Origin of the sequence: Marinitoga sp. 1135 (assembly GCF_013363245.1) — a bacterium.
GTDB lineage: Bacteria > Thermotogota > Thermotogae > Petrotogales > Petrotogaceae > Marinitoga > Marinitoga piezophila.
The window spans coordinates 1-57,671 of the sequence record NZ_LBEZ01000020.1 but is presented as its reverse complement, the minus strand read 5'-3'; the positions used below and the strand labels follow the sequence as shown (position 1 = coordinate 57,671).

The following is a 57,671-nucleotide window of genomic DNA, read 5'->3' as shown; positions in this document are numbered from 1 at the left end:
TTATTTTCAACAAGTGAAATTATCTTTGCAAGCGCATATTTCTCACCATTTTTAAAGTTTTCAATCAGGTTTTCAAGCTTTTTTTGAATTTGCAATTTCCCTCACCTTGCTAATAATTACTTCTAATGATGTACCTGGACCAAACACTTCTTTTATTCCCATTTCTTTTAATGCCGGTATATCGTCTTCAGGAATAATTCCTCCAAGAAATACCGGTATATCTGCATTTTTTTCTTTTAATAAGTTTAAGACCTTTTCACATAATTTCATGTGCGCTCCAGATAAAATAGAAAGACCTATAATATCAACATCTTCTTCCATTGCTGTATTTACTATATCTTCAGGTGTTTGTCTTATACCTGTATATATTACTTCCATACCTGCATCTCTTAAAGCTCTTGCAACTACTTTTGCACCTCTATCATGACCATCTAATCCTGGTTTTCCTACCAAAACCCTGATTTTTTCCATTTTTATGTCCTCCTCTTATTATTTATATAAATTATAATATTACAGCTTCATGATATTCGCCATATACTTCTCTTAAAACATCTGTAATTTCCCCAAGTGTAGCATATGATTTTACTGCTTCTAAAATATATGGCATAACATTTTCTTTGCTTTCTGCTGCATTTCTGAGCTTTTCAAGATTCTTTTTAACTGCTTCATTATCTCTTTCTTTTCTTAATTTCTTTAATTTTTCTTTTTGTCTTTCTTCAACTTCTGGATCAACTTTTAATATTGCTTCGTTTTTACCTGTTTCTTCAACAGTAAATTTATTTACACCAACTATTACCTGATCACCATTTTCTACAGCTAATTGTGATTCATATGCTGAATTTAATATTTCTTTCTGTATATATCCTTCTTCTACTGCTCTTACCATACCGCCCATTTTTTCAATTCTATCTATATATTCCATTGCTCTCTTTTCTATATCGCTTGTAAGAGCTTCTATCACATAAGAACCTGCAAACGGATCTATTGTTTCTGTAACTCCAGATTCATACGCAATAATCTGTTGAGTTCTTAATGCAATTGTTGCTGATAATTCTGTAGGTAATCCCAACGCTTCATCATATGAATTTGTATGTAATGACTGAGTACCGCCAAGCACAGCTGATAGCGCCTGTAATGTAACCCTAATTATGTTGTTTAATGGTTGCTGTGCTGTTAATGTTGAACCAGCAGTTTGAGTGTGGAATTTAAGCCTTAATGCTGCAGGGTTGGTTACTCCAAATTTATTTTTCATCAATTTTGCCCATAATCTTCTTGCTGCTCTAAACTTAGCAATTTCTTCTATGAAATTATTGTGAGCATTGAAGAAGAATGAGAGGTTTTTACCAAATACATTTGGATCAAGCCCTGCTTTTATAGCCGCTTCAACATATGCAAGACCATCTGCAAGTGTAAATGCAACTTCCTGCACAGCATTTGCGCCTGCTTCTCTTATATGATAACCACTTATACTGATTAAATTAAACTTTGGAAGATTTTTTGAACCGTATTCAAATATATCTACAATAATCTTCATTGAAGGTTCTGGTGGAAATACATATGTTCCCCTTGCAATATATTCTTTTAAAATATCGTTTTGAATTGTACCTCTGAGTTTTTCTTGAGGAACACCCTGTTTTTCTGCAACAGCTATTAACATTGATAATAATATTGAAGCTGTTGAATTAATTGTCATTGAAACACTAACTTTATCAAGCGGAATTCCATCAAAGAGAATTTCCATATCTTTTAATGAATCTATTGCAACACCAACTTTACCAACTTCTCCTTCTGACATAGAATGATCAGAATCATATCCTATTTGTGTTGGCAAATCAAAAGCTACTGATAATCCTGTCTGTCCCTGTTCCAATAAATATTTATATCTCTTATTTGATTCTTCAGCAGTAGCAAATCCTGCATACTGTCTCATTGTCCAGAATCTTCCTCTGTACATTGTTGGTTGAACACCACGTGTAAAAGGATATTCTCCTGGAAATCCTATATCTTCAAGGTAATCTATATCCTTAATGTCTTCAGGAGTATAAAGGCGTTTTAATTCTTCACCATAAGTTGTTTTAAATTGTTCCTTCCTTTCTGGAAATTTTTCAAGCGTCTTTTTTAACGTTGTTTCTTCCCAGTCTGTTTTTTTCTCGTTAATTTTCTTCAAATATTCCTCTGAGTACATAATGCACCTCCAATGGATTAATGAATTTATTTTTCAGAAACCATAATATATTTTACAATATTTTTCACTATTTTTCTAATAAAAAAATCAGCAATAAAAGCTAAATTCAGGCAATAATTAAGGATTATCAATCTTATATTAAGAATAATAAATTGGAATTAGCTTCATTTATATGTTATTATAGTATATAGAGATTAATTATTTTTTACGGGAGGTTTTTATATGACGTCAAATAAAGAGTTTGTCTATCCTAAGTTTATCGATGGAGACATCATTTTTTTCATGGAATCAAACGTTACTCAAAAGCAACTTCTAGAAGAACTTTCTGTTAACTTGGATAAATTAAGCAATTTTTTCTCAGAAGGTGACGGTTTTTATGTATTAATTAAAAATCCAGAAATGTATTCTATTGTTCCTAAAATAGGTAAAATCGCAAAAGAAAAAAAGCTACAATTATTAGGTGCATATTTTGAAGACCTTCCCGAGGTAAAAAAGAAGAAGAAAGAATTTAGATTAAGTGCTACAAATATTTATAAAAAACATGTACGTTCAGGACAGATTTTAGATAATCCCGGTGATATAATAATATTTGGCAATGTAAATCAGGGGGCAGAAATTAGAGCCGGGGGAAGCGTTATTGTATTCGGAAAGGTAAAAGGCACTGTTAGAGTGGGTATGACTCAAAAAAAGAATACCTTTATTGTAGCAGCAGAAATGGATTCTCCACTTGTTGAAATATCAGGAATAGTTTTAAATAATTATGCCTGGCCTCAGGGTCCGGTTTCTATACATTACGATGATGATCAAATTAGTGTGGAACCTATTGAATTATAATGGAGGGATAAAATGAAAACAGGAGAGATTTTAAAGGATTTGAGCAACGCTTTCGGGGTATCCATGTATGAGAATCCTGTTAAGGAAAAAATTATAGAATATGCAAAAAAAATCTCTACAGATGTAGAGATTTTTGATGCAGGAAAGGGTTCTCTTGGTTTAAAGCTTGGTAATGGAGAAAAAAGATTTGCATTATTTGCACACATGGACGAAATTGGTATCGTTATTACCAAAATTGTCGATGAGCAATTTGCAATGGTTCACACTATTGGAGGTGTGGATCCAAGAACATTAATTTCAAAACGCGTAAAATTCAAAACAGAAAATGGAGAAAAAATTGGTGTCGTTGGAATGTTAGCTCCGCATCTTCAAAAACCTCAACATCGTTCTTCTTCGCCAGATTTTGATAATATCTATATAGATTTTTCGATTTCTGGTGGAACCAAAGACATTGAGGTTGGAGATATTGGAACTGTAGATATTGAAGCTATAGAATTAAACGGAAAAATTTCCGGTAAAGCTTTAGATAACAGGGTTGGATGTGTTGTATTATTAAAAACACTTGAAGAATTAAAGAAATTTAATCTTGAAGGAAAAAGCATATATTTCCTCTTTAATCAGGGTGAAGAAATTGGTTTGAAAGGAGCAAAAAGAACTGCTGAGGATATTGCTCCTGAAATTGGAATAGTTATAGACGTTACATTTGGTAGCGATATACCTCCGTATTATGAAAAGGTTGAAATGGGTAAAGGTCCAGCTATCGAGCTTGGCCCAAGTATGCATAATGAAGAGACTCAAAAAATGATTGATACAGCAAAGAAATATGGAATTAATCATCAACTTGAACCTGCTCCAATGAGAAGTGGAACAGAATCTGATATTGTACAGATAGTAAAAGAAGGAGTTAAAACTATTCTTATTTCAATACCAATATTAAATATGCATTCTTCCGCAGAGGTTGTAGATCCTTCTGATATAGATACGTCAGCTATATTAATAGCAAATTATATTGCTAATTATTTAGAAGAAGGTGAAAATAATGAATGAACTTCTAAAATATCTTCCAGAAATAACTGAATTACCAGGAATTTCCGGAAAAGAAGATAAAGTAAGAGAATATATAATCGAAAAAATTAAAGATAAAGTTGATGAATATCATATAGATGTTATGGGAAATCTTATAGCTAAGGTTTCCGGCAAGGATTCTTCAAAAAAGATTATGGTTCTTGCTCATATGGATGAAGTTGGTTTTATGGTTACAAAGGTTAATGATGATGGAACTTTTCATATTTCTCCGGTAGGTGGAGTTGACCCAAGAGTTGTATTTTCACAAAGATTGTTGGTTAATGGCGAAATACCTGGAGTAATACAGGTAAAACCCATACATCTTCAGAAGCCTGAAGAAAGAAAAGCAAAACCTGACTATTCACAATTTAAGGTTTATACTGGTTTAAGCAAAGAAGAAGCAAAGAAAAAAATAAAGGTTGGAGATATGGTAACTTTTGATACAAAATTTTATATAGAAGGAGACAGAGCTGTTTCAAAGGCTTTTGATGACAGAGCAGGTTGTGCGTTAATGTTAAACCTTATTGATAAGATTGAAAAAGAAGGAAAACCTCAATATGATACATATTTCGCTTTTGTTGTTCAGGAAGAGGTTGGACTCAGGGGAAGCGGTGTTGCAGCTTATCAGATAAAACCTGATGTTGCTCTTGTTCTTGAAGGTACAACAGCAGGAGATTTCCCATTGCTCGATGAAGATAAGTGGGCTACTCATCTCGGGAATGGACCTGCTACATTCTTTATGCATTCTGGTGTTGTTTTATCAAAAGAAATTTTTGAAAAGATTGTTTCTCTGGCAAAAGAAAATAATATAAAGTTACAATTTAAAATGAGAACTGCGGGAGGAACAGACGCAAGAAGACTTGCCACTACACTGGACGGCATTCCTTCAGGAATACTGGCTGTTCCTTCAAGATATATTCACTCGCCAAATACAATCATAGATGTAAATGATTATATAAATGCTTATAAACTTGTTGAACTTTTAATCTTTGAAGGGAGGATTATTTAATGAAAGAATTAATAAAAAAATTAACTGAAATAACTTCACCAAGTGGAAGAGAAGATAAAATAAGAGAAGCTATTATTGAAGAAATAAAGGATTATGTAGATGAAATAAATATTGACAAACTTGGAAATTTAATTGCTATAAAAAAGGGAACAGGAGATAAAACAATTTTATTTGATGCACATATGGATGAAATAGGACTTGTTGTTACTCATATTACAGATGATGGTTTCTTAAGGATAGAACCTGTTGGCGGGGTAAATCCAAGGGTATTAATTGGAGCAATGGTTCAGTTTAACGGTTATGTGGGTGTTGTTGGATTTGAAGGAGAAACTGTTGAAGAATATTCAAAAAATCAAACAAATCTCACTTTTGATGTATTATATGTTGATCTTGGCTTTAAATCAAGAGAAGAGGCTGAAGAAAAAACACCAATTGGAACATTTGGAACATATTATGCACATTTTAATGATCTTGGAGGTAAGGTAGTTTCAAAATCTCTTGATGATAGAATTGGTTGTGTAGCATTAATTGAAACTATTAAAAAGCTTGATAAACCAGAAAATAATGTAATATTTGTATTTTCAGTTCAGGAAGAAGTGGGATTAATTGGAGCTTCTGTTGCTGGATTTAATTATGATGTGGATATGGCAATTGCTGTTGATGTTACAGCATCTTCTGATACACCAAAGTACTTTAAAAGAATTTCTATGAAGCTGGACGAAGGTCCAACAATAAAGGTTAAAGATTCTGCTACAGTAAGTGACAGAGTGGTAGTTGAACACCTTAAGAAAATAGCTAAAAAGGAAAATATTAAACATCAGATGGAAGTTTTAATTTTTGGGGGAACAAATGCTGCCGGTTATCAATTAACAAAATCAGGAATTCCATCAGGTACAATTTCAATTCCTACAAGATATATACATACACCTCATGAAATGGTTTCAATGTTTGATGTTGAAGAAACAGTAAAATTCCTTGTTGCATTGGCTAATAATAGTTTGTAAAAATACTCTTAAATCTGGTGATTAAATGGAAGATTCAAAACTTTTTAAAAACTTTTTTATAGTAAGTTTAATATTTTTTGCAGCAACATATTTAATAATATTATATTCAAATATTCAGTTTATAAATAGAACGGTTGAAAACATCGTCAACCGTTCTTCTGTTATTGGTATAAATTTTATAAAAGAATATAAAAACAGATATATAAATTTCATAAATACATTTAAAAATGATATAAAAATAAGTAGTTACGCAAAAATACTCTCAAATATGAAATCAAATGAAATTATTATCGATTATGAAAACTACTCAAGATTATACAAAAATCTTGATCTATATATTAAAGAGAAAAAAAGTATAATAAATTTTACAGGTAATATCTATATTACAGATTTTAATAAAAACTTTATTTTCCAGGAAACAAAAAGTATTTCAAACTATACCGCTTTTAATAATTCGCTTGAAAAACTTGAAAAAACCTCTTCTGATTTTGTTTTTTCAAATCTATTTGAGAAAAACGGAAAATTAAAATTTTATATCTCCTCTATATTATATGATACATCTCAAACACCCATTGGATATATTATTTTTGAATTTAATTTTGATTTTTCTTTGTTAAATACATTAATCGAAAATACAGAAGAAATGGATATGATAATTGTTGATTCAGAAACAAATCTTATGTATCCTTCAAAAAAACTTCCATATTTTATATACTCTAAGATTTTTCTGGGAAAAAATTTAGAAAATATAGTCTTAAATTACAATGGTATTGCCTATTTTATTAAAAATGTAGATTTTTCAAATTCAACATATTTAATCACTGTATATAACAAATCCAGATTTTTTACATTCTCAATTATATATGTTATGGCTATTACTATATTTTTTGTTGCTATTTTAAATGTATGGCTTAAATCATATTTTAGATATAGTCAATATATTTCAAAAGAATTATTAAATCTTACAGAGATTTTAGAGTTAAATTCTTATAATGAATTAATGCCGACTCTTAATAATATTAAAAAATTAGAAGGTTTATTATTTAAAGAAATATATTATCCAAAGGATATATCAGATATAATTTATAAAATTTCTGACATATATGGCGATATTATCTTTATTTCATTATTTAAAAAATCTGCATTTAATATAAATTATCTTTCATGGATTTTATTTAATTCGCCAAATTATACTATAAGCAATGAATCAATCTCTCTAATCATGGAATCAAAAAATACTTATATATATGAATTTAATCGAAAATTCGTTGATACCGATGGATTTATAATCATAAAAGAAAATCCCATGAGTCAATTGGAATATAATCTCTTTAAAGACGGTATCATTTTTATGTTAAATTCACTTGAGAAAAAAATAGGAAAGATTTATGATTTTGAAAGTTTCTATGATTATTATCTTTCATATGAATTTTCTTCTATTTTAATTGCAAAATTCCAGAATGAATATATTTACCTAAAAGATCCTCTATTTTTCAGGAGTTATATATTTAAATACAAAAATAATCTAATTTTCTTAAATACTTTTGATTTTAATTATAACAAAGAATTAATAGATTATCTAACAATAATCGGAGAATTCAATGAAAACTTTCCAAAATTCATGTATTCAAAACTTTCAAAATATCCAAGCAGAAAAAAGAAACTTTTTTCTGAGATTGAACTTATTTTAAATACTGAATGGGAAGATTTTAAAGATATGTACTAAATAAAAAAGGCAGCCTTAACAGGCTGCCTTGATTTTTAATAAATTACTTTTTTATTGAATAAAATGATTTTAATCCTCTGTATTCTGCAACTTCTCCTAATTCTTCTTCAATTCTTAATAATTGATTGTATTTTGCAATTCTTTCACTTCTTGATAATGAACCTGTTTTTATAAATCCAGCATTCATTGCAACTGCTAAATCAGCAATAAATGTATCTTCACTTTCACCTGATCTGTGTGATACAACATTTGTCATATTGTTTTTCATTGCTAATTCCATAGCATCTAATGTTTCTGTTACTGATCCAATTTGATTTAATTTGATCAAAATTGAATTTGATGCTTTCATATCAATACCTTTTTGTAATCTCTTTACGTTTGTAACATAAAGGTCGTCTCCAACAATCTGTACTTTCTTTCCAACCTTTTCTGTAAACTTCTGATAAGCTTCCCAATCTTCCTGATCAAATGGATCTTCTATTGAAACAATTGGATATTTATCAACTAACATTTCATAGTATTCCATAGCTTCATCAGCAGTTAATTCTTTTCCATCAATATTATATACTTTCTTTTCTTCATCGTAGTATTCAGAAGCTGCACAATCTAATGCAATAAATACATGTTCTCCTGCTTTGTATCCAGCATCTTCAATAGCTTTAATAATAAACTGAATTGCTTCTTCGTTTGAATTGAGATTTGGTGCAAATCCACCTTCATCACCAACTGCTGTTACATGTCCTTCTTTCTTTAACAATGATTTTAATGAATGAAACACTTCTGCACCAGCTCTTAATGCATCAGAGAATTTTTCAAAACCTGCTGGAACAATCATGAATTCCTGAATATCAAGATTGTTATCAGCGTGTTCTCCTCCATTGATTATATTCATTAAAGGTACAGGTAATACCTTTGCATTTGGTCCTCCAAGATATTTATAAAGTGGAAGTCCCAATGAATCTGCTGCTGCTCTTGCTACAGCCATTGAAACAGCAAGAATAGCATTTGCACCAAGACCAGATTTATTTTCTGTTCCATCTAATTCAAGCATTACTTTGTCAATTAATGGCTGGTCAAATGCATTTAAACCCACTAATTCTTTTGAGATTTTTTCATTTATATTTTTAACAGCAGTTAAAACACCTTTTCCTTTAAATCTTGATTTGTCTCCATCTCTTAATTCTAATGCTTCAAATTTTCCTGTTGAAGCACCTGATGGAACAATAGCTTTTCCTTCTGCACCACTTGCTAATTCTACTACTGCTTCTACTGTTGGGTTACCCCTTGAATCCAATACTTCTCTTGCGTAAACGGAAACGATTTCATCATACCACATGTTTCTCTCCCTCCTTCAATTATAAAAAATGCATTTATTTATCAGGGTTTGACAAATGTGCCAACTCTATTGTTTGATAATGCTTCAAGTAAATTACCTTCTTTAAAGAAATTTAATACTATTATAGGCATATGATATCTTTTACATATGGAAAACGCCTCTGTATCCATTATTTTAAGCCCAAGATTTATTGCATCATCATAAGTAATTCTACTATATTTTTTCGCATCTTTAAACTTTTTAGGATCTCTATCATAAATACCATCAACCTTTGTAGCCTTTATCAAAACATCTGCTTTCATTTCAACTGCTCTTAATGCAGCTGCGGTATCTGTTGTAAAGAATGGATTTGATGTTCCACCTGCAAAAATTACCACATATCCAGCATTAAAGTATAATTCTATATCGTCATAATGTATAATTCTTACAGATGGAAGATTAACAATTTGAGATACAACTACAGTTTTAATTCCTTTTTTCTCAAAGTAATCTTTTAAATAAAGGGCATTTATTACTGTCCCTAACATTCCAATATGGTCACCTATACTATTAGTTACATCCTGCAACTCTCTTCCTCTAAATAAATTTCCTGCTCCAATTACCATTCCAAGCTTAATTCCATGTTGAACAACCTTTTTTATTTCATTAGAAAGATACTCAAGCGCCTTTTCATCAAAACCTTTTTTATCCTCACCGGATAACACTTCACCACTGAGCTTTAATAATATTCGCTTATACATACTCCTTCCCCCTTTTTCTCAAAAAAAAGGGTGGACAAAGACCACCCTATATATTATTCACCTATTTCGTATCTTACAAATCTTGATACTTTTATGTTTTCTCCTATTTTTGCAATTGCATTTGTAATGAGGTCTTTAATCTTTGTACCTTTTTCATCTGCAAATACAAATTCTTGTTCCAATAAACAATTTGTTTCGAAGAATTTATTTAATTTGTTTTCAACGATTTTTTCAATTACATGTTCTGGTTTTCCTGAATTTTTCATTTCTTCTGCATAAATTTCCTTTTCTTTTGCAATTATTTCTTCAGGAACATCTTCTTTCTTTAACCATTTTGGATTCATTGAAGCAATCTGTAATGAAATCTGTTTTGCTAATTCATGGAATTCATCAGTTCTTGCAACAAAATCTGTTTCACAGTTCAATTCTAATAATACACCAATTCTTTCATTGTGGTGAATGTATGAATAAATAATTCCTTCACCTGTTGATCTTCCTGCTTTTTTAGCAGCTTTTGCAGCACCCTTTTTTCTTAAGATTTCAACTGCTTTGTCAAAATCTCCATTAGCTTCTTCTAAAGCTTTTTTACAATCCATCATACCTGCGCCTGTAGCATCTCTTAATTTTTTTACTTCTGCAGCACTTATAGCCATTTATATTCCCTCCCAGTATTATCTTATTTTCCTGAACTATTTTAACACAATTATTTTTCTTTTTTTAAACATTGTTATTACTAATTTTTTTAAATATTGCTTCTTCAACATTTTTAGGTACCCACTGAGAGATATTTCCATTAAATCTCGCAACCTCTTTTACAATTGTTGAAGATACAAATGAGTATTCTGTATCTGTCATTAAAAAAAGGATTTCTATATCTTTATTCAAAGAACGGTTTGAATTTGCCAATTGCAATTCAAATTCAAAATCCGAAACTGCTCTTAATCCTCTTATAATAACATTTATATTTTTCTGTTTTGCATAATCTACTAATAGTCCTTCATAACATTCAACCTTTATATTTTTATAATCTTTTAATGATTCTCGTGTTAATTGCATTCTCTCTTCACAATCAAAAAAATATTTTTTATTTATATTATGCATAACCACAACATATAATTCATCAAATATTTTCGCTGCTCTTTGTATTATATTTATATGACCATATGTAATGGGATCAAAACTTCCAGGATATATAGCTTTCAACATTTCATACCTCCAGATATTGTTCTATTTTACCTGCTCCTAAAATCACTCCTTCATTATCATAAACAACGGCAAATTGGCCAGGAGTTACAGCAAAAATAGGTTCTTTAAATATAACTTCCACTTTATTTTCGCCTATTTTTCTTATATATGCATCTTTTTCCTCATTTCTTTTTCTTATTCTACATCTTGCTTCAATTTCGTTAAAATCAACCAAAAATTCAAAATCCGTACTAATAAGCCCTTTAAAGTAAACCTTTTCTGTTGGAGCTACTATTATTTGATTTTTTTCTGGATTTATTTTATACACATGCATTTTTATATTTGGATTTTTGAAATATTTTATTCCTGTTCTTTGACCTATAGTATAATTGGTATAACCAGTATGTTCTCCTATTATATTCCCTTCCAAATCAAGCACTTCACCTGTTGATACATTTATTCCATTTTCTCTTAAAAATCTTCTATAATCGTTATCTGGAATAAAGCACAATTCCTGACTATCAACTTTTTTAGCTATATTTATATCTAATTTTTCTGCTATCTTTCTTATCTCATCTTTTGTATAAGTTCCATTCGGAAAAATAATATGTGGTATTGCTTCTTTTTTCATATATGCAAGAAAATAAGATTGATCCTTGGACACATCGATCCCTTTTTTTATTACCTCTGTATTGTATTTTTCAGAAAATTCTCTAATTGCATAATGCCCTGAAGCAATATAATCTGCATCATATTCTTTTAATATATCAATTGCCAATCCAAACTTAAAATATTTATTACATAGCATACATGGATTAGGAGTTCTTCCTGCTTTATATTCTTTTATAAAATAATCTATTATTTTTTCCTTAAATTCCTCATATATTTTTATTACCTTTAATTCAAACCCCAATTTATCAGCAATTCTCATTGCATCATAGGTATCAGATGGACTACAACATATTTTCTTTTTTTCAGGAATCTTTATAAATACTTCATCTGGTATTGTTTTAAAATGAATTCCTATTACTTCATAACCCATCTCTTTCGCAAGATATGCAGCAACAGAACTATCAACCCCGCCGCTCATCAGCATTATTAATTTTTTCTTCAACTGTATTTCCTCCCATTAATTCCAGTTTTTCTCCTATTTTTAATAAATCTGCAAGTGTAATCTTTGAAAGTTCGCTCATAAGAATTGTATTTATTTTTTTCCAGACATATCCCACTGCGCATTCAGAACCAAGTGTTTCACATTTTCCGGTAACAACGCACTCATATGATTGAAATGGTCTATCTAAAATATAAATTACTTCACTTAATTTTAAATCTTCTGGTTTTCTACTTAAAGCATATCCTCCGTATCTTCCGCGCACCGAATCAACAATTTTATATTCCCTTAATTCACTGAATATTTTTTCCAGAAAATCCTTCGGTATTTTTTGCTTTGCCGATAATTCATTTATAGAAACTCTTTTCACTCCATTTTTATGAAATAAAGCAAGTTCATACAACGCTCTTAATGCATAACTGCTTTTTACTGTTAGTCCCATTTTATTACCTCCTGGCCTTTTTCCCTACTACATAAACACTAACTTCCTGTGTATTTTGCGCAAGTCTTACATCATTAATATATATATCCAATCTATTTCCAACAATTTTCGAACCAATATCTTCCACTTCAAAAAATCCCATATTAGGGGTATTTCTAAATTCTGGAATATATACCACAGTTCCAAGAGGTAAATACTTCGGATCAGCAGCTACTGTTACCCATGGTCTTGGAACATTTCCAGACTTTGTTAATCTAAATGCTGGATAATATATAATTTTATCATCCCATTCTGTATAAAAAGTTGCTCTGAAATTCCCTGCAAATTTAAAGAATAATTTCATAGGATCTCGCGGCTCACCATTTTTCCAGATTTCAAAATTAAACAACTTATCCTTTTTCACCTTTCCCATTAACGTTTCTGTATCCACCCATTTTCCTTCTTTAATAGAAGGATCAATATTATAAATATTGGAATAAACTGTCATTACACCATTCCCATGATCTATCTTTACATATTTACTCTCATTAACAGCCTTTCCTATTTCAACAACTCTTCCAGGCAATGTAGGCCTTACATATTCATCTTTTAATGGTAATATTCCCAATCCAACTGATACACCCGTTGAAATTCTATCTCCAAACCTTACAACTATTCTATCGTAATCAGAAGGTTTTGTATATGTAAGAGGCCATGTTAAAAACTCTTCTATATTGTTAACAGGAATTATTATTTTTTGTCCTACTCTTATACTCCTTGGATCATCAATGTTATTCGCAACTTTTATTAAATCTACTCCATTATACCCCAATCCAAAAGCCAATGCTATTTGGCTTAAAGTATCACCTGGTTTTACCTGATAAATTATTTGGTCTGTTGAACCAAAAAGATCTTTTATTTCAGCTTTTGAAAAACTTATTAATGCATTTGTTAATTTTCTTTCCAGTTCATCCAGCTGTGTTTTGTATTTTTCATCAAATGTACTAATAGGTCGTGATGTTATCATTTCAAATGAATTTTCAAGATTTTTTATATTCTTCTCAAGCTGCGCCATCTGATTTTCAAGACCTTTTATTTTTAATAGTTCATCACTTTTGGTTTTATAAAACAACTTTGCAACTTCTCTCTGTGTTTCTGCAGAAACGGATTCATATACGTATTTTTTCAAATTTTCCTCATCTATAATTGCTCCAACTTTTCCTTTAAATGAGTTATAATCATTTTTTAAATTATCAAAATCCTTTTCTAATGTTTCAAAATTAATCTGCCACACCTTATCTAAAGAATTAACAGTTTTCAACAATTCGTCTATATTATTTTTAACAGCAACATCTATGTTGTTTTTTATTTCAGTTGAAGATAATGTTATACCCGCAAGGGTTTTTTCTATGTTATTTATTTTTCCTTCCAATATTAATCCTTTATTTTGCATATTTTTTAGAGATACTTCTATATTTGTAATAGAAGAAGAAGTTGTATGTATCTCTCTTTTTAAATCATCTATTCTTTTTTCTTCATTTGTTATTTTGATATTTAATGCTTCAAACTTTTGCTGTAATTCTGTTGAGTCTCTGGTTATAAATTCATTCTTTAGTGTATTTAAATCGGAAATCCTTACAGCTTCATTATTTAATATTTTTATGTTATTTTCAATATTTGTGATCCTTTGATTAATATCAGACAATAAACTTGAATATACACCTTCATTATCAATATTCTGAATATCTCCAATCTTTTTTTGAAGATTATTTAATGTATTTTGATATAAAATAAGCTCACTTTTATATTTATTTAACTCATTTGCAATTTCTGCATTAGAAGCAGATAATGTATCTTCTATTTTTTTTATTTTCGCTCCTAAATTTGTTATATTTCTATTCAAATCTTCTATTCTACTATTGTATGTTTCTACAGTTTCCTTATAATAATTTAATTCAGATTCATAATTTGTCAATTTTAATTTCAATGTTGAAACTTCTGTTTCTAAATCATTCAATCTTTCGTTGTCTGATGCAACTCCCTGTAATAACGAACAGGATGAAAAAAACTGTACTAAAATTATTAATAGAACTATGTAACTCAATCTTTTCATCACAGATCCCCTTTCAACTTTTCTGCCTGTTTTACATATGGATTCTTTGAATTTTTATATCTTCCAACCAATTTATTAAAAAATTCTTTGGCTTCTTTTTTCTTTCCTATCCTATAATTTGTATATCCTTTAAAGAAGTAATACATTATTAAATCCTCATCAGAATTTAAATCCTTAAAATTCTTTTCAAGGATTTCAACTGCAGAAACCAGCATCTTTAATTCTGCCATTTCTTTTCCTTCTTCTCTGAATATCCATGCTAAACGTATAAACGTTCTCGCTATTCTTCCAGGATTATTTACTATTTTATACACAATTCCAGCAAGTGCATACTGTTTTTTCAAAAAATCTATACTTTTATTCTTACTATTATCTATTTTCCCCATTTTATCTCTAACTCTTTTTAAATATTCTTTTAAATCTTTTTTTGTATCCTTACCTATTCTCTTAAACAGGTCATCATCACCATTAAAGTAAGTAAATCCACATTTAGGACATGTTAAAATTGAAAAATGAAGAGGATTAGGACCTCTATACGTCGGCTTTAAATCATCATCATACTTTTCAATTCTAATACTATCAATTTTTATTTTTGTATATGGAAACGCTTTGCCGCACAACGGACAGGATGTGGTATCTTCCCAGAAGTCACCCATAGTATTATCTCCTTCTTATTTTTTTTAATACTCTCATAATCATATTTTACCATAATAGTCATAAAATTCAAACTATAATGTTTGCAAAATTATTATCTTAATGGTAAAATATATCCGAAGTTAACAAATTAGATGTAGGAGGATAAAGCATGGGATTCTTTAATAAAATTGCAGAAGGACTTAAAAAAACAAGAGATAAATTTTTTGGAAATATTAAAACACTCTTTGCTGGAAGAAAACTTGACGATGAAGTCTTAGAAGAATTGGAAGAAATTATGATTCTTTCAGACATGGGAGTCGAAGCAACAGAAGATATTCTTAAAGAATTAAAAGAACGATATAAAAAAGAAAACTCAGACGATCCTTTATTACTATTAAGAGATATTATGGTTGAACATTTAAAAGATGAACCTTTGTCATTTAATCCAGATAAAAAACCGTTTGTAATACTTGTTGTCGGTGTAAACGGAACAGGAAAAACCACTACCATTGCAAAACTTGGAAAATTATACAAAGACAAAGGACATGATGTGGTATTTGCTGCAGGTGATACATTTAGGGCAGCTGCTATTGAACAATTAAAGGAATGGGGTAATAGATTAGGTATTGATGTAATAGCCCATACACATGGTGCTGACGCTGCTGCTGTAGCTTTCGATGCATTAAATCATGCTGTCGCTAAAGGAAGAGATATAGTAATAATAGATACTGCCGGAAGATTGCATACAAAACAGAATCTTATGGAAGAGTTAAAGAAAATAAAAAGGGTTATTCAAAAGGTTATTCCAGATGCTCCACATGAAACCTTACTTGTACTCGATGGAACTACCGGCCAAAACGGTATTATTCAGGCAAAAGTGTTTAAAGAAACAACTGATTTAACTGGAATTGTAGTTACAAAATTAGACGGAACAGCAAAAGGTGGTATCGCTTTTGCTATTAATCAGGAATTGGATATTCCTATTAAATTAATAGGCGTCGGAGAAAAAGCCGATGACCTTCAAATTTTTGATCCAAAAACATATTGTAATGCTCTCTTAGGAATTGAAGAAAAATAATAATAGAAAAAAATAAAAGCTCCAGAATTTATTTCTGGAGCTTTTTTCTTAATATATCCATTTCTTCTAGATCAAGATCGACTTTTACTATTACATTTGGATTAGCCATCTCTATTTTTCCTTCTTCCTGGCCCTTTCTCATTTTAATCATTTCCGGCATTTTTATTTTTATTGGATCACCAACTGGTTTTATAATTTCAACTTCTTCGCCTACTGCAATCTTACTTCTAATTTCAAGTATTGATTTACCATCTCGGCTTTTACCAAGGACCTTTGCAACAATTTCATGTGTTTTATTATATGATGAAGAATCATAATTTTGACCTTCTGCTCCAGGATTGCCAAAGAAGAATCCTTTTGTATATTTTCTGTTACTTACAGAATTTAAATACTCCATCCATTTAGGATCATATTTAAAATTACCTTCATAATATTTATCTATTGCTTCTCTATATACTTTTGTTACTATTGCACCGTAGTATATTCCCTTCATTCTTCCTTCTATCTTTAAACTATCAATACCAGTATCCAAAATCTGATCAATAAACTCTATTGTACAAAGATCCCTGGAATTCATTATAAATGTTCCTCTTTCATCTTCATAAATAGGATAGTATTCACCTGGTCTGTTCTCTTCAACAAGATGATACTTCCATCTGCAAGGTTGAGCACATGCTCCTCTATTGGCATCTCTTCCTGTTAAATAATTACTCAACAAACATCTTCCTGAAATAGACATACACATTGCACCATGTATAAAAACTTCCAGCTCAACATCAGGTACTTTTTCCCTTATTTCGCGAATTTCTTTTAATGATAATTCACGAGCTAAAATAATTCTTTTTGCTCCCATTTCATGCCACACTTTTACGCTCATCCAGTTGGTATTACTTGCCTGAGTACTTACATTTATTTCAAGATCTGTATTGTCCCTAACTATTTTAAAAACACCTAAATCTGCAACTATAACAGCATCTACACCAGCAGATTCGAGAAATTTAGCATAATCTGCAACCTTTTCAATTTCATTATTATGAGCTATTATATTTAAAGTAACATATATCTTTTTCCCAAGAGAATGAGCATATTTTACAGCTTCTACTATCTCTTCATTTGAGAAGTTTCCAGCCAGAGCTCTTAAATTGAAAAATTTTCCGCCAAGGTAAGCTGCATCAGCACCATAGCGGAAAACCATTTTTAATTTTTCCATATTTCCGGCTGGAGAAAGAAGTTCAACCTTTTTCATACTTTCTCCTCCAGTGATTTTAATTATTTTTAGTTAATTTCTACAATTTCAATTTCAAAGGTTAAATCCTTACCTGCAAGAGGATGATTTGTATCCATTTTTACCATTTCATCTGTAACTTCAAGGATTTTAGCAAGGAATACATTTCCTGATTGATCTGCAAGTTGTACTGTTTGGCCAACTGCTTCATCTATATTAGGTGGAAAACTCTGTCTTGGTAATTCAAATACTTTTTCTTCAGAATATTCTCCATATGCCTCTTCAGCAGGAATAGTGAATGTCTTTTTTTCTCCAACTTCCATATCCATAACAGCTTTATCAAATCCTGGAATTACCTGTCCTGCACCTGCTGTAAATTCTAATGGTTCTCTTCCTTCTGATGAATCAAAAACAGTTCCGTCATTTAATGTCCCTTTGTAGTGTAACTTTACAGTATTTCCTTTCTGTACTTTCATAATTATTCCGCCTTTCTGCTTTTTTCTTTTGCTTTCGCAATTATTGGTTTTCTTCCTCTTCTTTTCTTTTTAAAAGATTCAAGTATAATCTCTGCATCTTCAAAAGACACAGTAATAAAAGAAAATTTATCGAGTATCCTTACATCTCTTAATCTAACATTATCAAGTTTTGTATAATCTTTTATTAATTTTAATATCTTTTCCTTTGTAATTCCGTCATCTTTACCAAGGGCCACAAATAATCTTGTTTTACCTTTCTTATCAACAAATGATTTTCCTTTAACTTCTCTAATTTCATTATAATTTCTTTCATCAAGTTCATCCTGAAAAGCATATTTTAATACTGCTGCAAGTACTTCATTTGCATTTCTATTTTCGAGCATTTCATTTGCTAATTCAAGATAGTTTTCATATGTTTCGCTTTCAAGGATATTATTTATTTCTGTTTTTATTCTATTTTTCTTTGATTCTATAACATCCTTTATTTTAGGAATTCTCTTTTTCTTTATATCGCTTTTTGAAATTCTTTTTATAAACAATAACTTTCTATATTCTTCTGGTGTAACAAAAGTAATAGCTGTTCCTTCTTTTCCTGCCCTTCCTGTTCTTCCAATTCTATGAACATACGATTCAGGATTTTGAGGCAATGAATAATTTATTACATGTGTCAAATCTGAAATATCAATACCTCTTGCTGCAACATCTGTTGCTACGAGAATATTTGCTCTCTTTGTTTTGAATTTTCTTAAAATTCTTTCTCTTTGATATTGGGATAAATCTCCATGTAATGCCTCCGCACTATATCCCCTATCAATAAGTCTGTTTGAAACAGTATCAACATCTACCTTTGTTCTACAGAATACAAGACCGTAAAACTCTGGTTCTATATCTATAATTCTACATAACGCCTCAAATTTATCTGATTCATTAACCTCAAAATATATCTGCTCTGTTAATTCCGTTGTTAATTGTTCTGGTTTTACAGAAATTATCTTGTAATTGCTCATATATTTTTTTGCAAGCTTTAAAATTCTTGATGGCATTGTAGCCGAGAATAAAAGTATTTGCTTTTTTTCTGGTGTATTTGAAAGTATTTCCTCTACATCATCTATAAATCCCATATCAAGCATCTCATCTGCTTCATCAAGAATTACATAAGAAACATGTTTTAAATCCAATGTTTTTCTTCTAATATGATCCAATATTCTTCCCGGTGTTCCAACTACGATATCAACACCTTTTTTAAGTCTTGAAATTTGGTTTTCTATTGATTGTCCACCATAAATAGGAAGAATATTTAACTTTTTTCTTCCTTTTAAAGAATTAATCTCCTCTGCAACCTGAATAGCCAATTCCCTTGTAGGAGTTAAAATTAAAGCCTTTACCTTTTTTGAAGGTTCTAATTTTTCAATTAACGGTAATCCAAATGCTGCTGTTTTACCTGTTCCAGTCTGCGCCTGACCAATTACATCAATACCTTCCTGTAAAAGAATTGGTATAACCTTTTCCTGAATTGGTGTTGGTTCCTCAAACCCCTTTTTCTTTAACGCCTTTAATGTACTTTCTGATAATCCTAAATCCTCAAACTTTACTAGCTTTTCCATTTTCTACCTCTTTCCTATGATTTTTTTCAGGTATTCCAATGCCAGGATATACCCATCGAGTCCTAACCCTGTAATCTGTCCATCGCATACAGGGGCTATTACACTTTTCTTTCTAAATTCTTCTCTTTTATATATATTAGAAATATGCAATTCGATTTTAGGAACATCAATTATTTCCAGAGCATCCTTAATTGCATAACTATAGTGTGTATAAGCACCTGCATTAATTATAAGCCCATCAAAATCCATTTTCTGAAGTCTGTTAATAATTTCTCCTTCAAAATTTGACTGAAAAACTTCTGTTTTTATTTTGTTCTTTTCAGACCAATCTTCGATCAATTTCAAAAGATCCTGATATGAAAAATTACCATATATTTCTTTTGGGCGTTTGCCTAACATATTAAGGTTAGGACCATTAACTATTAATATCATACCATAATTCCTCCATAAAAAAATTTTATATTTCCATTCTTAACTCAACCTTTCCAATATTGTTACTGCAACTCTTTAAAAACTCATAACATAGTATTATATCATAATAATCTTTCAATTAAAGACAAATCCTTCCAAATCCAGAACACCCGTTAAACTTATTAATATAACATTAATAATAAATAATGGATATTTAATATTAATATATTTTTTTTGAAATTTTTTATCATATATTTTATGATATAATTTCCTTGCAAAAATTCGAATTTTTAACAATCGGAGGTGTAATTGTGAATTCTATTAGAAGAAAAATACTTATAGTATTCTCAACAATTATAATTTCTGCTGGAGCTTTTGTTGGATTTTTTCTGTATTTTTATTTATCAGCATCACTTGAAAGTCTAATTGAAGAAAATTCATTTTCCATTTTAGAACAACAGACATCACAGGTAGAAATGTTCTTTAATTCGTTAATTCATGAAATGACACTTATCTCAAACAAAAAAATCTTTAAAAATATGAACATGACTGATTCAATTGCAATCTTAAAAAAAGATAATGAAATTTTAGATGATTACAGCATGTTATTTATAGCAGATAAAGATGGAAATGCCTACACAACAACAAATGTAAAAACCAATATTGCTGATAGAGATTACTTTAAAAAAATAATGAACGGAAACGATATTGCTATAAGCGACGTTTTAATATCGAAAGCCGACGGAACATCTATATAGTTATTGCACATTCGATTAGAGATGAAAATAATAAAACCATAGGTTTAGTTGGTGGTACAATTTCTCTTGAAAAATTTCTGAATTTTGTTAGCACTTCAGCAGAAGGTAATTATAGTTTTATCTTAGATTCACACGGAACAATGATTGCACATACAATAAAGAAATTTATAGGAAGCAGTGTTTTTAATTTAAATTATAAAGGTTTAAGTGAAATTGCGCAAAAGATGATCAATGGTGAAAAAGGTTATGGTGAAATTACTGTTGAAAACAATCAAAAAAGAATATTAATCTATGCACCTATAAAATCAATGAATTGGTCTGTTGCAGTTTCAATTCCAAAAAGCGCTTTACTTGCAAAACTAAGAGGTATTGTTAATTTCTTTGTATTAATTGTAATTTTAGCTGCTTCAGTTGCAGTTATTGTTTCAATACTACTTGGAAATTCTATTGCTAAACCTCTTGAAAAACTCTCAAATGATGTTAAAAAATTTGGCGAAGGTGATTTAACCATTAAATTTAGCGCAAGAGGTAAAGATGAAATTGCAAGAATTGCAGAATCATTAAATTACATGGCAAATAATCTCAGAAATTATTTAATTAGTGTAAGAAAATCTGCTTCTGATCTGGAAGAATCAGCCGTAGAACTTGAAGAAAATGCAAGAATTCAGTCAACACAAATGGCAAAAATTACAGAAAAGACTGAAGATATGGATAAAAGCTCAAATTTAGTTTCTTCTTCCATTGAAGAAATGAATTCCGGAGTAGAAGAAATTTCCGCTTCAGCACAAAATATATCAGAAAATTCACAGAACTTATATGAAGAAGCAAAAGATGTTTCTCAAACTGCTACTGAAGGTAGCGAATCAATTTCAAAAATAATTACAACAATAACAAATGCTGTTAAACAGTCTGATATTACAATAAATACCGTTCAAAATCTCGCAAACAAAGCACAAAATATTGAACAGATAGTAGAAACAATAGAAAATATCACAGAACAAACTAATCTCCTTGCTTTAAACGCTGCAATAGAAGCAGCAAGGGCTGGAGAAGCCGGGAAAGGATTTGCTGTTGTTGCTGATGAAATAAGAAAATTAGCAGAAGAAAGTAAGAGGGCTACAGAACAAATTGCTGAAATATTAGGAGAAATAAAAGACGGTGCAGACGATGCAAGCGATGCTACATCAAAAACAGGTGAAATCATAAAAGATGTAGAAGCTGAGGCTAATATTGTTGCAGAGAAATTCTCAAATATTACTCAAAAAATCCAGAATATCACCGTAAATATAGAAAATCTCAGTGCAAGTGCTGAACAACAGGGTTCATCTACAGAAGAAATTGCAATGGGAATGGATAGGATTACACGGGAAATTATAAATATCTCAGATGAAATCACAGAAATTGCCGATTCAATTGAAAATCAAAATATAAGCTTGCAAAAATTAGAAGATATTACTGAAAGACTTTCTGAAAAAGCTCAAATCCTTGTAGATGGTTTAAAGAAATTTAAGATTTAACCCTTTTAATCAAGTCTCAAAAATGAATCTCCCTGATTTTCAGGGAGATTTTTTATTTATTATGATATAATATTAATATAACAGTAAAAATAGACGAATTATATAAAGGAGGTGATTCTGATGAGAATAAACGGAGAAAATTTTAATTATTTTAAGTACACTGAAATAACAAAATTAGAAAACACAAAGGAATTTGAAGAAAAAAATAAATCAAAAAACAATGAAAACAATAAATCTGCAAATAAATCCCCTAAAGGCGATGTTTATGTAAAAACAGAAATAGAGTATATGAAAGCCACTTATTCCAGCGTAGTTGGAAAAAAGATTGAAATTGATCCTTCAAAATGGAAGGATATGAATGAAGAATCTCAACAGATGTATGATAAGTTTAAAGCATGGGTTGAAGATAAAATAAAAAAGCAATTAGGTATTACAGAAGATGAAAGAGCAGAGATGAAAAAAGAACTTGAAGGTGATGGGTATTGGAGTCCTGAGTCTGTTTCAGATAGGCTTATTGAATTTGCAAAATCCATATCTGGTGGTGATAAATCAAAAATCGATTTATTGAGAAATGCCGTAAAAGAGGGATTTCAGAGCGTTAGAGATATGTTAGGAGGAAAACTTCCAGAAGTTAGCGAAAAGACTTATGATCTGGTTATGAAAAAATTTGAATTGTGGGAAAAAGGTGAAGACGAGAATATGGAAATAACAACAGAAAGCGGAGGAGTCGAATACATAAAGGTTAATCAGGAAGTTATAATTGAAAATAACAATGAAAATAAGGATAATAATTTACCAGAAAATAAATAAAGAAAAGCTGCCTACGCAGCTTTTCTTTTATAGTTAATGAATTTTTTTGAAATATAAAACACCAAAATAATTGATAAAATACCAAGATAACTTGCAAGAGAATCATATAATGAAAATTGCCTGTATGGAGAAAGCGCTTGAATATACTCACTTGCAACTGGAAGCGTTAATATTAATCCTATTGAAGGTATAATATACCATTTTTTGTTAATCAATCCTTTTAAAAATAAAAACATCCCTCCAGCATATGCAAGAAAATGCCATATTTTATCTTCTCCATAAAATCTCGAATAATTAAACGGTGGTTTTGGAGTTACTGAAAAATATATTAATACTAACAGATATAATACAAATAATATATTCCATATAATCTTTTTCATAACCAAAACCTCCAGAATATTTTTTATATATTATAACATGTTAATATTTCAAATAATTAAAAAATATAATAAATAAAAAAAGCTCCCGAAGGAGCTTTTAGTTTTTTATCAATAATAAACATCCAAATCAATTGAAGTATCATCAGGATTTACCCATTCAGAATCAAATGCTTGATCGTCATCAGAATATTTTTTGTCTCCATCTTTATCCTGATATACAAAAACTGTTGCATTTCCTCCAGCTGGTACCGATACTTCTATGCTATATTCAGATTCATCTGGAGTTATTTCTTTTAAATTAGTAACACCTTCTTTTGGAATATTATCTAATGTTGTACTGAATGTTCCTACTACATACGCGAGATAATAAGTGCTATCATCTGTATAATAACTTCTATCATCCCAATTAATTTTTACAGTTGCATTTACCTTTGCTGGCCCCAAACAACTTGTTAAACTCAAAGCAAGAATTAAAATACCTAAAAATACCAATGTTTTTTTCATAAAAACCACTCCTTATAAATTTAAAGTAGATATGTATTAATATTACTCTAAAATTATTAAGGAGTGATGTCTTTTTGGTTAATTTTAAAGATAGTTAATCTTTTTTTAAAAAATTAATAAATAAAATATTTGATTACATTTATTGCTAACTTAGCATCATCGCCCCATTGCCAGCCATTATGCAATAAATCACCAGAAGCTCCTGTTCCATCGTCAAAAGGTGAGCTATCTCCTATTGCAACAACCTTACCTTTGCCATAATTAGTTACTATCATATATGGTTTATTTTCAGAATTAGCAATTAATACTTTAATATTATCATTTAATAGTTTAATTGATGAACCATTCCATACTCCTATTTTTCTAATTCCTTCTGTAATTGGATGATTGTAAATATGTGCAAGTGGTGCTTCTTCAAGGTCATCGCCTGTAAATTTAAATCCAAAATCTTCTACAAATGTATTAAATATCTTAGGTGAATCCCAACCATTGCCATTTCTATCAGAACCACCATGATCAGATATAATAAATAATGATCCGCCATTTTTTACAAAATTCAAAATTGCTTTAATTTCTGTTTCCTTAAATGGTTTATTTGGTTCTGGAATTACAAGCACATTATACATATTTAATATTTCTTCTGTTATATCCTCTTTTATTTCATTAACCTTTAATCCCATATTTCTTATTGCATCTGCAAAATCCGAATATCCCCCATCAATAACCCAGTCGGCATTTCCAGCAGTTTGGCCATGATTATTATCAAATAACACTCTATTTTTATATGAATCCTTTTTAAGATCTAATTTTATAATTTTCATACTCATTTTATTATTGTTTTTATCAGCTATTGATCTCAATACAAGTTTTGTAGCTTTATTTATGTCTTCCACTTCTAATTTCAATATTTTTTGTGTTTTGTCCAATTTATAATCTTTTATATTGGTTTTTAATATTCTAATGGTTTTATTCAATACAACTGATTTTTCACTTATTGGTTCATTGAATTCAACATAGATATAATTTCCTTTTATTGCATAATCCTTTACTTCAGGCGGGAAAACATCATCAACAACTATATCGTTTATATCCCTTGGCCACAATTCATATGCTGACATATATTGTCCAAGCACCCCTACAACTTCCATTGTAATTCCAACTTTATAGTAAGCAGGATTAATCCCTGTATTTTCTCTTATAAACACCATTCCTTTACCGCTTCCATCGTCAATGTATATCTTCCTCATATCAAATTTGTCAATTTCTACAATTTTTCCTTTTGTTTTAAGATATAATCCTTCATACTTTTCATTATTGATATCTGCAGTTTTTATAATCAATGGTTCTGGCAATGGATTATTATGAGATATTATTTTATAATAATGTGAAGGATTATCGCTCTCAAGAATTAATTCTTTATTATTTTTATGAGTCCAGAGATATCCTTTTGCTTCAACTAAATCCCCTCTTTTTACATCTTTAAATTGGCCGCCTCTATAATATAGATTAATTCCTCCTGTTTTATCCTGCAAGAAAATTATATTAACATCAAAAGGTCCTGGTTCAACTGTTACAACACCTCTAACAACAACTGTTTTTAAATCCTTTAAATTTCGAGCATCAGAAATACTGCTAATAGCAGAAAATGCGAAAATACCTATAAATAAAAACACAACTAACATTACTATACTTCTTTTCATTCTTAATCCTCCCTTTTTAAATTTTTAAATTTAACATAACATTATATCATAAAAATAGCTGAATAATAATGTATAATAAATAAGAAATATTTTGATTGGAGGGATATTATTGAAGGATTTTATTTTAGGGATTTTAATGGGAATTGCAAATTTATTACCTGGTATAAGTGGTGGAACTATTGCTGCTATTTCTGGAAGATATGAAATAATTTTAAAAGCTGCTTCTGATATAATTTCTTTTAAATGGAATAAAGAAGCATTTAAGATTTTGACCTCATTAATTGTAGGTATGGGCGTTTCAATAATATTCCTTTCAAAAATTTTATCTTTTTTGTTTGAAAAATATCCTGAATATTCATATGGAATATTTATAGGACTAATTATTGGAGGCCTTTTTTACCTTATTTCACAGATAGAAATTAAACAAAAATCTAATATATCAATAATAACTATATCTTTTGTTTTAACATACTTTTTATTAAGATTTGCCGAGAGTTTGGAGACATCAAACGGAAATGTTAGTATGTGGTATTTATTTATAGGAGGCATAATAGGCGCTGCAACAATGGTACTTCCTGGAATAAGTGGCTCTTCAATGTTGTTGATTATGGGAATATACAAACCTATTATTGATGCTATATCTAATATGGACTTTTCTATTTTAATTCCTTTTGCATTTGGTGTTGGCGGAGGTTTGATTTTTGTTATACTTGTTCTTGAAAAATTGCTTGAGCGGTTTAGGGATCATGTTTTGTCTTTTTTAATTGGTCTAACAATAGCGGGAATGGTGATTATCTTCCCAATAACCTCAAAATTATTGACTTATGTATTTTTAATTGTGGGTATTTTTCTTTCAAAATATCTTGAGAGGATTCTTAATGAGTAGAAAAGTTGCAATTGAAAAAATAAAAGTTCTTTAAAAATATCGTTATAGAAAACTTCATAAAAAGATTCATTCAAGCAGGTGAAATTTCTTATAATTGTGAAAAATAAAAACTAAGAATTTCCCGCAGCGGGGATTAAAGATAGTTGGAAAAAATAAAAGCGAGTGAAGGCTCGCAGAGTGCCTGAAAAAATTGCGAGTGGAAGGGGTCAAAATCACACGGATGTGATTTTGAGTGAAGACGAACATGGATGTGAGTCTGCAACGACCCCTGAGAACGAGCAATTTTCGAAGATTAGCACTCAAGTCGCCTGAAAGAGCTTTTATTTTTTCCAACACAAAAATTTTTCAAGGATTAGAAATTCTTGCCGTCTGAGCGAATATTATTTTTCTACTTTCAAAAAAAATTTTCGAGGATTAGCAACCAGCTTGTTTGAGGGAGTTTTTATTTTTCTCAATTATCAACAAAAATAACAATTATATAAAAAGAGAGGTGGAGGATGTGCAGGAAATTATTTTGGGTATAATTCAGGGATTAACGGAGTTTTTGCCAGTTTCAAGTTCAGGACATCTTGCTTTATTTTCAAAACTCATTAACTTTAATCCCGACGTTTCTTTTTTCGCTTTTTTACATTTAATGACATTTTTCGCAGTTTTATTGTTTGTTTATAAAGAAGTGTGGTTTATTTTAAAAGGTATGTTTACAATGGATAAAAGTGCCTGGAATCTTGCTTTGAAAATTATTGTTTCTTCAGTGCCAGCTGCAATAATTGGTATTTTATTTGAAGATCAGATTTCTGAGGCATTTTCTTCGCTTAGACTGGTTGGATTATTCTTTTTATTTACATCTGTTGCAATGATTCTATCCGATAGATTTGATGGGAAAAAGGAATTAATGGATATTTCATATATAGATGCTATTATAATTGGTTTATTTCAAGCAGCTGCTATTTTTCCTGGTATTTCAAGAAGTGGATTTACCTTATTCGGTGCTTTGCTTTTAAATACAAAAAAAGAAGCAGCTTTAAAATATTCCTTTTTAATGAGCCTTCCTGTAACCTTTGGTGCTGGATTACTTGAAATAAATGACGTTACATTTACAGCACCTGTAATATATTCAGGAATATTTACCTTTATTTTTGGCGTTATAGGATTGTTTATTTTAAAGAAAACCGTTATAAATGGAAAGCTTAAATATTTTGGTTACTATACTGCTCTCGCAGCAATAGTAAGTTTTATTGTTGGATAATTTTTAATTATTAATAAAAAAAGGGGGGCTGGTTTTGAAGGTATTACTAACTGGAAAAATGGGGGTTGGAAAAAGTACTATATTAAATAATGCAATAAAAAAATATAATATAGAACATGGGATTTTCACCAGAAAAATAGACGATTATGTTTATGCCTGGTTTTTGAATAATGAAAATCAAAGATTTATTATAGGCGAAAAAAGTATATATGGAATGAAATCCGTTGATAAAGGTTTTGAATCTTTAATAAAGCAAATGAAGAATATCAATAAACCAGATTTTTTTGTAATTGATGAAATTGGTTATATTGAATTATCTCAACAAAAATATCTTGAAGAGCTAAAAAGAATTATCGATGAAAGCCAGAATTTTATAGGCGTTATAAGATTATTCTTTATTGAACGATATGAGTTTTTAAAAGATTTAGAGATTATTGAAATTACAGAAGAAAATCGAAATAATATTATTATATAAAAATAGAGAAGGAATTTTCCTTCTCTATTTATTTTGATTAAAATATTTTATTCCTGGCGATATAGTATATAATTTTTGGTCTTTTGTTGCAGGATAGGCTAAAAATCCATATTCTTCACATAAGGAAATAAAGTCTTTTACTTTCTCTATATCTGATTCTTTTTCATTATAAATATAATCTATCACTATAATTGTTTTATTATGCTCTTTAAACTTCGTTATATAATTTAATCTATAATCTATTTGTTTTTCTTTCCGTTTTTTCCCTTTTATATAAAACAAACTCTCAATTCCCAATCCATCTATAGATTCCATATATTTTCCGTTATAATCATAATCAATTATGGATTCCGCATTTTGAACAAATATTTTAAAATTTTTCCTTTTACTCTTTGCATATTCTGATAAATCTGCTATAAGGTTTATCATCTCTTCTGCTGTTGCATATATATCATAACCATGGTCAGCCCAATATAAATATGAATCAACAAGATCTATATAAACTCCATCAAATCCCTGATCTATTATTTTATCTATATATTGGTGCATAATTTCCTTCCATTCCCAATGCCAGTATTTTACCTTATAATTACCAGGCCACTTTGAATTCTCTTCACCTATAAAATCTGGAGGACTATTATTCCACCATTTTTCCCAATAAAACCTGTAGTCTTCTGCTTCTCCTACGCTGAGATAAGACAAAACTGTACTTCCATTTGTTTGTAACTTTCGTATTTCATATCTGGAAAATTTGTTTTTTTCACTACCATCATGTGAATAATCAATTATTATATATTCTGGTTTGTAATATAATGTAATTTCATTTATATCAACATTACCAAGCTGATAGATAACAGGAACTTCCTGTTTTTCAATAAATAGCGGCATTAAAAAAGGAATCGTGAGTACCGAAATTAAAAGTACTATAAATATTCTATCCATTGAAATAAAATTCCGGCCTCCTGTCTTCGAAGATATTATTCAATTTATTTAATTGCTTGTTATTAGCTTCTTCAGGATTAATTTCAATAGTTTTCACCATATCTCCTTTTTCCGGAAATCTAATTATTACTTCTCCTTTTGGATTGGTTATCTGACTCATACCAGTAAAATTATTTGTATTTAATGCATTTATCTCTTCGCCCCATCTGTTTGAGGTTACTATAAACACATGATTTTCAAGAGAGCGGAATTTATTTGCTTCCTGACAATATGGCATAACAAGATTGGCACTATGCGCTATAACCTGTGCACCTTTTAATGCAAGCGTTCTAAATGATTCTGGATAAAACCAATCAAAACATATTGCAAGTCCTACTTTTACTCCATTAACTTCCTCTACCCAAAACCCTGTATCCCCTTTTTCAAAAAACACCTTCTCTTCATAGAATAAATGTGTTTTTCTATAAATTCTTGTTTCTCCTGTACTTTTTATTAAAACAGAAGAATTATACAATTTACCCTCGTCTTTTTCAACAAATCCAAAAACTATATTGGTATTTTTTTCCTTAGCTATTTTCTTAAATGTTGTGATAGAATAACCATTTTTATCTTCAGCAACCCATTCAACTTCTGTATGTGTATTAAATGTATAACCTGTAAATGTCAGTTCCGGAAATACAAACAAGTCTGCTTCTTTATTTTCTATTAACTTTATCGCTCTTTCTATATTATCTTTTACCTGAAATAATTCCGGTTTAAATTGCACAAGCCCTATTTTCATATCTTTATCCTCCTAAAATTCGTTTTTCAGTTATCACAAGATTCATCTGTATATCATGGTCATCAACAGGCAATTTTTCTAATATCTGGAAGTCAAATCCAACTCCTATTAACTGAGTTTTTTTGTGTACTGAAAAATATCTGTCAAAAAATCCTCCACCATATCCTAATCTATATAAATCAAGGTCAAATGCCACTCCTGGAACAATATAAATATCTATATCTTCAGTATATTCCGTCCCTTCTGGTTCCATTATTCCAAACTTTCCTTTTTTCAGTTCATTAATATCATTAACAGGAATAAAAATCATTTTTTCATCGCTTATTACTTTGGGAAAAAGGAATATCTTATCTTTGAATAATTCCATTAAATTTAATACGTTTACCTCTTTCCTGTATGGATAATAAATCGCTATTGTTTTGAAATTTTTGGATTTTAAATAATTATATATTTTTTCAACGATTATTTTATTATTTGATTCATATTCTAATTTAGAAAGATTTTTCCTTTTAGCGATTATTTCCTTTCTTATTCTGCCCTTCATAATAACTATCATCTCCACTGAATTTTATATTCATAATGTTATCATCCATTTCAATAACATATAATTTTGATTCTGGATAATAGTCAATTATTTTTCCGTTTATAATATCATCAATACCACTCTGGGATTTTACATAAAAATACTTTGGAAATATGGAAGAATCAGGAATTACAACTGTTAAATTATTTCCATTCCATTTATATTTTACATTTTGTGTTAAATAATCAAAATATATTTGATATGCTTCTGAAGCTGTATGATTTCTTAACCATGGGAATTTTTTCTTAATAGTTAAATAGAATGTCCTTAAACTGCTGTACATCTCCATCCATGTTTTATTTTCCGGATTTCGACCTTTATCAAATAAATCATCAGGATGAATAAAATGCTGAAATGCACCAAAATTTGCAAGTGTATTTATTGTAGCTATATATATTCTTTTTAAAGGATAATATCCATATGTAGACCTCGGAATTACAAGTGTAAAATTATTTATAATCTTATACTCAGAAAATTCATCTTTTGCTTCATATGATGTACCTATTGTTTTTATTTCCGGAATTGCTTTTAAAAGCTGATTTGCCCCAAACTCATCTATTATGTTATTAGGAGCAACATAACTTGATAATTCTATTGGATGTCCCAATATTTTTTCTATAAATGTTTTTGCTGCTCTTAAACTGAGTAATATATTGTTTGGATTTGGCCATCTGTCTTTTGTTAATGAATTATGATTATAACCATGTAATCCTAATTCAAACTCTGATTTATCTATTTCTCTAAGTGCTTTTAACGGAGAATTGGTATTACTCATTAAAAATTCCGAAAATTCAAATGGTGGATTGCTTGAACCATTATAACTTAGAGGTGTAACAAAGGTATATTTAATATTGAATTCTTTGGAAAATTTCTTTATAGACGGCCACCAGATTGTATAGTAATATTCATCATCTGTGATGTCTTTCCCATTAATCTTTGCACGAACAACATTGTATGATGGCAATGGAAAATCATCTATATAGAACATAAATGAATTCAAAAATCCACTTATGCTATTTTTTTGCATTGACATTATTGACTGAAAAATCAATCCTCTTATATTCTTTAAATATACATCTGGATTTATATAACTTCTATATCCCTTTCCTTCTTTTTGATACCATATCACCGGAACACTTTTTCCATCTCCACAGAAAAATGCCAGAGGTTTTATATTTCCCGGTAAGTCTATATGATAATTTAATTCAAAATACATATTTATATATGATTCTGTTGCTGTATTAGTTAAAGGGAATAAGTCTTTTGTAAATGAAATTTTGTTTATATTGATATTATCTTCTTTTACATAGCTGCTCCATGGCGTATTAAATAATTGTGTGGAATATATAAATGTTCCCCCACTATTTATAAATTTCTTTATTGTTCTTGTTTCAACATATTTTGCATCTGTATTCCATATTATATATTTATATGGAATAAGGTCAAAGAAAGAGAGTTTATAAAATTGTTCTACGCTTATCACATCAAAATTTTGTTTTGCATATAATAATATCTTTTTTATTTCATATTGAGAATCCAGGTATTTTTGATTGTCGTATTTTGTATTGACTATCAAAAATTTATTCAATGTTCCAACTTCATGATTTATAAATCTATGTATAAGTTTATTAATATTGATTATGAGATTTCCATTTTTATCAACAAAACTATTGAATATTGCGGCACCACCATTATCTGTCAGAAATATCATTGGATACTCTTCATTGTCAATTTTATAGGTTAATATATTTTCCATATGATTGTCAAAGGTAATATACTTTTCAACAGGAACTTTATATTCACTATCCGGTTTTTTTAAAAAATAGTCTGAAATACATTCAATTGTATAATCTTCTAATTCTCTATATCCATATTTATACTGAACACCAATTTTATTTAATAAATTATTCATTTCCGAAATATCTGCACTTGCACCTATATTGTTAAAAAAGAAGTATATTCCTCCATTTTCAACAAATGTTGCCAGTTGCCTTAAATATAATTCGGGCTTAGCCATCTCAGAAGAATAATACCATGTAATTACTCCAAAATACTTTTCATTTGTTATCTTATAATAATTCATCTCTTCAACATTCTTTAATTCGTATCTAATATTATTTTTTTCCAGAATAGGAATAATATGATATTTAAACATCATTTCACCATAGTTTTCTGATTGTTTATATAGCAATAAAAGTTCCTTTTGAGAAAAGGATAAAACCGCAATAATAATTAATATTAATAATAAAATTTTCTTTTTCATATTATTCCTCCATTAAATGTTTTATATCTTTAAAATGCATATAAAAACCATCTTCAACTCCTATTTCCTGTCTAAAATATTCTATTCTTATTATATCATCAACTTTTTTTATTAATATTTTATATCCTATAAAAGTTCCAAGAGTAAAAGCTATAGAATATCCTGCTCCAAGAGAATAATATCCAATTTTATCAACAAATATAAAACTTAATATTATATTTGAAAATAGAGTAAATAGATTTAATTTCAGGGCATCATCTCTAAAATCAAAATATAATAATAATAGCATTATCATTAAATAAAAAGAATTCATCATTGCACCTATGAATCCAAGCCTTAAAATAGGTTTGGATATTTCACTTACAAATGGTAATAAGTTTAATTCATTAAACATTAATAGAATGGATGTAATTACAACCTGAACTTTTATTGTAAGGGATATGTTCAATTTTAATTCCTTAAACATTTCTTTTTTTCTTAATTCTATTTCTGAATAATTATAACCATTTATCAACGAATCATAGAATAATTTGTATTTTTTATAAAATCTTGTCTCTAAAATTAAAATAAACATAGTAGCAGTTGGAATTATCGTTAAATATGCAAGAAACATAGGATAATCATATATATATGAAAAATGAAATCCTTTTAATGGTTCTTCACCATAAATAGGAGATGTCCATGTAATAAAATCATCTGCCCATAATGCCAGATAATATGTAACTCCAATAAATATATTCTGCCAGTATTTTCTTAAATCATGTATCCATTCAACAGAAATTTCTATATTTGTTCCAAAATGAAATATAATAATTAAATAATGAATAAAACTACCTATATTAACACCAAACGCAAATCCCATTAAATACCCTATTTGATTATTTTCATCTCCAAGAATTTTAGATAATATAATAGATGAAAATCCCATAACTATATATGCAAGAATATACCAGTTTACAGCATCTGTTGAAATAGAAGCTATGGAAATTATCCATAATATTAATAAAGAAATAGTTAAATAAGAGAAAGAAAAAATAAACCACCATTCATGAGGATTAATAAGAAAAAATATAGCCAATAATATTATCGTAAAAAGAGATGCATAAAGGATAATTCCAAATACTTCAGGCAATATTTTTTTATATTCTTTTAAATATATTAAATCCGATAATCTTCGTGATTCAAACATAACAACAAGACCGGATATTATTATGGAAAACACAAAAGAATATACTATTCCTATATTAAAGTACATGCTGTTAATATTCATTATATTGAGTATTATCCATAAAGATGTTGTTGTGATTATCCATGGTCCGGAAGATACCACAACGGAATAGGCTATTGCAAGTAAATCTGTTGATACTCCTCCTTTATGAAACATCTTTGTAAGTCTAAAACCTACACCAGCCATTATTTCACCGCCGATATGTATAATTTTTTATAGTTCTTTATCATTTGATCAAGTCTATATCGTCTTTTAACCCGTTCTCTTGCAATTTTTGAAGCATTTAATCTAAACTCATCATCTTCATATAGTTTCATAATTCCTTCAGCTAATCCTACAAAATCCTTAGGTTTTACAACAACTCCTGCATCACCTATTATATCTTCTTTAGATCCATATATCATTTCTGAACATGCACCAACATCTGTTGTAACAACTGGAATTCCAGCTGCAAATGCCTCTAAAATTACAAGCGGCTGTCCTTCACTAACGCTTGATAATAATAATACATTTAATTTAGGATAATAATCAAGAACATTTACTTTACCTGTAAACTCTATAGTATCTTCCAATTTAAACAATCTAATCATCTGTTTACATTCTTCATAGTATTCTTTCTCTTCATCTGTTGGACCTATTATATACAATTTAAAATTTTTTATTTTTTCCTTGACCATTTTGGCTGCTTTTATCGCCGTTTTTATATCTTTTATTTCAACTACTCTCCCAACAAGTCCTACAATAAACGGATCTTTTTCTTCTCTATATTTTAATTTTGAAAATCTATCGTAATCTATGCCATTTGGGATTACCTGCATTTTGGATTCATCTTCACATAATTCCTTTTCAAACATTTGATTTTTGCTAAATAATGTTGTTATCTGTTTTGATCCTTTATATACCAGAGAACTAATAGTATTAAATAATTTTATCCATGCTGTTCTATATTCATCCTTTATCCAATTTGCCTTTAATACTTCTAATTGCCTTTCCCTGTGATATATACCATGTTCTGTCAAAATCACAGGAATATTGTATTTCAAACCATTCATAATTGCACTAATTCCAGCATAACCAGTAGTAATTGTATGATAAACATCGCATTTTGGAAGATCTACTGTCATGGAGTTTAAAAAAGGAAGCAACATTGATTGCAATGTCCAGTAATAATTTGTAAAGTTTTCATATGGAATATATGATTTATAGAAGTTTAGCATTGTTTCCCAATAATATTTTGTCTTTAAGATAGAAGTAAAATCATAATCGGAATAATCCTTAAACAAATTATACAATTTCTGAGCCATAACCCTTTCGTCAAAGGGATAAATAATAATCTTTCCCAATTTATTTAAAAAATCATCAGGAATTTTTTTCTTTTTGGAAAAATCATATTTGGCAAATAAAAAGTATTCAAAATAGTCTACAACATTTTCTGGAAATTTATATTTTGGATATCGTAATTTAGGAACATCCCCAATTTGTATTACACAAAAATCAACGTCTTTCATTGATTTCATTAAAGTATTTCCCCAGCTGGATACCCCACCTGTAACATATGGATATGTTCCTTCAAATATTATTCCTACTTTCATATTTTCCCCTCAATTCAATGTTCTGTTAATACTTCGAGAATTTTAGAAAATTTTATTTTTTCAAATTCATTTGATTTTTCTATTATGTAATTCATTAACCTTTCATCCTTTGTTAAAAGATACAGAGAAACCTTTTCATTAAAGGATAAATCATCTATATACTCATAATTTTTTGAATCTTCCAATAATTGTTTTATATGGCTCAAAAGATATTTTATTTTTAGATCATGTGCATATTCAAGAGTTTTATTATCCTCAAGGTTTTTTGATATCAATATAAGCTGATTAATATAAGTTAATACATTTTCATCATTTAAAGATATATGTTTTAATTTTGATAATAATTCAAGTTGTTTTATATACACACTTCTTTTATTCCACGGAAAATCATTTATTTGCCTGGAACTTAAAGATGTATTGGCATTTTTATTTATTATTATTACAAGAAATATCAATCCCAGAACTACTGCAAATAAAAGATTATATGCGCTAAATATCTTTTTAAGATTTTCTTTCATTTTAATTTATCCTCCCAATAAGAATTTTAATGCTTCACTTTCAGGTTTAAAACCCAATAATATATAATCAGACACCAATCTTTGAACATTCTTTGGCTTTTTTCGTTTTATATAATAAAATATAGCATATTCCATTATTTTTTGTGCTTTGAAGTTTTTTATTTTATCTTCAAGTACCTCTTCCAGTTCATTATATTCCTCTAATAATTCCAGCGTTTTTAAAAGATATAATATTAGTTCCGGACTTTCTGGAAACACATGAACTGCTGTTCTGAGTATTAAAGCACTTTGCCATAAGATTTCCTGTTTATGTTCTCCTGCTAAAAATCCAGATTTTGCATAGTAATATGAAAATTTACCAAAATTTATATAATCCTCCAGCGTATTTAAATTTTCATAATAATATGATATCTTCTCAATAAGAAAATTCTCAAGATTTGTAATTGCATCAGATGCATATAACACTACATCAGGATGTTCATCTATTTTTATTGCTTCATTTAATAAATGAATCCCTGTAGAAAAATCTATAGCTTCATTTTTTATTGCATCATACACCAATCTTACAACAAATTTTCTTTGTTCAGGATCACCGTATTTTAAAACTATCATAAACGGTGCAAGATCCACCGAAGAAAAATTTACCCTTTCGTTTTCCTCTTCTTTTTTTTCTGATATTTCAACTGGTTTATATCTGGATTCTATTTTAATATTCTGCAAATATTGAATAAAAGGAAAAAACGGAAAGAAAAGAACAAAAAAAGGAAGTTTTTTAAAAATATCAGAATATCTTTTTTTATATGAATACGAAATAATTATTGCTAAAAGAAAATATATGGCTATAAATAAATAGCCATATTTGTTATTTTTTATTATAAAAATTAACCCTAAAGTTCCAGATAATATAGAAAGGATAAGTATTATAATTTCTTTTCGCATTTTCATTCTTTTGAATAAGCCTCCAAAACCTTTATGCTTTTTATTTTTTCAATATTTTCGAGAACTCTTTTTAATCCTGTTTTACCACATGATGTTAAAATAATAGCGCCTTTTTTATCTTCTGGATCATAAAAAACAAAGTCTGTATCTCTAATTATCTTTCTATATTTTTCTATTTCAACATTTTGAGTAACTGTAAAATAAATTATAGAATAAGGAATTTCAAAACGTTTTCTCCTCTCTTCTATGTATTTAAGGGTAATTTCAAACTCCTCATATGGTTTTATAAACATTTCCTCATCTGATTCTGCCAATTCTTTAGATGCCATTAACAACGTGCTAAGCCAGTCTGATAATATCTTTAAATATGTTTCTGTATTTTTATTAACCTTTTCTGGATCAATAAGTTCAATAATAACAAAACCGAGAATATTCTTTCCAGCTGAAATAGATACAGCCATTGCCGGTTCAAACTCAAAGTTATACTCCATTTCTGTAAGATAAAGAACATTTACATTTGCAGCACCAAATTCTTTTGCCATTGAGATAACGACAGATTTTTCAATATCAAATGAATTTGGAAGATACTGTGGCCCTTTTCTAACTCTCATTCTTAAAAAATTATTTTTACTTAACGTGTAAATTGAAACTGTCGTAGCTTCAATAAAATCAAAGATAAGGTCTATGGATTCGTTAAATATATCTTCTGCACTTTCATAATCTATTTCCTTTAATCTTTCAACTAATAGTGAAACTCCCTTTCTTTCAAGAACAAGCTTTTTCTCAAGATCTACAGTAACGTTTTTATATTTTCTAATTTCATTTTCAAGATCTTTTACCTTTTCATTTAAAACCTTTATTCTTTCATCTCTATTTTCAATTTCCTGTATATACATATCTCTAAAAAAACCTATTATAAAACTCAATGAAAATGTAAAAAGCGGTATTTTTAAAATTTGCCAGCTAACTATAAGCCCCGTAAAATTTTCCTTTGCCTGAATATATAATGAAAAAAAGAGATATGCTGTACTTAAAAAACCTGAAACCAGCGCAAGGTTAATACCATATCTTATAGCTATAAACAAAGAAAAAATAAAATACGGATTTGGATCAATAAACGCATATCCAAAATATTTTCCATATATGTCAACGATTAATATTAATGTATATATAATAAATAATTCTATATAACCATAATAACCTTTCTTCTTCGCCATTATTATTCCCCCACAGCACCATGTCTTGCTTTTATCGAATATAAATTAGCAAATCTTACTATTTTCTTCTCCAGTTTATAATTAACATTTAAAAATTTCATTCCATATATATTTTCTTTATATAAATTCTGCCCTAAACTTCTAACAACCATCGTTTCAATATCCTCTAGTATTAAATCATCTGTTATTGTCAGGTTTTTTAATATATATCTTTTATCTTTTTCCAGCGTACTTTTTGTTATAATTTGCATTCCACCAGCACTAAAATCCCTTGTCTCAAATCTAATTTTTTTATTATTTTCTTCATCAAGTAATATCCCCTCTCTTATTATGGAAACTCTAAAAAACATTCTTTTTTGAATTCTATACGCAATACGTGGAAGATAGATAATAATACCTTCCATACTATTTTTTAAAATATGAGATTTAAATACAACACTCGCTGAAAAATCATAAAATCTAATTATTATTTTTTCCCTGCTATATGTTTCTATCTTTCGATTTTTATGATAAGGTGGAAGTATTACTGCGATCCTTTTCTGAAAACTCATATCAAGTATTCTGCTATTTGCTACAATATGTTGTTCGGGAAATTCAACATCTATTAAATCCCCAGGATACAGTAATTTTCTTAGATTAACTTTTTCGATAAATACATTTTCGTTGTAAGTCATTCTATCCCGCCTTTTTGTAATTATATCATTTTAATGTTAATCATAGTTCTCCAATTATACATACTAATATATTTTTCTATTTAAATCATACTCTATCCTTTTATTAATCGTAGATTTTAATCTATATATTTAATAAAAAAATGCCCCAAAAGGGGCATTATTATTTTTGTTATATTGCTCTTTTTACTTTACCAGCCTTTAAACAGCTTGTACATACATTCATTCTCTTAATTGTTCCATCTTCTAAAACAACTTTAACCTTTTGAATATTTGGTTTCCACCATCTTCTTGTGGTTACCTTTGAATGAGCAACATAGTTTCCAGCTGTTGGTCTTTTTCCACACACTTCACATACTCTTGCCATTTTCATCAGCCTCCTGTTTATGTTATTTTATTTTATTATTTTTTGAAAATTATACCGTATATATTATATACAAAAAGATGAAATTAATATTTAAATAAAGTTAATTTTATTCGTCGGATTCCATTAATTTTTCTTCATCTTCAAATTTCATTGGTCTAACAATTGGATACGGGATAACATCCCTGATTGTTTCAGCACCTGTTAAGAACATAATAAATCTGTCTATACCTATTCCCAATCCACCTGTTGGAGGTAATCCATATTCAAGCGCTCTAATGAAATCAAGATCCATCATTTGTGCTTCTTCATCACCTTTTTCCTTCATTTCAACCTGTTTTTTAAATCTCTGAAGCTGATCAACCGGATCATTTAATTCACTAAATGCATTTGCAAGTTCTCTTCCATATATTATTAATTCAAATCTTTCTGTAACCCTTGGATCTTCCCTATGTCTTTTTGCAAGAGGTGAAATTTCAACAGGATGTTCTAAAACAAATGTTGGTTGTACAATTTTATCCTCTACCAATGACCATAATTCATCTATATAATGTGCTTTATCTTCAAATTCCACTTCCACACCATGATCCTTTAATACCTGAGACAACTTTTCATCTGGATCTTCTAAGATATCAACACCAAGATGTTCTTTTATAAAATCTCTCATTTTTACTCTTTTAAACGGAGGTTTAAAATCAATCTCTACACCATCATATACAATCTTTGTTGTTCCGTGGATTTTTTCAACAACATATGATAATACTTCTTCTGTTATTCTCATCATATCTGTATAATCAGCATAAGCCTGATACAATTCCATCATTGTAAACTCAGGATTATGCTTATATGAAACACCTTCATTTCTAAAATTCTTACCAATTTCAAAAATCTTTTCCATTCCACCAACTACTAATCTCTTTAAATATAATTCTGGTGCAATTCTTAAATACATATCAACATCATAAACATTTAAATGTGTTACAAATGGTCTTGCATTTGCACCACCAAGTATTGGATGTAATGTAGGTGTTTCAACTTCTGTAAACCCTTTCGAATATAAGAATTCCCTGATATACCTAATTGCTTTAAATCTTGTAACAAAAGTTTTTAAACTTTCATCATTTGCTATCATATCTACATATCTCTGTCTATATCTAACTTCTCTATCCTTTAAACCATGCCATTTTTCCGGTAATGGTCTTAATGCTTTTGATAAAATTTCAAAATCAAGAACAAGTATTGTTAACTCACCTGTATGAGTTTTAAATGGGAATCCTTCTACTCCAACCCAATCTCCAATATCCATATATTTCTTAAATTCATTGAATTTTTCTTCTCCAACTTTATCTTTTCTAATATACGCCTGAATTCTTCCTGTATCGTCTTTTAAAACCAAAAATGCTGATTTACCGTGTTTTCTAATTGACATTACTCTTCCGGCAAATTTAAAAACTTCCTCTTCTTTTAATTCACCAGATTCAATATTTCCATACTTTTCTTTAATTTCTTCAACTTTCATTTCTTTATCGAATCTGTAAGGGTAAGGATTCTTCCCTTCTTTTCTAATTTCTTCAATTAATTCTAATCTCTGTTTTCTTACGTCGCTCAAATCAAGCACCTCCATATTTCAATATAGCAATAATTTCAAGTTCCTTTATCTTATTAGATGGAGTTTTGAACTTTACCTTATCTCCTATCCTCTTTTTCAACAATGCCTTACCTAATGGTGAATCTGAACTGATCTTTTTTGGTTCTGAAAAAATGTCTGCTTCCTGAGAATTAACTATTTTATATGTTTCTTCTATATTCTTTGATAAATCTCTAACTATAACAGTATTCCCAAGATTTATCTCTTCAGTGTTACTTTCTGACTCATCAATTATTTCAGCATTTTCAAGTATATAATCAATTTCTTTAATTCTTGAATCTATTTTACCCTGTTCATTCTTTGCTTCTTCATATTCACTATTTTCTGAAAGGTCTCCCAATTCCCTTGCTTCTTTAATTCTTTCTGCAATTTCTGTCATCAATTTATTTTTCAACTCTTCTTTTTCTTTAACAAGACTTTCATAACCTTCTCTGGTTAATTGTATTTTTTCTCCTGGAACCATATTTGAACCTCCTTAATTAATTATTTTCTTCTTTTTTTCTTAAATCATTGATTATTTTAACGAAATGATCTAAATCTCCAAATTCCTTATATACCGATGCAAATCTTACATATGCAACATGATCCAATTCTTTTAACCTTTTCATCACAAGATCTCCTATTTTAGCGCTTTCTATCTCAGAAGTTCCCATCTTTCTAATTTCTTCTTCTATCTGACCTGCAACATTTTCCAATTGTTCATAACTTATTGAACGTTTATGACATGCTTTGATTAATCCATCTAAAATTTTCTGTCTATCAAACAATTCTCTTTCTCCATTTTTCTTTATAACAAAAACCTTATGCATTTCATATCGTTCATATGTGGTAAATCTACTATTACATTTTAAACATTCTCTACGCCTTCTTGTAACAGTTCCATCTGCAATTGTTCTGGAATCAAGCACTCTTGTTTCATCATGTCCACAGTAAGGGCATTTCATTCTATTTCACCCCTTTTTATTTTCGAAGCAATTTTTGATATTTTCTTCATTTTATAATAAAGCGTAGATTTTGAAATGTTCAAACTTTCTGCCATTTCACTTAAACTTTCGCTTTCATTATCCAATCTATAAAGAGCTATTTCTCTTAAATCATCAGGAAGATTTTCCAGCCCCATCTTTTCAGCTATTATTTCTATATCTTCAATCTGTTTAGAAGCGCTTTCTGCTGTTTTTGTCGCATTTGCTGAAATAAAGTTAAAGGTTCGCGAGACATTGCTTTTTAATTCGCGAACTTTTATTGTATTTGATATCTTTTCCACTGATTTGTGGGCTCCAAGTAATTCAAGTGTATTCAATATATCCTTAGACGATTTCACGTATATCTTTATTTTATTATTTTTTGTTATATAATTGGCTTTGATTCCAATAAGATTTTGTAAATTTTCTATTATAATTTGCGCAAACTCCTCAGAAAAATCTGAATAAAACTCAAGATGATAATTTTTTGTAATGGAAACCGAACCACAACTTAAAAATAATCCCTTTAAAAATATACCAAAAATATATGGATCATCTGATATATATTCAGGCACTTTATCCGAAAATAAATCTATCCCCTTTTCTTCAAAAATCATTTTAGCATGCATCAAATTAAAAATCAATTCCCCCATTCGTCCAATATGTAAGCGTTTTTCATTCTTTATATAAGTTGTTATCCATTCACCAAATATTTCTTTGGAAATTTTATATAATCTTTTTAAAGTATTCATTGAAGAAATTGATATTTTTAAATATCTGTTATTTTCCTCAATAACAAAACTTCCTTTTCCTTTTATAAATCCATATAATTCAACTTCAGGATATTCTATTTTCGACATTATCAATTCCATTTTTACCTCTTCAGAAAAAACAGACATTTTTATCACCTATTAATATCTCTATGTTCAATAGAAGCTTTTACACCTTTTTTAATTAATGCTGAGTATAATCTTTCTGCAATATATACAGAACGATGTTTTCCACCTGTACATGCTATTCCAACATTAATTGAAACACGTCCAGTTGAAGAATACCATTCCTGAACCTTTGAAATAAAATCAAATATTTTTTCAAAAGTTTCATTGGTTTCTGGGAAATGTTCCAGAAACTCCTGTATTTCCTTATCCTTCCCGGTTAAAACATACAATTCTTTTATATAATACGGATTCGATAAAAATCTAACATCAAATAAATAATCCAGATCATTTGGAACTCCATATTTAAAACCAAAACTTATTATCTTTACAGCTGTGGAATATTTCTGTTTCTTTTGCTCTATTAATTCAAGAACCTTTTCTCTAAAATCTTTGGGTTCAAGATTGGTAGTATCTATAATAATATCAGAAATTTCCTTTATTGGTGTCATTAATTCAATTTCTTTTTCTATTGCTTTTTCAAGTGATGGTTGTAAATCCTGCAAAGGATGCTTCCTTCTTGATTTTTTAAATCTTATTTTTATTGTTTCAGGTGATGAATCAAGAAAAATTACCCTGAAATCTATATTTTTATTTTTTTTCTTTTGAAGCTTTAATACTGCTTTTTTCAATTCATCAGGTGCATTCCAGCGAATATCACTAACAAAAGCTATATTTTCTATATCGGTACTTCCCAAAATCATGTTCATAAATTCTTCAATTAGATGTGGTGGAACATTATCAACTGTATAGAATTTTATATCTTCAAGTATCTTTAAAATAGTTGTTTTGCCTGCCCCGGACAAACCGGTAATCAACAATACATTTCTCTGTTTCATATTTTCACCCCCATCTCCCCAAAGACTTTATGAATATATGAAATTTTATAATTGTTTTTTCCCAATATCCTTTCAACGTTATATTTAAATTTATTAATGTATCCTGAAACATAAAAAGTAATTTGCGGTATATCATTAAAATACGGAATATCATTTCTTACATAATCAACTATATAATCAGCTGGGTCAATTATTTCTCCTATTACTGCTTTTTTTATGTGTTTTTCCAATATTGGATAATGGGTACATCCTAACAAAATTTTACTAAATTTTTTTTGATTTTTCAAATAAAAATTTACTATAGACTCTGCTATGGGTCCATGCCAGATCCCTTCTTCTATTAATGGTACAAATAAAGGACATGGAATCTCTTTAAGCTTTTTTACATCTTTTGACAATATTAATTCTCTATATGTTCCCGTATTAATAGTATTTTCAGTTGCCAGCAATAAAACTTCATCATTTTTTTTAATTGACCTTACTGCATTTTTTAATATGCTAATATACTTAAAATTATATTTATTCATATTCATATATCCACGAGTGATTAAAGAATCCGATGTATTACATGCAGCAATAACAATATCCAGGTTGTTTGAATCGTAGAATTCAAACAACTCCTCTAATACAGATATTATTTTATTTACAGGTTTTGAACCATAAGGAACATTTAATGTATCTCCAAAATAAAAATACTGGTGGCCTCCAAAATTCCCGACCACCTTTTTTAATACGGTTAATCCGCCTATTCCAGAATCAAAAAAACCTATTTTCATTGTTTACACCCCATTATTCCTTTTTGCGGGAGACATCAGAGGCTTTGGAAATTAATTTTTTTAATCCTTTCTTTAATTCTATCTTTTCAAGATGCTCATTTAATAGCAGGTAAAGCAATATGTGCACAGGCTCCATATTGCTTGCTTGACTGTATATATTTTCAACATCTTTTTTTATATTATCAAGAATTTCATTTACAATTTCTTCCGGTTCATCAGTAAGAAATTCATATGTTTGTCCAAGGAAATCAAAATGTATTTTTTTCAGCCTCTTATCTCCCACAAATGTCACCGCCTAAAATTTTACCATTTCTGTTCTTCATATCCCTGATTTTCGTGAGATTCTGCAGAAGGATTTTCAACAGTTTCTTCAACAACCTCATTTACAACCTCTTCCACTTCATCACCAATAATTTCCTTTAACTTATAATTAATTTCCTGAATATACTTTTCTGTTTCTTCTTCTTTTCTTTTTAATTCTTCAAGTTGTGATTTCAATTCATCTCTTTCTCTTGATAATTTTTCATATTCAGCATATAATTCATCATTTTCCTTTTTTAAGGCTTCTTTTTCTTCTTTTACCTTTTTATATTTTTCTGCGAGATTTTCAATAACCTTTTCTAATTCTTTTAAAAGTTCCATAATAATCAACCCCCTTAATTTTTTCGTCATTAAATTTTTCTATATTTTTTTAAGAAATCCTGGTAGAATTATACCACAAAAATTTTCAGAAATCATAATTCTGTGTTATAATATTGTAGAAAAAATATATCGGAGGTGAAGTTTTCATGAATTTTAATAGCATAAAAGAAATTTTATTATTTGGTCCACCAGAAGCAGCTGCGGCTCCACAAACCGCAACAACAGCGCAAACAGGAAGTATTTGGGGGTTACTATTCCCATTATTACTTATGTTTGGTTTAATGTATTTCTTAATTATAATGCCACAGAAAAAACAGGAAAAGAAACACAAAGAAATGATCTCAAAGTTAAAAAAGGATGATAAAATCCTTACACAATCAGGTATCATTGGTAAAATTGTAAACATAAACAACGATTTCATAAGAATTAGAACTGCAGATAGAACAGAACTTGATATTACAAAAAATTCTGTAGTAGCAGTTTTATCAAAATCCAACAAAGAAGATAATAAAGAAAACAGCAAAAAATAGTCAAGGGGGTAGATTTTCTTGAAAGCACACAAAGTTAGAGTAACCGTTTCAGTACTTGTTTTTGTAGCAGCTTTATTGATGTTTTTCTGGCCAACAGGCACTAACAACAACGAAGAAGGTATTTTAAAGTATTTTTCAAATATCAAGCTCGGGCTTGATATTAAAGGCGGAAGTATGCTTGAATATGATATGAAGCTGGATGAAGGAACAGATCCTAACGAAATTATTGACAACGTTATCCTCGTATTAAGAAAAAGATTGGATGCAGCTGGATATACAGAAGCAGTTGTTTCAAAAGTTGTTAGTGGAAACAAAATAAGGGTTAGGGTGGAAATCCCCGGTATTACAGACATAGAAACAGCAGAAAAATTAATTGGTAGTAGAGGTAAATTATATTTTGCCGAAGTTATTGATGTTCAAACCTCAGATGCAAAACCTGAAATTAGAAGAAATAGATATGTAACCATAAATGGAAAAGATGAACCTTTATATGATTATGTAAGAGATATGTATGATGAAACAACATGGTATAAAGTACAGAAGATATTTACATTTGGTAAAGAACCATTTGAATTTACAGGAACAGATGTTGTTGATGCAAATGCAGATATCAACACAAGAGAAAAAGGTTTTCTTGTTAACTTAAAATTCAGTTCACAGGGAAGCAAAAAATTCGAATTAATTACAGGTAATCTCGTAGGAAAAAGATTGGCTATTATTCTTGATAACAGAGTTATAATTGCTCCAGTTGTTAACCAGAAAATAACAAGCAGTTCTGCTGTTATTGAAGGAATTCAGACTATTGACGAAGCAAGAAATGTTGCTGCTTTAATTAAAGCTGGAAATCTTCCTGTAGATCTTGTTAAATTCCAGGAAAGAACAACTGGACCAACATTGGGTAAAGATGTTGTTGAAACAATAGTAAAAGCAGGTTTATTAGGACTTGCAGTTGTTATGGTTTATATGATTGTATTCTATGGTTGGATGGGTGTAGTTGCAGATATTGCTTTAATATTCAACTCTGTATTATTACTCGGTGTTTTAGCCGGAACACACGCAATTCTTACATTACCTGGTCTTGCTGGTATTATCTTAACTTTTGGTACAACAGTTGATGGTAATGTTATTATTTATGAAAGAATTAAAGAAGAATTAAGACACGGAAGACCTCCTCTAACAGCCGTTAGATTTGGTTTTGATAAGGCTTTCTGGACATTATTTGATGCTAACTTAACCACAGTATTAGCCGGCGTTGTATTATACTACTTTGCAACTGGTACAGTAAGAGGATTTGCTATTACTTTAATTATTGGTGTTCTTGGTAGTATGTTTACAAACCTCGTTGTATCAAGGTCTATTCTTGAAACAACAAGTCATCTAATCAACGTGAAGAAGTACCAGAAAACGGCTGTAAAGGAGGGAAACTAATGATTGATTTCGTTGGAAAAAGAAAACTATTTATAACACTCTCTCTATTATTAATATTGGCAAGTTTAATTTTTGTATTTACAAAAGGTTTTAATCTCGGTGTTGATTTTGCCGGTGGAACAGAATTTGTTATTTCAGCTGACAAAGAATTAAAAATAGATGAAATAAGAAATGTATTAACAGATATAAATTCTAACTATGCAACAGCAAAGATAGTAAAACTCAAAAACCTAAATGTTGAAAATGCAAGTTTATTTCAATATTCAATTGTTTTAAAAGAATCATTATCAGGTTCCACAGCATTAAAGGAAAACTTAATAAAAACAATGAAAAATTCATTTAAAGAAAAAGGCATAACAATAGATTTTCTTGAATTCAACGATGTTTCAGGTTATGCTGCAGAAGAAATTAAGTCATATGCATGGTATGCTGTTATTATTTCTTTAGTATTGTTATTGGCTTACATCACATTAAGATTTAAATTCTCATTTGGTGTAGGTGCTATTATTGCTCTTGCACATGATATAATAATTACTCTTGGTTTTTATTCATTATTCGGCATTGAAATTAATGTAGCAGCCATTGCAGCATTCTTAACACTTGCAGGTTATTCATTAAACGATACTATTGTTGTATATGATAAAATCAGAGAAAATATGAAGAAATTAAGAGGTAAAAAAGATATAGAAGAAATAGTTAATATTAGTATAAACGAAGTTATTGTTAGATCATTAAATACATCTATTACAACATTCCTTGTTGTATTGCCAATTCTTCTCTGGGGCGGAAAGGCAATTGCTCCATTTGCATTTGGTCTTGCAATAGGTGTTATAGTTGGTACATATTCATCACTTTACATTGCAAGTCCTATTGTTATTAACTGGATCAAAAAATCAAAGGTATATTGATATTTATTACAAAAACCCTCCTATTGGAGGGTTTTTTTATTTTTATTATATAAAGAAAAAGGGCGAATCCCTTCGCCCTTTTATTCCGCCTGGAATAAAGATTTATTATCTCAATAATTGTAAAGCCTGTTGTGGTAATTGATTTGCCTGTGATAACATTGCTGTTCCACTCTGCAACAAGATCTGCTGTCTTGTATAATCTGCCATTACCTTTGCAACATCTGCGTCTCTGATACGTGATTCTGCTGCTGTTAAGTTTTCTGATGCTACTCCTAAGTTCTTAATTGTATGTTCAAGTCTGTTTTGAGCTGCACCAAGTTTTGATCTAAATGCTGATACTTTATATACTGCAGCATCTATAGCACTTATTGCAAATTCTGCATCACTTTGTGAATCTATTTTTACTTGCGATGTAATTCCTATATCATCTGCTTTCATACTTTCAAATCCAAGGTTTATTACCTGTCCTTCATTTGCTCCTATATGGAAATTCAATGGTTCTACTCCTGTTGCTCCCGCTGTTACCTGACCATATGCTACAACAACCGCTCCATCTACTTTTGTTCCACTTGCCAAAGTTCCTCCATAATCTTTTATCTTCGCTATTTGTGTTTTATTCCATGTAATAGTAACAGTTCCTCCGCCAGATACAGTAACTTGAATACTTCCAGCACCTACAGTTACTATCGAACTTCCTACAGTTGTTATTCCATTAGAATCTATTCTTTTCACAATAACATCTAGCTGAGAATTAGCTCCTCCAGTAAATTGACCTACTTCTATAACAAAATTAGCATCATTTGTCATACTTGCAGAATATGCTCCCACTGCAAAATGTCCAGAACCTGGGGAAACAATTTTTACTTCAGCATTTCTTGTTTCTCTTAATGATCCATCTAATAAATTCTTTGTGTTGAACTGTGTTGTTTTTGCTATTCTATTGATTTCGTCTCTTAATTCTGTAAATTCATTCTGTAGCTGTACCCTATCTGCATCTGTGTTTGTATCTGTTGATGCCTGTACTGCTAGTTCTCTCATTCTCTTAAGAATTGAATGGACTTCATCTAATCCACCTTCTGCTGTTTGAATCATTGAAATGGCATCCTGTGCATTTCTTACTGCTGTGTCTAAACCCTTTATCTGGTTTCTCATCTTTTCAGAGATTGCCAATCCTGCTGCATCATCTGCTGCTCTGTTGATTCTTAAACCAGATGATAGCTTTTCCAATGATTTTCCCATGTTTGTCTTTACATTACTCAATGTTCTCCAGGCGTTTAAAGCCTCAATGTTGTGATAAATTCTCATAATTCCACCTCCGTGTGAAATGTTTTGATTTGGGAATCCTCCCTAAATTATTAATCGACGGTAATATATAAAACTTTAGTCTATGCAGAAAATCGGGCGAAAGATTCCGCCCGAAATTATATTATTTATTATCTCAATAATTGTAAAGCCTGTTGTGGTAATTGATTTGCCTGTGATAACATTGCTGTTCCACTCTGCAACAAGATCTGCTGCCTTGTGTACTCTGCCATTACCTTTGCAACATCTGCGTCTCTGATACGTGATTCTGCTGCTGTTAAGTTTTCTGATGCTACTCCTAAGTTCTTAATTGTATGTTCAAGTCTGTTTTGAGCTGCACCAAGTTTTGCCCTGAATGCTGATACTTTATATATTGAAGCATCTATAGCACTTATTGCAAATTCTGCATCTTTTTGTGAATCAATCTTTATTTGAGTTGTAATTCCTATATCATCTGCTTTCATACTTTCAAATCCAAGGTTTATTACCTGTCCTTCATTTGCTCCTATATGATAATTTAATGGATTTACACCATTCATCCCTGCTGTTACCTGTCCATATACTGCAACTGCTCCTCCATCTACCTTTGTTCCTGTTGCTAATGTTCCACCATAATCCTTTATTTTAGCTATTTGATCCGTATCCCATTTTATACTTATCTGAGCACTTCCACCTGCTACCGTCACAGCTGCTGAACCAGCAGTAACTGTTTGTGTAGTAACCATTGTTTTACCGTTTGCATCTACTCTCCAAATTCTCACTTCTAATTCAGAATCTGCTGCTCCAGTAAATTGTCCAACTTCCATTACAAAATTAGCATCTGCTGTAATTCCGGATGAATATGTCCCTACTGAAAAATGTGCTGAACCTGGATTTACTATCTTTACATCTGCATTTCTTGTTCCTCTTAATGATCCATCTAATAAATTCTTTGTGTTGAACTGTGTTGTTTTTGCTATTCTATTGATTTCGTCTCTTAATTCTGTAAATTCATTCTGTAGCTGTACCCTATCTGCATCTGTGTTTGTATCTGTTGATGCCTGTACTGCTAGTTCTCTCATTCTCTTAAGAATTGAATGAACTTCGTCCAATCCACCTTCTGCTGTTTGAATCATTGAAATGGCATCCTGTGCGTTTCTAATTGCTGTATCTAAACCCTTTATCTGGTTTCTCATCTTTTCAGAGATTGCCAATCCTGCTGCATCATCTGCTGCTCTGTTGATTCTTAAACCAGATGATAGCTTTTCCAATGATTTTCCCATTTCTGTTTTTACATTACTCATAGTCCTCCATGTGTTTAATGCCTCTACGTTATGATAAATTCTCATAATTCCACCTCCGTGTGAAATTTATTTAATTTTTTATTTTCATCTCAATTTGTGTTCACAATATATTTCGTCGGAAATTTTTTTTACTTTAGTTTTTCTTTAAAAAATTTTTTAATTAAGTCTAAAAACTGATATTTTCGTTGTTTTATATGTCTTCATATTATATTTCGTCATTTTTTCTGGGGACTTTAATAAATTTTATAAAATATTCTGTGATATAATAAAATCAGATAATCAAAGGAGAGTGATATTATGTTTTTTGATAATATTCCAGAAAATTCCCATATACTTTATGAAAATTCTCAACCTTTGTTTTTAGAAGGTGGAAAAACTGCTGTTTTAATTATACACGGATATACTGGCACTCCACATGAAATGTATTATCTTGCTCATAGACTAAATGAGGAAGGATTTACTGTATATGTACCAAGATTACCAGGCCACGGAACAAATTTTGAAGATTTTTTAAGTACTTCATGGAAAGACTGGTTAAGAAGGGTTACTGATGCATATATCGAATTGAATTCAAAGTATGAAAAGGTTTACATCACCGGACTTTCTATGGGAGGAGTATTAACATTAATACTTGCATCTAAATTTAATCCTGAAAAGATTGTACTTGCAGCACCTGCCATAGAAGCGAGCGATTGGAGATTAAAATTTACCCCCGTATTAAAATTCTTTACAAAAAAAATAAAAAGAAAAAAGGTTGAGCATTTTGAAGAAGAAGGATTAAATAAAATTGCTAAAGAATATTGGAGCTATGATTGTCCTCCAAAAGCTGCTGATTTATATTTCTTACAAAAAATGGCAAAGCGTAGGCTTATGAGTGTAAAAAGCGATACATTAATTATTGTTTCAAAAAAGGATAAAGCTGTACCAATGAGTGTAGCCAGTACTATAAAAAATAAAATCTCTTCAAAAGTCATAGAAACAGTGGTATTAGAAGAAAGTCCTCATGTTGTTACTAATGATATTGAAAAGGAAAAGGTTGCTGATGAAATTATAAAGTTCTTCAAAAAATAAAAAGATGGAAATGGTTCAACCATTTCCATCTTTTCTTTTATAAAATTCTTCATATAATAAGTTTCTTGATATTTGTTTTCCTTTATTTTCAACAGCATATGAATAGGCTATATTTCCAAGAAGTAGTGAATCTTTTAAATTTTTCCCATCTAACAATGAATTAATAATTATACTTTTAAATGCAGATTTTGCTTCAAAAATATACTCTTTTTTTTCAGAAAAAGGTATTATTTCTTCTTTTATGTCATCAAATTCAAAAACAATATTTCCATTTTTCATAAATGTTATTTTATATAGATATTTTACATTTTTCAATTCCAGTTCTTCATTTATAAAGATGAAATCTCCAAATATTTCAGAATTTTCAGGGAAATTTATTGTTTCTTCAAAATCCAAAAAGATAAATTTGCCCAATAATTTTAGATTCCTTATTAATTTTGTATTCCAGTTGCTTAAAATAATATATACGCTTTTTACTTCATTTATTATTTCTGAAAGATTGTTTAATATAAATGTATAGTCAATATTTTCTATGTTTCTATAATCTTTATAGACTTTATTGAACCCATCACCATATAGCTTTAAAATTCTTCTGGTTCCATATGGCTGTCTTGACCAGAAAAATAATATCTCCTTTTTTTCAAAATAGCTATTTATTAATTCATTAAATTCATCATTGCCAATATAATCAAATAATACAGGACTTATTCCTATTTTTCTTAAATGAGTGGCTATTCTCGTTCCTATTCCATCAACAGCTAATTCAATATGTGGAAGCGTTAAATCAGATTTTATAACTATCTCCACACCCCCAACAATTAAAACATCTGCCTTTCTTTTCATTTCATATACAGAAAACATCTGTTCCTGTATCTGGTAATGGATTCTCATATACATCCCTCTTTTACTTTCTATATCTTATATTATATGAATTAGGATCGGGCCAATTGAAATCAAGATCTAATTTTACATCAAATTTTTCTTCTATTTCTTTTTTCTTCTCTTTGGTGAAATAACCTGAAAGATTATGATATACACTTGTATATACTTCTTTAATATTATGCCCTCTCTTTAAGTCCTCCAAAGATTCTTCTAACTCTTTTATAACCCTTCTAAAAACAATCCTTGGCGATGCTATTTTTCCTGTCCCCTGACAAATTGGACATTGTGTAAATAACAAAGCATCAATTGAAGGAGTTGTTCTTTTTCTTGATAATTCCAATAACCCTAATTTTGTAAATCCAGAAATTGATATTTTCGCTTTATCTTTTTTTGATTCTTCTCTAAAAAGATTTATTATTTCTTCTTTATGTTTTGCATCTTTCATATCTATAAAATCTATTAATATAATTCCCGCTATATTTCTCAGCCTTAATTGTCTTGCAATTTCAACAGTTGCTTCTAAATTTGTTTTGTATGAAGTGTCTTCAACATTTTCTCCAAGCACATTACCTGCAGAATCTATATCAAAAACAGTAAGCGCCTCTGTTTTATCTATTGTTATAACCCCTCCACCTGGAAGTTCTATTTTCCTTGCAAACATATCGTCCATCTGTTCATATACATTAGTCCATGAAAATGCATCTATATCGACTTTTCTTATTTTCACATTTTCATTTATTTCCTTTATCTCTTTATTAAATCTCTTAAAAAGCTCTTTATCATCTGTTATAATCTCATTTACCGAATGATCAAATCGTTCCCTTAATATATAATCAACAAAATTTTCGTCTTCATATAAAAGTGCCGGTTTATTTGAATTTTTAGCTTTTTCCTTTATATTCTCCCAGATTTCCTTTAATTGAAAAAATTCTTCTTTTAAACTTTCAAAATCAACATTTTCGCTGTTCGTTCTAAAGATTATACCTTCTTCTTCGTTTTCTATTAACATTTCCCCAATTTCCCTCAGTCTATCTTTTTCGGATAATGACATAATTTTTTTTGAAATTCCTATGCTATTTTCGCCAAATGGCATATATACCATATACTTTCCGGGAATATTAATATGCATGGTAAGCTGTGGCCCTTTTCTGACATCGCCATCTTTTTTTACCTGCACAATTATAAATGATCCTCTTCTTAATGTATCAGGATCTATAGTTGTATCTTTAAATCGCAGAAAACCGTTTTTTTTCGCTCCAATATTTACAAAAAAGGATTCAAGAGCCGGAACAACATTTTCTATTCTTCCGTAAAATATTTTTCCTGTTAATTTTCCAACTTCCAGATCTTCAAAAAAGATTTCCATTAATTTTTCATCTTCAAGTAGTGCTACGCGCATTTCGTCTGAATGATTGCTAAATACAAGAGTCTTTTTCATCTGTATCACCTACTCAATATTTTTCCTTATTATTATAACATCAAATTTCGTATTTTTAAAATTAAAAGTATTAAAAAAATCCGCCGATATATAATTCGGGAAAATATTATTTAATTATATCTTTCAAGGAGGAGGATATTATGAGGAAAGGATTTCTGTTTGTTGTTCTGATTTTATTAGGAACTATGGTATTTCCAGAAACATATTATGTTATTGGAAATACTGTTTTTAGAGGCTCTTTACTGGATTCATCAAATCAATATGAAGTTACCGTTGTATCGCCAGAAAATGATTTAACAGGTTTTTCTGATAAAAGAATCATAGTTATCGATGATAATGTAAAAGAGCTGTTAAATCAATATTATCTTGTAAATGGAAACGATATGGCAAAACAAGCTGTAAAAAAAGGAGATATAACTGTAAATGGAAATATTGTTCCAGAATCTGCAAATATGAATTTAAAAACCATTTATCATGAATTTAAATTCTTCATGCCAAAAGATTATTCATTATGGAAAATTGGCGGAAGAAGAGAAGATGAAAATAAAAATGAATTATCTTCTTTAAATAACACGGTATGGTATAGAATCCATAAAAATGGTTTTTCTGAAAATAATTTATATAAAGATTTTGAGTTACCTTATTGCGAAGATACACATGTAGAATTTTATGCAGAAATTGCAGGATTGGTCACAAAAGGAAAAAATCTTGATCAAAAAGCTTATAGCGTTGCAGGGATTATTTTTGCATTTTTAGATGAAAACAAAAATACTCTTGATAAAATTGCTTTTGTGTGGAGTTCTTCAGATTATCCGTTTAAAGAATACTTATGGATTAACCCAATGCCTTTAAAAAATTCTACTGATTTTAGAGTAAAATTTAATGTTAATGATCTTGCATATAAAAAACAGATTAAATATTTAAGAGTTATTTTCTGGACTTTTGGAAGCTCTCATTCTAAAACATTAAACGCCGATTTATGGATTAGAAATATAAGATTAGTTGTTGCAAAAGAAAAATAATTTTAATACTATAAAATATAAGGGTTCGCATTTGCGAACCCTTATATTTGTGATATAATAAATATATACAAACTATTGCGGAGGTGGCAATATGAAGATTTTTCTGGATACTGCAAATATTGAACAGATTAAAATAGCAAAGGATTGGGGCATTATTGATGGAGTAACCACAAATCCAACACTTGTTGCAAAAGAAGGAAATATTGATTTCGAAACAAGAGTAAAGGAAATTTGCGATGTTGTTCAGGGACCGGTAAGTGCTGAGGTTGTATCAATGGACTATGAAAATATGGTAAAAGAAGCAAGGGAATTAGCTAAAATAAGTGAACATGTTGTTATAAAAATTCCCATGACAAAAGATGGAATAAAAGCTGTAAAAACTCTCTCTTCCGAAGGAATAAAGACAAATGTTACTCTTGTCTTTAGTCCTTTACAGGCTCTATTAGCCGCAAAAGCCGGTGCTACATATGTAAGTCCGTTTATAGGTAGAGTTGATGATATTGGAAACCAGGGACTTGAATTAATAGAAGAAATTTTACAGATTTTCTATAATTATGGCTTTGAAACTGAAGTTATTGCCGCAAGTGTAAGACACCCATATCATGTTGTTGAAGTTGCAAAGATGGGATGCGATGTTGCTACAATACCATTTAGTGTTTTAGAAAAACTTTTTATGCATCCATTAACAGATAGAGGTATAGAAAGATTTTCAAAAGACTGGGAAGAATATTTAAAATTAAAAAACAAATAATAAAATAGTATGAGGAATGATAAATGGAAGAACTTTTATTAAAAATTTCAAATACATCTATAGAATTTCCTGATATAGAATTAAATACAGGAGAAAGGTTAGGGATTTTGACAAAAAATCCCTCTTTTCTCTTTGAAAAATTATTTAAGATAATTATTTCTCCAAAAAAATATACCGAAGAATATCTTTTAGAAGGAATAGATGCTGAAAATCTTTCTTTTTTTAGCCATAGAATTTTTCATATTATTTCAAAAGAATTATGGAACACAACAGATTTTATAAAAATATTAAAAAATAAAACAAAATTCAGAAAGATTATAGTTTTAATATTAGATGAAACAGATGTGGAAATCGAGCAATTAATCGTCTTAAAAAACTTCTTTGAAGAAAAAAATAATCTAAGTGTAATAGTTATTACAGATTCTAAATTAGCAATAGAAGCAATATGTAATAAAGCTATTGATGAATCTGGAACTTCTTTGGAATTTAATGAAAAGCTGTTATTTGAAGATATAATTTCCGGCGAAATCTTTGAAAATTTTGAAGAAATAAATAATAATTTTGCTCTGGGCATTTTAAAGAAAAGAAGCATTTCTGAGGGGCGAATATAAATATGTATTTAAAAAAAGAATGGGTTACTTTTATAATTATGCTATTATCTTTTACTGGAATCATGCTACTGTCGAATATGATATTTGATCACATATTCCAAAAAGAACCATATTTGTATTATGGTTCTTTGCCTATTGAAAGTAAAAATTTAAAATATACAAAAACATTTCCCAAAAAAGCAAAGGCAGTTTTAAGCCTGGAAGATAATATTATGAAAATATATATTCCCAAAAATACCAGATATTTTGATAATATTTTTAAGGATATAAAGGTTTTTTTATACGATGCATCGTTGAAGAAAAATACAATTGTAAAACCATATTTTATAGATTCTCCATTATTAAAACCACCAGATATATATAATCGATATATTAAAATACTGGGAATAATAATATTTGTGTTTATTTCATTGAGTGGATACATATTTTCCTTTTTCAACAAAAATAATCTAAGATTATTGTTATTACATTATTATCCAGAAATTCTAAAAAGGTTTCTTATATTTATCGCTATTACTTTTAGTTACATTGGAATACTTTTTATACTCAGAAATGACTTAAATCTCTTTCTATTATATATTGTGATGGCATTTGTAGCAATATTATTAACCACAATTTCTAACAAATCTTTCTTAAATTTAATTATCTATGTAGCTGTGTATAATAGCCTATATTTCTTTGAATTTTATAATCCAAACATTAAAGCTTTGACAGCAATTTTAATTGTTGCTCTTGTTATAAATATATCTCTAAACTATTTTCAAATAATAAAAACAAATAATAAGCCAAACAACAAACTTAATAAGGGGGATGCAAATGGGATATTATGATCAACTATTCAAGGAAATATTTCGAAAAAAGAAAAAGAGAAATTCGGTGAATACATAAACGGAATAATAAAAGTATTGGTAAAACGAGAAAAGATAATAGACACGGATATAGAATTTGAGGAAATTAAGGAGGTGAATTATATGTTTGAAAATTTAAGAACATTATATTCATTTGCAGAAAAAGCAAGAAGAGAAGGTTTAATATCCCTTGAAGCAGATCTTGAAGGCCTTGATAACGAATTTATGAAAGAAGGTTTAAGGGCTGCAGTTGATGGTACTG

61 protein-coding genes (1 of these 61 running past the window's edge) are annotated in these 57,671 nt (G+C 29.4%); 20 read left to right on the top strand and 41 right to left on the bottom strand.

Annotation, left to right across the window (positions count from 1 at the left end; translation table 11 throughout):
* The 3 genes in view from meaB to XO10_RS09240 are tightly spaced (at most 31 nt apart) and all read right to left on the bottom strand, a layout consistent with a single transcriptional unit that may run on beyond the window.
* Positions 1–95, bottom strand: the 5' end (the start) of a protein-coding gene (gene meaB, locus XO10_RS09250) for a methylmalonyl Co-A mutase-associated GTPase MeaB (protein ID WP_014297310.1). It extends 838 nt beyond the left edge of the window; the window shows 95 of its 933 coding nt (coding positions 1–95); the start codon lies at positions 93–95; the stop codon falls past the left edge of the window.
* Positions 73–471, bottom strand: a complete 399-nt coding sequence (locus XO10_RS09245; RefSeq protein WP_014297309.1) for a cobalamin B12-binding domain-containing protein — start codon at positions 469–471, stop codon at positions 73–75. Before XO10_RS09245 ends, meaB begins: the two co-directional genes overlap by 23 nt.
* A 31-nt stretch (positions 472–502) precedes the next feature.
* A complete protein-coding gene (locus tag XO10_RS09240) occupies positions 503–2,185 on the bottom strand; it encodes a methylmalonyl-CoA mutase (RefSeq protein WP_014297308.1) in 1,683 nt (560 codons plus the stop codon).
* A 222-nt stretch (positions 2,186–2,407) separates the two neighbouring features.
* Between XO10_RS09240 and XO10_RS09235 the strand changes: the two genes are divergently transcribed.
* Genes XO10_RS09235 through XO10_RS09215 form a run of 5 tightly spaced genes read left to right on the top strand, consistent with a single transcriptional unit; the run spans position 2,408 to position 7,823 of the window.
* Positions 2,408–3,019 carry a septum site-determining protein MinC gene (locus XO10_RS09235; protein WP_014297307.1) on the top strand — a complete coding sequence of 204 codons (612 nt, stop codon included), beginning with the start codon at positions 2,408–2,410 and terminating at the stop codon, positions 3,017–3,019.
* A gap of 12 nt (positions 3,020–3,031) precedes the next feature.
* Entirely contained in the window at positions 3,032–4,066 is a 1,035-nt protein-coding gene (locus tag XO10_RS09230) for a M20/M25/M40 family metallo-hydrolase (protein WP_175421427.1), read from the top strand.
* The gene (locus XO10_RS09225; RefSeq protein ID WP_014297305.1) at positions 4,059–5,093 is read left to right on the top strand and encodes a M42 family metallopeptidase; all 1,035 of its coding nucleotides are present in this window, start codon (positions 4,059–4,061) and stop codon (positions 5,091–5,093) included. The genes XO10_RS09230 and XO10_RS09225 overlap by 8 nt, the downstream gene beginning before the upstream one ends.
* Entirely contained in the window at positions 5,093–6,097 is a 1,005-nt protein-coding gene (locus XO10_RS09220) for a M42 family metallopeptidase (protein WP_175421426.1), read from the top strand. Before XO10_RS09225 ends, XO10_RS09220 begins: the two co-directional genes overlap by 1 nt.
* A gap of 25 nt (positions 6,098–6,122) precedes the next feature.
* Complete coding sequence (locus XO10_RS09215) at positions 6,123–7,823, top strand: cache domain-containing protein (RefSeq protein ID WP_014297303.1); 1,701 nt, start codon at positions 6,123–6,125, stop codon at positions 7,821–7,823.
* Between the two features lie 43 nt (positions 7,824–7,866).
* On the opposite strand, the gene eno is transcribed toward XO10_RS09215, so the two are convergent.
* The 8 genes from eno to XO10_RS09175 form a co-directional block, all read right to left on the bottom strand.
* Entirely contained in the window at positions 7,867–9,159 is a 1,293-nt protein-coding gene (gene eno, locus XO10_RS09210) for a phosphopyruvate hydratase (RefSeq protein ID WP_014297302.1), read from the bottom strand.
* A gap of 41 nt (positions 9,160–9,200) precedes the next feature.
* On the bottom strand, positions 9,201–9,899 hold the full coding sequence (gene pyrH / locus XO10_RS09205) for a UMP kinase (RefSeq protein ID WP_014297301.1): 699 nt from the start codon (positions 9,897–9,899) through the stop codon (positions 9,201–9,203).
* A gap of 53 nt (positions 9,900–9,952) precedes the next feature.
* The gene (tsf, locus tag XO10_RS09200; RefSeq protein ID WP_014297300.1) at positions 9,953–10,552 is read right to left on the bottom strand and encodes a translation elongation factor Ts; all 600 of its coding nucleotides are present in this window, start codon (positions 10,550–10,552) and stop codon (positions 9,953–9,955) included.
* Positions 10,553–10,616: 64 nt separating this feature from the next.
* On the bottom strand, positions 10,617–11,105 hold the full coding sequence (gene coaD / locus XO10_RS09195; RefSeq protein WP_014297299.1) for a pantetheine-phosphate adenylyltransferase: 489 nt from the start codon (positions 11,103–11,105) through the stop codon (positions 10,617–10,619).
* Position 11,106: 1 nt separating this feature from the next.
* Positions 11,107–12,198 (bottom strand): tRNA 2-thiouridine(34) synthase MnmA, encoded by a 1,092-nt coding sequence (gene mnmA / locus XO10_RS09190; RefSeq protein WP_175421425.1) that lies wholly within the window; start codon positions 12,196–12,198, stop codon positions 11,107–11,109.
* Positions 12,158–12,637, bottom strand: a complete 480-nt coding sequence (locus XO10_RS09185) for an Rrf2 family transcriptional regulator (protein WP_014297297.1) — start codon at positions 12,635–12,637, stop codon at positions 12,158–12,160. Before XO10_RS09185 ends, mnmA begins: the two co-directional genes overlap by 41 nt.
* Positions 12,638–12,641: 4 nt before the next feature.
* The gene (locus XO10_RS09180) at positions 12,642–14,729 is read right to left on the bottom strand and encodes a LysM peptidoglycan-binding domain-containing protein (RefSeq protein ID WP_175418520.1); all 2,088 of its coding nucleotides are present in this window, start codon (positions 14,727–14,729) and stop codon (positions 12,642–12,644) included.
* Complete coding sequence (locus XO10_RS09175) at positions 14,729–15,385, bottom strand: DUF2225 domain-containing protein (protein WP_014297295.1); 657 nt, start codon at positions 15,383–15,385, stop codon at positions 14,729–14,731. The genes XO10_RS09180 and XO10_RS09175 overlap by 1 nt, the downstream gene beginning before the upstream one ends.
* Positions 15,386–15,534: 149 nt before the next feature.
* On the opposite strand from XO10_RS09175, the gene ftsY reads away from it, so the two are divergent.
* Entirely contained in the window at positions 15,535–16,443 is a 909-nt protein-coding gene (gene ftsY, locus XO10_RS09170; RefSeq protein WP_014297294.1) for a signal recognition particle-docking protein FtsY, read from the top strand.
* 28 nt (positions 16,444–16,471) lie between these two features.
* On the opposite strand, the gene XO10_RS09165 is transcribed toward ftsY, so the two are convergent.
* Genes XO10_RS09165 through aroQ form a run of 4 tightly spaced genes read right to left on the bottom strand, consistent with a single transcriptional unit; the run spans position 16,472 to position 20,180 of the window.
* The gene (locus tag XO10_RS09165; protein WP_175418519.1) at positions 16,472–17,689 is read right to left on the bottom strand and encodes a U32 family peptidase; all 1,218 of its coding nucleotides are present in this window, start codon (positions 17,687–17,689) and stop codon (positions 16,472–16,474) included.
* Positions 17,690–17,718: 29 nt separating this feature from the next.
* The gene (locus XO10_RS09160) at positions 17,719–18,144 is read right to left on the bottom strand and encodes a peptidylprolyl isomerase (protein WP_014297292.1); all 426 of its coding nucleotides are present in this window, start codon (positions 18,142–18,144) and stop codon (positions 17,719–17,721) included.
* Positions 18,145–18,146: 2 nt separating this feature from the next.
* Positions 18,147–19,748 (bottom strand): DEAD/DEAH box helicase, encoded by a 1,602-nt coding sequence (locus tag XO10_RS09155; protein ID WP_175418518.1) that lies wholly within the window; start codon positions 19,746–19,748, stop codon positions 18,147–18,149.
* A gap of 3 nt (positions 19,749–19,751) precedes the next feature.
* Positions 19,752–20,180: a type II 3-dehydroquinate dehydratase gene (aroQ, locus tag XO10_RS09150; protein ID WP_014297290.1), complete on the bottom strand. Its 429-nt coding sequence runs from the start codon at positions 20,178–20,180 to the stop codon at positions 19,752–19,754.
* A 290-nt stretch (positions 20,181–20,470) separates the two neighbouring features.
* Between aroQ and XO10_RS09145 the strand changes: the two genes are divergently transcribed.
* The 3 genes from XO10_RS09145 to XO10_RS09135 all read left to right on the top strand — a co-directional run bounded on the left by XO10_RS09145 (position 20,471) and on the right by XO10_RS09135 (position 23,244).
* Positions 20,471–20,917, top strand: a complete 447-nt coding sequence (locus XO10_RS09145) for a hypothetical protein (protein ID WP_175421424.1) — start codon at positions 20,471–20,473, stop codon at positions 20,915–20,917.
* Positions 20,890–22,434 carry a methyl-accepting chemotaxis protein gene (locus XO10_RS09140; protein ID WP_368494264.1) on the top strand — a complete coding sequence of 515 codons (1,545 nt, stop codon included), beginning with the start codon at positions 20,890–20,892 and terminating at the stop codon, positions 22,432–22,434. The genes XO10_RS09145 and XO10_RS09140 overlap by 28 nt, the downstream gene beginning before the upstream one ends.
* Before the next feature lie 120 nt (positions 22,435–22,554).
* The gene (locus XO10_RS09135; RefSeq protein WP_175421422.1) at positions 22,555–23,244 is read left to right on the top strand and encodes a hypothetical protein; all 690 of its coding nucleotides are present in this window, start codon (positions 22,555–22,557) and stop codon (positions 23,242–23,244) included.
* Positions 23,245–23,255: 11 nt separating this feature from the next.
* Here the strand turns inward: XO10_RS09135 and XO10_RS09130 are convergent, their stop codons facing one another.
* From XO10_RS09130 to XO10_RS09120, 3 genes are all read right to left on the bottom strand, one after another.
* Complete coding sequence (locus tag XO10_RS09130) at positions 23,256–23,624, bottom strand: hypothetical protein (protein ID WP_175421421.1); 369 nt, start codon at positions 23,622–23,624, stop codon at positions 23,256–23,258.
* A 108-nt stretch (positions 23,625–23,732) separates the two neighbouring features.
* Entirely contained in the window at positions 23,733–24,128 is a 396-nt protein-coding gene (locus XO10_RS09125; protein WP_014297286.1) for a hypothetical protein, read from the bottom strand.
* A 113-nt stretch (positions 24,129–24,241) separates the two neighbouring features.
* Positions 24,242–25,828: a DUF4350 domain-containing protein gene (locus XO10_RS09120; protein WP_175421420.1), complete on the bottom strand. Its 1,587-nt coding sequence runs from the start codon at positions 25,826–25,828 to the stop codon at positions 24,242–24,244.
* 109 nt (positions 25,829–25,937) lie between these two features.
* On the opposite strand from XO10_RS09120, the gene XO10_RS09115 reads away from it, so the two are divergent.
* The 3 genes from XO10_RS09115 to XO10_RS09105 all read left to right on the top strand — a co-directional run bounded on the left by XO10_RS09115 (position 25,938) and on the right by XO10_RS09105 (position 28,435).
* On the top strand, positions 25,938–26,714 hold the full coding sequence (locus XO10_RS09115; RefSeq protein ID WP_175421419.1) for a DUF368 domain-containing protein: 777 nt from the start codon (positions 25,938–25,940) through the stop codon (positions 26,712–26,714).
* A gap of 499 nt (positions 26,715–27,213) precedes the next feature.
* Entirely contained in the window at positions 27,214–27,960 is a 747-nt protein-coding gene (locus XO10_RS09110; RefSeq protein ID WP_014297283.1) for an undecaprenyl-diphosphate phosphatase, read from the top strand.
* 34 nt (positions 27,961–27,994) lie between these two features.
* Positions 27,995–28,435, top strand: coding sequence for a nucleoside-triphosphatase (locus XO10_RS09105; RefSeq protein WP_075780740.1), 441 nt, complete (start codon positions 27,995–27,997; stop codon positions 28,433–28,435).
* Between the two features lie 24 nt (positions 28,436–28,459).
* On the opposite strand, the gene XO10_RS09100 is transcribed toward XO10_RS09105, so the two are convergent.
* From XO10_RS09100 to XO10_RS09010, 19 genes are all read right to left on the bottom strand, one after another.
* The gene (locus XO10_RS09100; protein WP_175421418.1) at positions 28,460–29,377 is read right to left on the bottom strand and encodes an MJ1477/TM1410 family putative glycoside hydrolase; all 918 of its coding nucleotides are present in this window, start codon (positions 29,375–29,377) and stop codon (positions 28,460–28,462) included.
* Positions 29,370–30,158 (bottom strand): nitrilase-related carbon-nitrogen hydrolase, encoded by a 789-nt coding sequence (locus XO10_RS09095; RefSeq protein ID WP_175421417.1) that lies wholly within the window; start codon positions 30,156–30,158, stop codon positions 29,370–29,372. The genes XO10_RS09100 and XO10_RS09095 overlap by 8 nt, the downstream gene beginning before the upstream one ends.
* Positions 30,159–30,162: 4 nt before the next feature.
* Positions 30,163–30,702, bottom strand: coding sequence for a 5-formyltetrahydrofolate cyclo-ligase (locus XO10_RS09090; protein WP_175418513.1), 540 nt, complete (start codon positions 30,700–30,702; stop codon positions 30,163–30,165).
* Positions 30,668–33,004 (bottom strand): DUF2194 domain-containing protein, encoded by a 2,337-nt coding sequence (locus XO10_RS09085; RefSeq protein WP_175418512.1) that lies wholly within the window; start codon positions 33,002–33,004, stop codon positions 30,668–30,670. The genes XO10_RS09090 and XO10_RS09085 overlap by 35 nt, the downstream gene beginning before the upstream one ends.
* 1 nt (position 33,005) lies before the next feature.
* Positions 33,006–34,418: an exopolysaccharide Pel transporter PelG gene (pelG, locus tag XO10_RS09080; protein WP_014297277.1), complete on the bottom strand. Its 1,413-nt coding sequence runs from the start codon at positions 34,416–34,418 to the stop codon at positions 33,006–33,008.
* Positions 34,418–35,824, bottom strand: a complete 1,407-nt coding sequence (gene pelF, locus XO10_RS09075) for a GT4 family glycosyltransferase PelF (protein ID WP_014297276.1) — start codon at positions 35,822–35,824, stop codon at positions 34,418–34,420. The genes pelG and pelF overlap by 1 nt, the downstream gene beginning before the upstream one ends.
* A 14-nt stretch (positions 35,825–35,838) precedes the next feature.
* Positions 35,839–36,342 (bottom strand): hypothetical protein, encoded by a 504-nt coding sequence (locus XO10_RS09070; protein ID WP_014297275.1) that lies wholly within the window; start codon positions 36,340–36,342, stop codon positions 35,839–35,841.
* Between the two features lie 6 nt (positions 36,343–36,348).
* Complete coding sequence (locus XO10_RS09065) at positions 36,349–37,287, bottom strand: hypothetical protein (RefSeq protein WP_014297274.1); 939 nt, start codon at positions 37,285–37,287, stop codon at positions 36,349–36,351.
* Entirely contained in the window at positions 37,284–38,498 is a 1,215-nt protein-coding gene (locus XO10_RS09060; protein ID WP_014297273.1) for a hypothetical protein, read from the bottom strand. The genes XO10_RS09065 and XO10_RS09060 overlap by 4 nt, the downstream gene beginning before the upstream one ends.
* Positions 38,499–38,500: 2 nt before the next feature.
* A complete protein-coding gene (locus XO10_RS09055; protein ID WP_014297272.1) occupies positions 38,501–39,172 on the bottom strand; it encodes a flagellar brake protein in 672 nt (223 codons plus the stop codon).
* 169 nt (positions 39,173–39,341) lie between these two features.
* Positions 39,342–39,536, bottom strand: a complete 195-nt coding sequence (rpmB, locus tag XO10_RS09050) for a 50S ribosomal protein L28 (RefSeq protein ID WP_014297271.1) — start codon at positions 39,534–39,536, stop codon at positions 39,342–39,344.
* 106 nt (positions 39,537–39,642) lie between these two features.
* Positions 39,643–41,142 (bottom strand): lysine--tRNA ligase, encoded by a 1,500-nt coding sequence (gene lysS / locus XO10_RS09045; protein ID WP_014297270.1) that lies wholly within the window; start codon positions 41,140–41,142, stop codon positions 39,643–39,645.
* Between the two features lies 1 nt (position 41,143).
* On the bottom strand, positions 41,144–41,644 hold the full coding sequence (gene greA, locus XO10_RS09040) for a transcription elongation factor GreA (protein WP_014297269.1): 501 nt from the start codon (positions 41,642–41,644) through the stop codon (positions 41,144–41,146).
* A 16-nt stretch (positions 41,645–41,660) separates the two neighbouring features.
* Positions 41,661–42,125 carry a transcriptional regulator NrdR gene (gene nrdR, locus XO10_RS09035; protein ID WP_014297268.1) on the bottom strand — a complete coding sequence of 155 codons (465 nt, stop codon included), beginning with the start codon at positions 42,123–42,125 and terminating at the stop codon, positions 41,661–41,663.
* The gene (gene whiA / locus XO10_RS09030; protein WP_014297267.1) at positions 42,122–43,015 is read right to left on the bottom strand and encodes a DNA-binding protein WhiA; all 894 of its coding nucleotides are present in this window, start codon (positions 43,013–43,015) and stop codon (positions 42,122–42,124) included. Before whiA ends, nrdR begins: the two co-directional genes overlap by 4 nt.
* Before the next feature lie 32 nt (positions 43,016–43,047).
* Complete coding sequence (rapZ, locus tag XO10_RS09025) at positions 43,048–43,917, bottom strand: RNase adapter RapZ (protein ID WP_014297266.1); 870 nt, start codon at positions 43,915–43,917, stop codon at positions 43,048–43,050.
* Positions 43,914–44,693: a glutamate racemase gene (gene murI, locus XO10_RS09020; protein WP_014297265.1), complete on the bottom strand. Its 780-nt coding sequence runs from the start codon at positions 44,691–44,693 to the stop codon at positions 43,914–43,916. Before murI ends, rapZ begins: the two co-directional genes overlap by 4 nt.
* A gap of 13 nt (positions 44,694–44,706) precedes the next feature.
* Entirely contained in the window at positions 44,707–44,976 is a 270-nt protein-coding gene (locus XO10_RS09015) for a hypothetical protein (RefSeq protein WP_014297264.1), read from the bottom strand.
* A 20-nt stretch (positions 44,977–44,996) separates the two neighbouring features.
* On the bottom strand, positions 44,997–45,335 hold the full coding sequence (locus XO10_RS09010) for a hypothetical protein (RefSeq protein ID WP_014297263.1): 339 nt from the start codon (positions 45,333–45,335) through the stop codon (positions 44,997–44,999).
* A gap of 146 nt (positions 45,336–45,481) precedes the next feature.
* On the opposite strand from XO10_RS09010, the gene yajC reads away from it, so the two are divergent.
* Genes yajC through secF form a run of 3 tightly spaced genes read left to right on the top strand, consistent with a single transcriptional unit; the run spans position 45,482 to position 48,201 of the window.
* Complete coding sequence (gene yajC, locus XO10_RS09005) at positions 45,482–45,865, top strand: preprotein translocase subunit YajC (protein WP_014297262.1); 384 nt, start codon at positions 45,482–45,484, stop codon at positions 45,863–45,865.
* 18 nt (positions 45,866–45,883) lie between these two features.
* A complete protein-coding gene (gene secD / locus XO10_RS09000) occupies positions 45,884–47,293 on the top strand; it encodes a protein translocase subunit SecD (protein ID WP_075780731.1) in 1,410 nt (469 codons plus the stop codon).
* Positions 47,293–48,201 carry a protein translocase subunit SecF gene (gene secF / locus XO10_RS08995; protein WP_014297260.1) on the top strand — a complete coding sequence of 303 codons (909 nt, stop codon included), beginning with the start codon at positions 47,293–47,295 and terminating at the stop codon, positions 48,199–48,201. Before secD ends, secF begins: the two co-directional genes overlap by 1 nt.
* Positions 48,202–48,306: 105 nt before the next feature.
* Here secF and XO10_RS08990 read toward each other — a convergent pair whose 3' ends face one another.
* Together XO10_RS08990 and XO10_RS08985 are read right to left on the bottom strand one after the other, a co-directional pair.
* On the bottom strand, positions 48,307–49,506 hold the full coding sequence (locus XO10_RS08990; protein ID WP_175421416.1) for a flagellin: 1,200 nt from the start codon (positions 49,504–49,506) through the stop codon (positions 48,307–48,309).
* A gap of 128 nt (positions 49,507–49,634) precedes the next feature.
* Positions 49,635–50,831, bottom strand: coding sequence for a flagellin (locus tag XO10_RS08985; RefSeq protein ID WP_175421415.1), 1,197 nt, complete (start codon positions 50,829–50,831; stop codon positions 49,635–49,637).
* 252 nt (positions 50,832–51,083) lie between these two features.
* On the opposite strand from XO10_RS08985, the gene XO10_RS08980 reads away from it, so the two are divergent.
* The gene (locus XO10_RS08980; RefSeq protein WP_175418510.1) at positions 51,084–51,857 is read left to right on the top strand and encodes a carboxylesterase; all 774 of its coding nucleotides are present in this window, start codon (positions 51,084–51,086) and stop codon (positions 51,855–51,857) included.
* A gap of 15 nt (positions 51,858–51,872) precedes the next feature.
* Here XO10_RS08980 and XO10_RS08975 read toward each other — a convergent pair whose 3' ends face one another.
* Positions 51,873–52,748 carry a hypothetical protein gene (locus XO10_RS08975; RefSeq protein ID WP_175421414.1) on the bottom strand — a complete coding sequence of 292 codons (876 nt, stop codon included), beginning with the start codon at positions 52,746–52,748 and terminating at the stop codon, positions 51,873–51,875.
* A gap of 13 nt (positions 52,749–52,761) precedes the next feature.
* The gene (locus tag XO10_RS08970) at positions 52,762–54,177 is read right to left on the bottom strand and encodes an Rne/Rng family ribonuclease (RefSeq protein ID WP_175421413.1); all 1,416 of its coding nucleotides are present in this window, start codon (positions 54,175–54,177) and stop codon (positions 52,762–52,764) included.
* A gap of 140 nt (positions 54,178–54,317) precedes the next feature.
* On the opposite strand from XO10_RS08970, the gene XO10_RS08965 reads away from it, so the two are divergent.
* From XO10_RS08965 to XO10_RS08950, 4 genes are all read left to right on the top strand, one after another.
* Positions 54,318–55,199 carry a hypothetical protein gene (locus XO10_RS08965; protein ID WP_014297254.1) on the top strand — a complete coding sequence of 294 codons (882 nt, stop codon included), beginning with the start codon at positions 54,318–54,320 and terminating at the stop codon, positions 55,197–55,199.
* Between the two features lie 91 nt (positions 55,200–55,290).
* Positions 55,291–55,950 carry a fructose-6-phosphate aldolase gene (gene fsa / locus XO10_RS08960; RefSeq protein ID WP_014297253.1) on the top strand — a complete coding sequence of 220 codons (660 nt, stop codon included), beginning with the start codon at positions 55,291–55,293 and terminating at the stop codon, positions 55,948–55,950.
* Between the two features lie 23 nt (positions 55,951–55,973).
* Positions 55,974–56,561, top strand: coding sequence for a hypothetical protein (locus XO10_RS08955; RefSeq protein ID WP_075780728.1), 588 nt, complete (start codon positions 55,974–55,976; stop codon positions 56,559–56,561).
* Positions 56,562–56,563: 2 nt separating this feature from the next.
* Positions 56,564–57,391, top strand: a complete 828-nt coding sequence (locus tag XO10_RS08950) for a hypothetical protein (protein ID WP_175421412.1) — start codon at positions 56,564–56,566, stop codon at positions 57,389–57,391.
* Positions 57,392–57,671: the final 280 nt, after the last annotated feature.

What these genes read in the sequence shown, in the direction of transcription:
- XO10_RS09220 (WP_175421426.1), top strand. Translation starts at nt 5,093, where the DNA reads ATGAAAGAATTAATAAAAAAATTAACTGAAATAACTTCACCAAGTGGA.
- nrdR (WP_014297268.1), bottom strand. Translation starts at nt 42,125, where the DNA reads ATGAAATGCCCTTACTGTGGACATGATGAAACAAGAGTGCTTGATTCC.
- fsa (WP_014297253.1), top strand. Translation starts at nt 55,291, where the DNA reads ATGAAGATTTTTCTGGATACTGCAAATATTGAACAGATTAAAATAGCA.
- XO10_RS09120 (WP_175421420.1), bottom strand. Translation starts at nt 25,828, where the DNA reads ATGAAAAGAAGTATAGTAATGTTAGTTGTGTTTTTATTTATAGGTATT.
- tsf (WP_014297300.1), bottom strand. Translation starts at nt 10,552, where the DNA reads ATGGCTATAAGTGCTGCAGAAGTAAAAAAATTAAGAGATGCTACAGGC.
- yajC (WP_014297262.1), top strand. Translation starts at nt 45,482, where the DNA reads ATGAATTTTAATAGCATAAAAGAAATTTTATTATTTGGTCCACCAGAA.
- greA (WP_014297269.1), bottom strand. Translation starts at nt 41,644, where the DNA reads ATGGTTCCAGGAGAAAAAATACAATTAACCAGAGAAGGTTATGAAAGT.
- XO10_RS08980 (WP_175418510.1), top strand. Translation starts at nt 51,084, where the DNA reads ATGTTTTTTGATAATATTCCAGAAAATTCCCATATACTTTATGAAAAT.
- XO10_RS09165 (WP_175418519.1), bottom strand. Translation starts at nt 17,689, where the DNA reads ATGAAAAAGGTTGAACTTCTTTCTCCAGCCGGAAATATGGAAAAATTA.
- XO10_RS09175 (WP_014297295.1), bottom strand. Translation starts at nt 15,385, where the DNA reads ATGGGTGACTTCTGGGAAGATACCACATCCTGTCCGTTGTGCGGCAAA.
- ftsY (WP_014297294.1), top strand. Translation starts at nt 15,535, where the DNA reads ATGGGATTCTTTAATAAAATTGCAGAAGGACTTAAAAAAACAAGAGAT.
- XO10_RS09070 (WP_014297275.1), bottom strand. Translation starts at nt 36,342, where the DNA reads ATGAAAGAAAATCTTAAAAAGATATTTAGCGCATATAATCTTTTATTT.
- XO10_RS09230 (WP_175421427.1), top strand. Translation starts at nt 3,032, where the DNA reads ATGAAAACAGGAGAGATTTTAAAGGATTTGAGCAACGCTTTCGGGGTA.
- XO10_RS09135 (WP_175421422.1), top strand. Translation starts at nt 22,555, where the DNA reads ATGAGAATAAACGGAGAAAATTTTAATTATTTTAAGTACACTGAAATA.
- XO10_RS08955 (WP_075780728.1), top strand. Translation starts at nt 55,974, where the DNA reads ATGGAAGAACTTTTATTAAAAATTTCAAATACATCTATAGAATTTCCT.
- rpmB (WP_014297271.1), bottom strand. Translation starts at nt 39,536, where the DNA reads ATGGCAAGAGTATGTGAAGTGTGTGGAAAAAGACCAACAGCTGGAAAC.
- XO10_RS09235 (WP_014297307.1), top strand. Translation starts at nt 2,408, where the DNA reads ATGACGTCAAATAAAGAGTTTGTCTATCCTAAGTTTATCGATGGAGAC.
- XO10_RS09245 (WP_014297309.1), bottom strand. Translation starts at nt 471, where the DNA reads ATGGAAAAAATCAGGGTTTTGGTAGGAAAACCAGGATTAGATGGTCAT.
- XO10_RS09225 (WP_014297305.1), top strand. Translation starts at nt 4,059, where the DNA reads ATGAATGAACTTCTAAAATATCTTCCAGAAATAACTGAATTACCAGGA.
- XO10_RS08990 (WP_175421416.1), bottom strand. Translation starts at nt 49,506, where the DNA reads ATGAGAATTTATCACAACATTGAGGCTTTAAACGCCTGGAGAACATTG.
- XO10_RS08985 (WP_175421415.1), bottom strand. Translation starts at nt 50,831, where the DNA reads ATGAGAATTTATCATAACGTAGAGGCATTAAACACATGGAGGACTATG.
- pelG (WP_014297277.1), bottom strand. Translation starts at nt 34,418, where the DNA reads ATGGCTGGTGTAGGTTTTAGACTTACAAAGATGTTTCATAAAGGAGGA.
- secF (WP_014297260.1), top strand. Translation starts at nt 47,293, where the DNA reads ATGATTGATTTCGTTGGAAAAAGAAAACTATTTATAACACTCTCTCTA.
- XO10_RS09085 (WP_175418512.1), bottom strand. Translation starts at nt 33,004, where the DNA reads ATGAAAAAGAAAATTTTATTATTAATATTAATTATTATTGCGGTTTTA.
- XO10_RS09060 (WP_014297273.1), bottom strand. Translation starts at nt 38,498, where the DNA reads ATGGCGAAGAAGAAAGGTTATTATGGTTATATAGAATTATTTATTATA.
- whiA (WP_014297267.1), bottom strand. Translation starts at nt 43,015, where the DNA reads ATGGAATTGATAATGTCGAAAATAGAATATCCTGAAGTTGAATTATAT.
- rapZ (WP_014297266.1), bottom strand. Translation starts at nt 43,917, where the DNA reads ATGAAACAGAGAAATGTATTGTTGATTACCGGTTTGTCCGGGGCAGGC.
- XO10_RS09130 (WP_175421421.1), bottom strand. Translation starts at nt 23,624, where the DNA reads ATGAAAAAGATTATATGGAATATATTATTTGTATTATATCTGTTAGTA.
- XO10_RS09055 (WP_014297272.1), bottom strand. Translation starts at nt 39,172, where the DNA reads ATGACTTACAACGAAAATGTATTTATCGAAAAAGTTAATCTAAGAAAA.
- XO10_RS09090 (WP_175418513.1), bottom strand. Translation starts at nt 30,702, where the DNA reads ATGAAGGGCAGAATAAGAAAGGAAATAATCGCTAAAAGGAAAAATCTT.
- XO10_RS09185 (WP_014297297.1), bottom strand. Translation starts at nt 12,637, where the DNA reads ATGGGACTAACAGTAAAAAGCAGTTATGCATTAAGAGCGTTGTATGAA.
- XO10_RS08950 (WP_175421412.1), top strand. Translation starts at nt 56,564, where the DNA reads ATGTATTTAAAAAAAGAATGGGTTACTTTTATAATTATGCTATTATCT.
- pyrH (WP_014297301.1), bottom strand. Translation starts at nt 9,899, where the DNA reads ATGTATAAGCGAATATTATTAAAGCTCAGTGGTGAAGTGTTATCCGGT.
- XO10_RS09065 (WP_014297274.1), bottom strand. Translation starts at nt 37,287, where the DNA reads ATGAAAATGCGAAAAGAAATTATAATACTTATCCTTTCTATATTATCT.
- XO10_RS09240 (WP_014297308.1), bottom strand. Translation starts at nt 2,185, where the DNA reads ATGTACTCAGAGGAATATTTGAAGAAAATTAACGAGAAAAAAACAGAC.
- XO10_RS08975 (WP_175421414.1), bottom strand. Translation starts at nt 52,748, where the DNA reads ATGAGAATCCATTACCAGATACAGGAACAGATGTTTTCTGTATATGAA.
- coaD (WP_014297299.1), bottom strand. Translation starts at nt 11,105, where the DNA reads ATGTTGAAAGCTATATATCCTGGAAGTTTTGATCCCATTACATATGGT.
- XO10_RS08965 (WP_014297254.1), top strand. Translation starts at nt 54,318, where the DNA reads ATGAGGAAAGGATTTCTGTTTGTTGTTCTGATTTTATTAGGAACTATG.
- XO10_RS09160 (WP_014297292.1), bottom strand. Translation starts at nt 18,144, where the DNA reads ATGAAAGTACAGAAAGGAAATACTGTAAAGTTACACTACAAAGGGACA.
- murI (WP_014297265.1), bottom strand. Translation starts at nt 44,693, where the DNA reads ATGAAAATAGGTTTTTTTGATTCTGGAATAGGCGGATTAACCGTATTA.
- XO10_RS09215 (WP_014297303.1), top strand. Translation starts at nt 6,123, where the DNA reads ATGGAAGATTCAAAACTTTTTAAAAACTTTTTTATAGTAAGTTTAATA.
- XO10_RS09125 (WP_014297286.1), bottom strand. Translation starts at nt 24,128, where the DNA reads ATGAAAAAAACATTGGTATTTTTAGGTATTTTAATTCTTGCTTTGAGT.
- XO10_RS09155 (WP_175418518.1), bottom strand. Translation starts at nt 19,748, where the DNA reads ATGGAAAAGCTAGTAAAGTTTGAGGATTTAGGATTATCAGAAAGTACA.
- XO10_RS09100 (WP_175421418.1), bottom strand. Translation starts at nt 29,377, where the DNA reads ATGGATAGAATATTTATAGTACTTTTAATTTCGGTACTCACGATTCCT.
- XO10_RS09095 (WP_175421417.1), bottom strand. Translation starts at nt 30,158, where the DNA reads ATGAAAATAGGGCTTGTGCAATTTAAACCGGAATTATTTCAGGTAAAA.
- XO10_RS09180 (WP_175418520.1), bottom strand. Translation starts at nt 14,729, where the DNA reads ATGAAAAGATTGAGTTACATAGTTCTATTAATAATTTTAGTACAGTTT.
- XO10_RS09010 (WP_014297263.1), bottom strand. Translation starts at nt 45,335, where the DNA reads ATGGAACTTTTAAAAGAATTAGAAAAGGTTATTGAAAATCTCGCAGAA.
- eno (WP_014297302.1), bottom strand. Translation starts at nt 9,159, where the DNA reads ATGTGGTATGATGAAATCGTTTCCGTTTACGCAAGAGAAGTATTGGAT.
- XO10_RS08970 (WP_175421413.1), bottom strand. Translation starts at nt 54,177, where the DNA reads ATGAAAAAGACTCTTGTATTTAGCAATCATTCAGACGAAATGCGCGTA.
- aroQ (WP_014297290.1), bottom strand. Translation starts at nt 20,180, where the DNA reads ATGATATTAATAGTTAATGGTCCTAACCTTAATATGTTAGGCAAACGC.
- pelF (WP_014297276.1), bottom strand. Translation starts at nt 35,824, where the DNA reads ATGAAAGTAGGAATAATATTTGAAGGAACATATCCATATGTTACAGGT.